Raw genomic sequence first — 57,671 nt, forward strand, 5'->3', positions numbered from 1 at the left:
CCCGGACGTGGCAGGCGACGGATGCCTGCGGCAACAGTTCACAATGCAGCCAGAAGGTGACCATCGTGGATACGACCGCGCCGGTGATTGATTGCAGCGCCAGTCCCAACAAGACTGTGCAACAGGGGACGGCCTGGACCTTTGATCCGCCGACGGCGACCGACAACAGCGGCGGCAACGTGATCACGATCGTCAGCACGGTGACCAACACCAGCGGTCATTGCGGGACGACCTTTGACGCGACCCGGACGTGGCAGGCGACGGATGCCTGCGGCAACAGTTCACAATGCAGCCAGAAGGTGACCATCGTGGATACGACTCCGCCCACCGTAACTATCACTAGTCCGACCAATGGTACCATTTTCATCGCGCCGGCCAGTTTTACGGTACTGGCCGAGGCGCACGACCCGGACGGCGTGATTGCCAAGGTCGAGTTTTTTGCTAATGCAAGCAAAGTGGGTGAAGCGACGAATGGCGAGCCTTACTTTATCGTTCTGACCAATGTGCAGGCGGGCAATCACACGTTGGTTGCAATCGCCATAGACGGTTGCGGGCTGGCGGCCACGTCGGCGCCGGTGAGCATTACCGTGCTCGAGCGTCCACCGTTGAGCTTTGTCAGTGAAATCCATTTCAACCCGCAAACTGGCCTGTATGAGCAGACCGTGCGGGTGAGCAATCCGACGTATTCCACGTTTGATGCCGTGCGGCTTTATGTTTACGGACTGACGAACAATACGACTGTTTACAACGCCTCTGGTAACACGAACGGGGTGCCCTTCATTGAATCGCACACTGCGGTCGCACCGGGCAGCTACATCGATCTGCTCATCGAATACTACGTGCCCTCGGACATCATCCCGGACCCAACCTTGCTCGCTGCCCTGGTGCCGCCGCCCGAAGGCGGTGGTGCGGTCGCCCAAGGGGTAGGCCAGCACATCAACCGCGGATTCATGCGGCCGGACCAGACGTTCCTGGTTGAGTTTGCTTCCGTATCCAACCGCGTGTATTCCGTGCAGTACACCAGTGACTTGAAGGAGTGGAAGGCGGTGCAGCCAGCCATCACCGGCAACGGTACCTGGATCCAGTGGATCGACAATGGCCAACCAAAGACCGATAGCGCGCCCGCAACCCAAAAGCAGCGCTTCTACCGCGTGATCCTGTTGCCATAACCTATCAAATCAATCAGAGTGCCGCGCATGAAAAACCATAGTCTCAGGCAGTGCATCATCCCTTCGATGGTGTTTGTGGCTCAGTTGTCTTGGGCACAAACCTCAACTACGAACGTCCCTGCCCCCGCTGAATCATCGCGTGCAGCGACCTTGGAATCCGCAGTGCCGCTGGCGCGCAACCGGATCAGCGTCAGTTACCGGATGGGTCTCAACATCACGGCGGACTTCAAGCGGCTCGGCGGTTTCGCAGCATTGAGCGATCCCGGCCCGGCGACGGGCGGCGCGGAAACCCGCAATTACGATGACGGCTACAACCGCGTGGACATCTCCGGAAATAATCATGGCCCCGGTTTTGAAAACACAACCTGGTATTGGGGTTACCAGAATTCCGGTTCCCTTCAAGGGAACAACATAGTCCTCAACAGCTCCTCCTCGCCGGCCAATGCCGTTTCAAAAAACCGGGACGACGGCCCCGAGCACGGCGTTGAGATCAGCTACAGTCGTGAATTGTATCGCGAGAAGAAGTGGCGGTTCGGCCTGGAGGCGGCCTTAGGATACACCCCGCTCAGCATCAGCGATGGCCGGACGTTGATGAACCGCGTGGACCGCATCACTGACTCGTTCGTTCTCCCGAGCGGCGTTGTGGCGCCCCCCGCCCCCTACAATGGCACATTTCAAGGGCCAGGCGCGGTCATCAGTTCCACTCCGGTGCGCAACACAACCGTCGTCTCCCAGACCGCGACCATCACCGGTGAGCGGAACCTGGATGCCGATGTATTTGCCATCCGGCTTGGCCCGTACGTGGAGGTGCCGCTCAGTGAAAAGTTTTCATTGATTTTCAATGGCGGTCTGGCCTTGGTGGTGGGTCACACTGATTTCAGCTTTCGTGAGACTGTGACGATTGCCGACGCCGGCCTGGTTACGCCGCTCCGCTCCGATTCCGGTACCCAGACTGATTTCCTTGTCGGCGGTTACGTCGGCGCCAACCTCGCCTACGCGCTGACGAAGGAAGTCAGCTTGTTCAGCGGCGTGCAATTTCAAGCCGCAGGCCGTTCGGTCAACCGTGAGGCCGGCAAGGTATCGATCCTCAACCTCGGCGAATCGGTCATCGTGTCCTTCGGCGTGAGCTACTCCTTCTGAGTCGGCCGAATCAGAAGTGGCTGGAGAAACTGTCAGGGTGCTTCGTTCTGCTGCGATGGTTTAAGTTGGCGTCCACCTTGGACGTTTTGCTTTCCGGTAAACAACCCGCCCGGCTTTCGATCAAGAAACGCCGACATCTTTTCCCGTCCGTCGCGAGCCTTGACTTCGCGCGCCCACGCTTCCAAGATGCCGATGGTATGGGCCGGAAATCCTTTTTCCTAAAACATCGCCCGGGCGGGCTCCGGGAGGAAAGGCTGTTTCCTGTTTCCATTCCAGAAAGTGAAGGGTTTTATATGGAAAGTAAGATGTGGCGGTCGTGTTTGGTGGCAGCGTTGGTCGGGGTTTCTTTGTTCCTCCGGGTAACACCGGTCTGGAGTCAGGATCGCGACGAACCTGGCGCGCGGCTTGAGCGCTTGGAACGACGCGTTAATGAAATGGCCGAACGCCAGGAACAACTCCTGCGCCGGCTTGGTGCTCAAATGGAACACCAAAGGGCGATGATCCCGCCAGGAGCCGAAAACTTCCGCGCGCCGCTGCCGCCCCCCGGCGTGCCGGCACGGGGGCCGCAAAACCCACACGCCGCGAGGGTGGCGAAGGGCTTGCATGATGCGTTGGGACTGCTCTTCCTCATCGGAATTATCTGCAACATCCTGCTCACGATCTGGATTTTCACCGATATCCGGAAGCGCGGCGAAGGCTCGGGCATCTTCGTAGCGCTGGCGCTGGTCGCGGGGATTCCGGCGGCAATCATTTACTCGCTGGTGCGACTCGGCGACAAGAAAACCTGACGGTCACACTGCTGCGAGTGGAGGGGATGCCGGGTGGCGCGGAACGTGACCCCGCGCAAAGGACGATGCTCCGAACTTGTCTCGGGCGACGAGACGACCGAAACTGCCGCCACGCTTCGATTCAAGGAATCAAGACCCGCAACGTCCGTGGCACGGCTTCAAAATGAACGGGCGTGTGGCCGACGAATTCACCGTCCGCCTCGACGTCCAGCGGCAGGTCTGGTTCCACCATCAGCGTTCGCGCGGTGAGATAGCGCACCTTGCGATGGGTAACGTGGCGACCCCGGCAGACGCGCCAGAGCAGTCCGACGGCAGCCCAACGGCCCACGGTCTCGCACACGTTCACGTTCAACAGGCCGTCGTCCATCCGCGCGCCGGGCGACAGCCTGATGCCGCCGCCCGACAGTTCGCCGTTGCTCGCACACACCAGCAGAAAACGGTTTTCCCAAGTCTGACCGTCACAGGTCACGCGCATTCGCGGCGCCGTGCAGCTCCAGATGGCGCGGAGCGCTCCCACGGGATAGGCAAGGCGCTGGCCGAAGATGCGTTTGACGCGCGGCGTGGTCCGCTTCACCACTTCACCGACGATGCCAACGCCCCCGTAAAGCAGAGCGTGACGCGTCACCGACATCCCTCGCCCCTGACACTGGATCCGGATCACGTCCAGGGCTTTGGTGCGTTCGCCACGCAGAGCCAGTCGCGCCTGCTCCGCATCGTTGATGCCGCACAAGCGGGCAGTGTCGTTTCCGGTGCCCAAGGGAATTACGCCCAGAAGCGTGTTCGTTGCGCCGGAGAGCAAAAGTCCGCTGGCCACCTCGAAAAGCGTTCCGTCGCCGCCGACCGCCACGACGACGTCGCATTCACGATTCAGGTCATGCGCCAAGCGCACGGCGTCGCCGGGCCGCGCTGTGAACAGCAACTTCTCCGGAACGCCGTCTTGACGAAACTGGTCTCGCAATCCCGTCCACCGCGCCTGGCCACGACCGGCACCCGCCACTGGGTTGACGATGAACCCGATTCGCTTGCGCATCATGAATGTTTGAATCGCCCCGCGGCGCCTTTGACTTTCCGATAACTTACGCCCTTCGCCGATTTCGCATCCTTCGCCGGTTGTGAATCGTCAATCGCGCGTTTCAACTCCTTGATCTGATCGCGCAACAAAGCGGCTTTCTCGAACTCCAGATTATTCGCGGCGGCGAGCATTTCATGTTCGAGCTCATTGATCGTCTCAGTGATGTCCACGTCCATCCCCGCGTCGCGCAACACGCTGCTGGCTTCCCTGCGCTTCGATTCGTACGTGGCCAGACTTTCCTCCACGGCGCGGCTGACGCTGCGGGGCGTGATGTTGTGTTCTTTGTTATAAGCGACCTGCTTGGTGCGACGATACTCCGTGACTGCCAGGAATCTTTTGATGCTGTCCGTCATCACATCGGCGTAGAGGATGACTTCGCCATTGAGATGACGCGCGGCGCGTCCCGCCGTTTGAATCAAACTCGTCTCGCTGCGGAGGAAACCCTCCTTGTCCGCGTCCAGAATGGCGACGAGCGAAACTTCCGGCAAATCGAGTCCCTCGCGCAGCAGGTTGATGCCGACGAGCACGTCGAACTCGCCCTTGCGTAGTGCGCGCAAAATCTCGACGCGCTCAATCGCATCAATCTCGCTGTGCAGATAGCGCACGTTCACGCCGATGTCGCGCAGGTAATCTGTCAATTCTTCCGCCGTCCGCTTTGTGAGCGTCGTGACGAGAATGCGTTCCTTCAGGTCCGCGCGCTTGCGGGCTTCCTCGATGAGATCGTCAATCTGTCCTTTGAGCGGCTTGAGCGTGACTTTGGGATCGATGAGTCCGGTCGGGCGCACGACGAGTTCCACAACGCCCGGACTTCCTCTCGCCCGGCTTTCGGCCACCCTCTCCCCATCGGAAGGGGAGAGGGACGGGGTGAGGGGCGCTCGTTTCATATCCGTAGCCGCCGACGTGAGTCGGCTCTGATCACATTCCAAGGAAGAATGAGCGGACTCACGTCCGCTGTTACGATCTTGGATTACACTCTCCCGCGCCCACTCGATCTCCCGCTTCGCCGGCGTGGCGCTCACGTAAATCGTCTGCTTCTGCATCCCTTGAAATTCCTCGAAGCGCAGCGGGCGATTATCCAGCGCGCTGGGCAACCGAAATCCGTGCTCGACCAACACCGTCTTGCGCGAACGGTCGCCCTCGAACATGCCGCCGATCTGCGGCACGGTGGCGTGCGACTCATCAATCACCGTCAGAAAGTCGCTCGGGAAGAAATCAATCACCGTCGCCGGTCGCGAACCCGCCGGGCGGGCCGCGATGTGGCGTGAATAGTTTTCAATACCCGAGCAGACGCCCATTTCCTCCATCATTTCCAGGTCGTATTCGGTGCGCATCTTGATGCGCTGCGCTTCGAGCAGCTTGCCGTGCTGCTCAAACCACGCGATGCGCTCGCCCAATTCCTCGCGGATGCTGAGGATGGCGCGCTTCAGTTTTTCCGGCTGCGTCACGAACTGTTTGCCGGGATAAATCGTCACCGCGTCGAGTGTTTCAATTATGTTTGCCGTCAATGGCTCAAAGCGTGTGATGCGCTCAATCTGCTCGCCAAACAATTCGATCCGCAACGCGTCCTCCGTGTAACCCGGGCACAATTCGACGGTGTCGCCGCGGACACGAAAATTGCCGCGCTCGAAAGTGATGTCGTTCCGGTCATATTGCAAATCCACGAGGCGGCTGAGGAGTTGTTCACGCGTGAGTTCCTGGCCGACGCGAATCGGAATCACCATCGCCTCGTAATCCTCCTTGCTGCCAATGCCGTAAATGCACGATACGCTGGCGACGACAATCACGTCGCGCCGCGCAAAGAGGCTGCTCATCGTCGAAAGCCGCAACCGTTCGATTTCTTCGTTCCGGCTCGAATCCTTCTCGATGAAAGTGTCCGTTCGCGGGATGTACGCCTCTGGCTGGTAATAATCAAAATAGCTGACGAAGTATTCAACTGCGTTGCGTGGGAAGAAACTCTTGAACTCCGCGTAAAGCTGTGCCGCGAGCGTCTTGTTATGCGAGATGACCAGCGTAGGCTTGTCCACGTTCCTGATCACGTTTGCAATCGTGAAGGTCTTGCCCGACCCCGTGACACCGAGCAGCACCTGGTGTTGCGCGCCGGACAACACGCCTTCCGTCAGCTTCGCAATCGCTTGCGGCTGATCCCCGGCGGGCGCGTAGTTGGAGACGAGTTCATACATGGTGATGCGAAACTAATGGCGGCAAAATCGGGTGTCAACCAACCGGACTGGAACTCGGGTGCATCGCGATTCATCGCTTTCCAAATTGCCAGGCTCAACATCGGCCTTGCGAAAGAACAAAGCTGCCCTACTGTTCAATCAACGTTGTATCTAATGAAAACGGCTTTGTTGTTCGCGAGGTCTTGGCCCGGTCTTGGGTTTCTGCTGTTGGGCTTAGTCCTGACAATCATCAACGTCCCGAATTGCACGGCCAATAATCCACCGGCGACACCGACGATCACCGAACCCAATCAAGACGGAAAAATTCTCAACCCCGCCGATGTCCACATGGAGACGGCGGCCTTTTCCGATGCCGATCCCGGCGATACGCACGTTTGCAGCGACTGGGAAATCTGGAGCATATTTCCCGACGAACTGGTCTGGGTGACGTATTGCATCGGCGGCATCGAGAAGATTCACACGCACCTGGGCGACGGAGTGTTCACGAATTCGCTGCTCGGCAGGAGTCAATTGCTCTACGACACGGGCTACAAACTTCGCGTGCGCCACAAGGACAGCAGCGGCGATCCGGGCACGGAATGGAGCGCTTGGGCGGAACGGCCGTTTCACACTGCTTCGCCGGTTCAACCGTCACCTGGCCAACCCGGTTGGACGGTGCGCCAACCCGGTTACAAAGTGGAGCTCGTCGCCACCAATTTTCAACTGCCGGTCAACCTCGCGTTTGTGCCAAATCCGACCGGCCATCCCGACGATCCCAATTTCTACGTCACCGAGCTTTACGGAACGATCAAGGTGGTCACGGGCGACGGCACGGTCCTGAATTACGCCACGAACCTTCTGAACTATGATCCCGGTGGGGCATTTCCCGGCTCCGGTGAGCAGGGGTTGGCCGGAATCGTCGTTGATCCGATCACCGGCGATGTGATCGCCGACATGCTTTACAATTCCGGCGGCAATCATTATCCGAAGATCGTCCGTTTTCACAGCGACGATGGCGGGCTGACCGCCGCCACGCAGACGACGATTCTCAACATGCCGGGTGAAACCCAGGGGCAATCTCACCAGATTTCCAATCTCTCGTTCGGGCCGGACGGCAAGCTCTACGTGCACATGGGCGACGGGTTCGATGCGACGCGAGGCCAGAACACGAATTCATTTCGTGGCAAAATTCTCCGCATGAACCTGGACGGCTCTCCGGCCACGGACAATCCGTTCTACAATGCTGCCAACGGCATCACGGCCACGGATTACATTTACGCCTACGGCCTGCGCAATCCCTTCGGCGGCGCGTGGCGTACGGCGGACACCAACCATTATGAAGTGGAGAACGGGCCGAGTTGGGATCGCTTCGCCAAGATTTTGCGCGGGCGCAATTACCTCTACGACGGCTCGGACACGAGCATGACAAATTACGCCCTTTACAACTGGATTCCCGCCGTTGGCCCAGTCAACCTCGCGTTCATCCAGTCGGAAACCTTCAACGGCAGCGGTTTCCCATCGGACAAATTGGGACATGCATTTGTTTCCGAATCCGGTGGCACCTACGCGTCGGGTCCGCAGAACAATGGCAAACGCATCACGGAATTTGTATTGGATGCGAACGGCAATCTGTTGAGCGGGCCGACGAAGCTGGTGGAGTATAATGGTTCAGGCAAAAGCACAGTGGTGGGACTGACCGCGGGTCCGGACGGTTTATATTTCACGGACCTCTACAAAGAAAGCGACACCGTTGCGACCAACCGTGGGGCCAACGTTCTGCGCGTTCATTTTATCGGTCTGCCGCCGGCCGGAAGCGGCGACGGGTTGAGCGGCGAGTATTACGACAATGTGGATTTAACGAGCATGAAGTTCGTTCGTACGAACGCCACGATCGATTTCAATTGGGGCAGCGGCTCGCCCGATCCCGCCATTGGACCGGATACGTTTTCGGTGCGCTGGACAGGTCAGGTTCAGCCGCAGTTCTCCGAGACTTACACGTTTTATACGCGGACGGACGATGGCGTGCGGCTTTGGGTCGATAACCAATTGCTGGTGGATCGCTGGGTGAACCAGGGCGCAACGGAGTGGGGTGGCAGCCTCGCGCTCATCGCCTACAAACGCTACGACATCAAAATGGAGTACTACGAAAACGGCGGCAGCGCGGTCGCCCAACTTTCCTGGAGCAGCCCGTCCACACCCAAGACCGTCGTTCCGCAATCGCAGCTTTATTCCGGCACCAACCAACCCTTGCCGTTCCGGCTTCAATCCATCGAGCAACCCACCAATGGTGTCGCGCAAATCAAACTCACCGGCTTGCCGGGTGACATTCAACAAATCGAAACGTCCACCAACCTGCTGAACTGGGCGTTGCTGAGTTCGTTTACGAATATCACCGGCTTGGTGACCTTCGATGTGCCGATCACCGACAGCTCACCGCAACGCTTCTTCCGTTCGGTCATCAACCAGCAGGCTTCGACGGAAATCATCCTCGACAATTCCACCGCGACCACCGTCGGCCCGTGGACCGGCGCGAACACAGACGTGGATAAATACGGCGGCAATTATTTCTTCAAAACGAACGGCACCGGGGCAGCTTCTGTGCAGTTCACGCCGAACCTTCCCGTGGTCGGGAATTACCAGGTTTACGAGTGGCACACGCAGGGGAGCGACCACACCACCAACGCGCCCGTGGTGATCACGTTCAATAGCGGGTCGCAAACCAACTTCGTCAATCAACAGGTTGGGGGCGGATATTGGAACTTGCTCGGCGCGTTCAATTTTGCGGCGGGCACTGCTGGCAGCGTCCGGATCACGGACGCCGCCTCCGACGCCGGGAAAAAAGTTGTGGCCGACGCCATCAAGTTCATTTACCTCGGACCTTGAGCGCCCCAGGAAGTGAATTCACCTCGCGAACAGACCTTCAACTCCACCAACTGATTTTCTCCGGCCAGCTTCAACAAACAGAAATCCGCGCACTGCTGAACCTGCAACTCATAACTCAGATCCATCAGCTTTGCCGGTGTTGCTGAGAAGTGCGGCCAGACTTCCTGCCAGTCGCAGCCGAACATTTGCGCCGCGCGGAAGATGCCGTCGATGGGGCGCAGCGCTGACCCCGCGAAATTCGTTTTGCCCGGCTGACGAACGATCTGGTCGGCACCCACTTCGAGCTGCAATGTGCCCAGCGGATATCGTCCGGGCGGCGCGCCCGCGGCGGCCATGGCATCGGTCGTGTAGTAAATCGAAACTGGATCAAGCGCCCGATGAACCAGACGAAACAGCGCGGGCGAGACGTGAATCCGATCTGGAATCAAACTCACCGTCAACCCCGGGGTGTCGAGCACGCGCCAGATGATGTTGTCATGGCGATCGAGTTCGCGCGGACAGGCATTGCCAAGGTGCGTGAATCCGGTCGCACCCGCCTGAACCGCGCGTTGCAGTACTTCCGCGCTCGCGTTTGTGTGACCAAGGCTGACTTTCATCCCCAACGAAACGGCAAGGGCGATCACTTCGAGCGCGCCCGGTCGTTCCGGAGCAAGTGTTAACAGCAGGGGATCGTCGCCGGCGACAGCACGCAGTTCTTGAATGTGTTTTGCGGTTGGGTCCAGCATCACCGTCGGATCATGCGCGCCACAGAAGCCCGGTTCAGCAGACAAGAACGGCCCTTCGATGTGCCAGCCGGCAATGGCGGATTGCAGTTCGTCAGATTGCGAACGCAAGGCTCGGACGTGCCGCAAACGATTCGTGAGCTTCGACCATTCGTCGGTGATCAGCGTCAGGAGAAACCGGCCGCAGCCGGCGGCGCGCAGTTGGCGCGTGGCGGAGAGCAAATTATCCAGCGTCAGCCCGTCAGTTTGAAAGTCGATGCCGCCATAGCCGTTGACCTGCAAATCGAATAGAGACGGCGCAATCCACAAATCTTCAGACGGCTGCTTCGTCGTCGGCTCGACGTGCGTGATGACTCCCGAGCGCCAGCGCACCCAGATCGGCTGCCGGCTCGCGAAATGCCGGGCACAGATTTCACCGTTGTTCATCATGAGTTGTGGGTTGAATGTGGCGCTTTCGCACGCGATGCAGCAAGGGTCGTCATGGTTGTGCCGGGACGGGGAGATTTAGCGGCTTCCAATAAGAATCGTAAAGCAGTTTCAACGTGAGGGCCACGACGACAGAAATAAAAATTGGACGGATGAACCGCGTCCCCTTTGTGACCACCATCTGCGACCCAAGGCGCGCGCCAAGCAACTGGCCGCCGCCCATCGCCAGTCCGGCAGCAAAAAGAATCTGCCCGGCGAGCAGAAAGAACAGCAGCGAAGCAAGGTTGCTCGCGAAGTTCATCACTTTGGTGTAGCCCGTCGCTTTGGTGAGATTAAAGCCGAGGCCAAGCATGAAGGCCATCGCCCAGAACGTGCCCGTGCCCGGACCAAAGAAGCCGTCGTAAAAACCGATCAGCAGCCCGATTGCGACATCGAAGCGCCAACGCGTCATGCGCGGGTGAATGTCGCTCTCACCGAGTTTTGGTTTGAACACGGTGTAGAGCGCCACCGCCAGCAGCAAGATCGGGATGCACCGTCTGAGAAATCCCGGGTCGAGTCGCTGCACCAGAATTGTCCCCAGCGCCGCGCCGACGAATGAAAACACAAATCCGCGCGGGCAATCTCTCAAATCGACGGCTTTCGCCCGCGCGTAATGCCACGACGCACTGCCCGAACCAAATGTGGCTTGAAGTTTGTTCGTGCCGAGCGCGTATCTGGGATCGAAACCAAAACCGAGCAGGACGGGCAAAGTGATGAGTCCGCCGCCGCCAGCAATGGAGTCCACAAACCCAGCCACCATGCCGGTTCCAAACAGCAGCGGGAGTTGCCAGAGTTCGAGCACGCACCGCAGGGTACATAGCGCCACCATCCAGCTAAAGGAGAAAGGAAGCGGATGCAGAAAGTTTGGCACAACTCTCGAACTGCCAAATTGAAAATCATTTCGTTTGCCGGGCCTTCTGCTACGTTTCAATTGAAATCCATGGACTTCTTCGACCAGCAGCAACGCGCGCGGCGGCAATCCAAATTGTTGAAGTGGTACTTTGCCGTTGCCGTGCTCGCGAAGGTCATCGCATACACGTTGGTCTTTGGGACACTCGTTCAGTTACTGCTCGGCCTGCGATCATCCGTCATCCTGTCACTGGCGGATGCGTTGAATGCTTTGGCGCTGTTGATCGTGAATCCTCCGGGGTTTTGGAAATGGTTCTGGCATCCCGAGGTGCTTTGCGTCGTGGCCGCGCTGTCCGCCTTGTCGGTCATTCTTGGCAGCGCGTGGAAAATTCGCGCGTTGTCGCGGCGAGGTGGAAGTTCGGTGGCGGAATTGCTCGGTGGCCGGCGGTTGGCGTCGCGACCCGGCAATCCCGACGAACTGAAGTTGCGCCAAGTGGTGGAGGAGATGGCCATCGCCGCGGGCCTGCCCGCCCCGGAGATCTATCTGCTCGATGCCGAGCCCGGCATCAACGCCTTCGCCGCGGGGTTTACCCCAAACGACATCGTCATTGGCGTGACCCGCGGCGCCGTGCAGTTGCTCGACCGCGACGAACTACAGGGCATGGTCGCGCACGAGTTCAGCCACATCCTCAATGGCGACACACGACTGAACATGGAAATAATGGGCCTTGTGCATGGACTGCTCTGGCCAGCCATCGTGGGTCGCGTGATGGTGCACGGCGATTGCGCGGAGACGCTCATGGACGACCGCTCCATCATCGACGAGGACACGCTCAAACGTCTGCCGGCAATTCTGCTCGGGTATCCGATGATCTGGCTGGGCCTGCTTGGGCTTCCGTTCGTGCGCGCGGTCAAGAGCGCACTCTGTCGCAAGCGCGAATTTTTAGCCGACGCGGCGGCGGTGCAGTTCACGCGTTACGATGGCATCGCGAGCGCTTTGAAAAAGGTGGGCGGCCTTTACCGGCACGGCCGGCTCGACACGCCTTACGCCGAGGTCGCCAGCCATCTTTATTTTGTCACCTGCCACATGGAGTTGTTCATCACGTTGCTCGCCACGCATCCGCCGCTGGAGCAACGCATCCGCGCGATTGATCCGGGCTTCGACGGAAAGTTCACGCGAGTCAGTCCCTTGCGACCCAATGCGCGTGGATTGCTATACGAACCCGAACAAATCTCAGCGCCCGTCGCTGTGGCTCCTGAGCAACTGATCACGGGCATCGGCAACATCACACCGGAAGGTTTTTGGGTTGCGGCTTCGCTTCGCGAGGCGCTGCCGAAGTCGGTTCAATCCGCCGTGAATTCGAAATTGGGCGCGATGGGTGTCCTCTACGCGCTGTTGCTCAGTTCGGAAGACGATGTGCGTACGGCGCAACTCAATTTGCTCAAGGCGAACGGTGACCCGGCCGCTTACACGGCAACACTCGATTTGATGGACGATGTGCAAAACCTGGATGTTGCCTTCCGTCTGCCGTTGATGGATTTGACCGTGCCCACACTGCGCGGGCTTGATTTGGAAACCCAGCAGGAGTTCATGCAATGCGTGCAGGACTTGATTGAAGCCGACAGCGCCATCGAACTCTTTGAATACACTTTGCAGAAAGCGCTGCTGCGCCGTCTGCATTTGGAACGCGAGGTCGCTCCCAAGGTGCGCATCGAGTTTGAAACGGAGAAACCGGTGTTGACTGAATGCGCCGTCCTGCTTTCGGCGCTGGCGCAGATGACTCGCGAAACGCCAGGCCAGCCCGAAGCCGCGTTTGCCCGTGGTGTCCACGCGCTTATGTCTCACGCACAAGATCTGAAACTACTTCCTCGCGATCAGTGCAACCTGGCGCAAGTCGATGCTGCGCTGGAAACGCTGGCCAAGGTTGCGCCGACTGTTAAGCGGAGGATTCTCCTTGCTTGCGGCCTCACGGTGACCACGGACGGAAAAGTGGAACGGCGTGAGATCGAACTGCTGCGCGCCATCGCCAACAGTCTCGACTGCCCCATTCCGCCCTTCGTGGAAGCGATGGAGGTTTCGCCGCAGAGTTGATCTCATTCATTCTGCTTTTCCTGTTTTGGCTCCAACAATTCATCGATGCGGACGAATTGGTAGCCTTTGCCGGTAAGATAATCGAGCAGTTCACCGAAGTGGGTATGGAATTTGTCGGCTCGGCTCGCCCCGGCGCCGAAATGAAAGGACAACAAGAATCCGTTCAGGCCGTTCGGGTCCTGTTGCTCTTTGGCGACGATGCTGTCGAAGATGGCTTGTGATGAAACGAAATTCGTGTCGGCCTCGCCGGTGTAGTCCGCGTGCGAGAGTGTGCCTGCGGTGGGGTTGACGATTGTCATGTCATGATCGCAAGTCCAGTCTGCAATTTCTCGATTGTAATGTTCGTAGGGTGGCAAAAGATACTTTGACCGGAAGCGATAACTCCAGCGATCAATGGAATCATCGGCCCGCCAAATCTTATAACGATTTTCGTACAGGTCCCGCGTGAACTTTTTACGTGAAACCAAAGTTGTTTTCGAATCGCCCCATGAGCAATAAAGCAGGTGCTTATCGGAATGCACTCCGAGGTCGTGCCCATCTTCAACAATCTGGTGAACCAAGTTCGTAAATTTGGGATTGTCGAGAAAGTCGCCCGTGAGGAAAAACAAAGCCTTGGCCTTGTGCGTCGCCAGTGCCGTTAATATGGTTTCTCCGCCTTCGGCAAATTCGTGTCCGGCAAGCAAGAGGGCAATCTTCTTGTCGCCTTTCGGTCCACGGATGATCGCCCCATCACATGTCTCGCATTGAATTCTGATTACCGCTTCCGCGGCATGCTTGCGCACCCACTCATCGTTGTCTTTTACAGCATTTTGAAGAAAGGGTAGTGCACGGCTTGCATCGTCTCCGAATAAACCGAGTGACTGGACGGCATTTCCTCGCACGCGCGCATCCGAGTCGGACGTTCTTTTCATCAACAATGGCACTACGACCTTTGGCTCCAGTGTAATTTTTCCCAGAGAATAAGCCGCTGGCCCGCGAACATCCGGGCTGGCGTCGTCAAGCGCCTGCATCAACGCAGGCACCGCGTCTCGTGCTTTGCTCCTCAATTTACCTAAACAGCGTATCGCTAACTCACGGACCTCAATGTCGGCATTAGTCATGGCGTTGATAAATATTGGCACGGCTCTGTCGCTGTCTGTACCCAGTAAAGCGTGCAATGAATACCTGACGACTTCAGAATGCCCGCTTCTGATTAACTCCTGGCTGTTGATTATTTCGCGCAATGCCGGAATAGCTGGCTCTGCGGACTGGCCCAACGCCTCAAACGCATACACTGCCCTTTCTCTCTGGAACCAAGCGAAATTATGTGGAACGTGAATGTAAGACGGAATGCGAAAGTAAATTTTATTCCAGAATTCCCACAGTTTCATTTCGAACGCAGTATCCTTTGATTGTAGATCCTTCAACAGAAATGGAATTGCGTTGGTTCCAATCTGCCTGATGGCCTCGGCAGCTTTCTCGTCCTGCTCAGATTCGTGATATTTACTTGTGCGAATTTGAAAATCCCTGAGCCACGCACTCAATCGTCTTCCCTGATAAACCGGCTCGAGAGGTTGCCTGAGGTAAACCGCAACACCCGCAATTGCGATTGCCAGCAGAATAACAAAGATGATACGACGGCGCGTGCTCACGGTGAGTAAGAGTTCGCCCATTTCTGTTGGGCGCTAATAGAAATCTGTCAGAATTATGACCAGAATCAACGCTTGACCGGCAGGGGATTGAGGAATTATTCTGCTTCCCGTGAATTTGAATGTGGCATTACAAGTAGTTACTCTGGTCGTCGTAGTCGGCGAAGCCGGGGGTGCTTGTCGCGCCTAAGTAGAATTTCGACAAGAACCCACGGCTGGCAACGGCTGTGGGTTTTTTATTGCCCGCACCACCAGCCAAAACACTGGAACGTTATGAGCAAAACAACTGCGATTGCTGAAAAGAAGAAACCTGCCGCCCGCGAGCGCGCCGAGGTCGGTCCGCCGATGTTGGGGAGCGAAATCCTGGTGGCTGCGCTGGAACGCGAAGGCGTCGATACGATTTTCGCCTATCCCGGCGGCGCGAGCATGGAGTTCCATCAGGCGCTGACCAAGTCGAAGAAAATCCGCACGATTCTTCCGCGTCACGAGCAGGGCGGCGCGTTTGCGGCCGAGGGTTATGCCCGCGCGACCGGCCGCGCCGGCGTCTGCATGGCCACCAGCGGGCCGGGCGCGACCAATCTCGTCACCGGCATCGCCGACGCGTACATGGATTCGATTCCGCTTGTGGCCATCACCGGTCAAGTGCCGCAGGCGATGATCGGCAAAGGCGGTTTTCAGGAAACGGATTTCTTCGGGTTGACGCTGCCTATCGTGAAGCACAGTTATTTGGTGACCGACGTGAACGACATTCCACGCGTCATCAAGGAGGCGTTTTACATTGCGCAGACGGGTCGGCCGGGGCCGGTCGTCGTGGATGTGCCCAAGAACGTGCAACAGACCAAGGCGCAACCGGTGTTTCCGCGCGAGGTCCATCTGCGCGGTTACAATCCGATGAAGAAGGCGGATGATCTTGCACTGAACGAAATCATCGGGTTGATCGAGAAGGCCGAGCGGCCGGTGCTGTATTGCGGCGGCGGGATCATCAGCGGCAACGCGAGCGAGGAATTGCGGCAGTTTGCCGAGGCGACGCAGATTCCGGTGACGACGACGATCATGGGTTGCGGCGCGTTTCCGGAGACGCATCCGCTGTCGTTGCGCTGGCTGGGCATGCACGGGACCGCGTACGCGAATTGGGCGGTGAGCGGCGAGTTCAAATATAGGGAGAAGCTGACCGACCCGATGATCAAGGTGAAGGATGGCGCGGATTTGCTGCTGGCGTTTGGCGTGCGCTTCGACGACCGCGTCACGGGCAAGGTGGACAAGTTTTGTGAGACGGGCACGATTGTGCACATCGACATCGACACGTCCGAGCACAACAAGAACCGAAAAGTGCAACTGGCCATTGAGAGCGACATCAAATACGCACTCGGTCGCCTGGCGGAAATGGTGAGGAAGCGGCCGATTCAAAAGAAGTTCACCGCGTGGCACCAGCAAGTTGCCGAGTGGAAGGAACGGGCGCCGTTTCAGTACCGCGTCACTGACGAAGTGATCAAGTCGCAACACATGCGTGATCATCTGGAGGGCAAAGCCGGCGAGGTGATTCTGCCGCAGATGGTGATCGAGATGTTGTACGAGATGACGAAGGGCGAAGCGATTCTCACCACAGGCGTCGGCCAGCATCAGATGTGGGCGGGGCAGTACTACAAATACAAATTTCCTCGTCAATTCTTGACGAGCGCAGGGCTGGGTGCAATGGGCTACGGCTACCCGGCCGCGTTGGGAGCGAAGGTGGCGTGTCCGGATCGACAGGTCATTGACGTGGACGGCGACGGTTCGTTCCTGATGAACATCCAGGAACTGGCGACGGCGCACATTGAAAAGATTGCGGCGAAGGCAATCATCCTGAACAACCAGCATCTCGGCATGGTGGTGCAATGGGAGGACCGTTTCTACGCCGGCAATCGCGGTCACACTTATCTCGGCGATCCGGAAAACATGAAACAGATTTATCCGGATTACGTTGCGATGGCCAAGAGTTTCAATGTGCCGGCGGAACGGGTCATGTACAAGCGAGACTTGCGCGCTGCACTGCAGCGGATGCTCGATTCAGACCAGCCGTATGTGCTTGATGTCATCACGCCTTACACGGAACATGTGTTGCCGTTCATTCCTGCCGGCAAAACAGTGGCGGACATGATCTGGAAGCCGTAATGCGATCGATGCTCAACCCAGCAAGCTGAAGCTTGAACGCCAACAACGCTTGCCGCCGGGTTTCCTTTTGTTACGCTGGAGCGCGATGCGAAACCTATTTCTTTGGCTGGGGCTGGTAGTCTGTGCGTGGCCGACTCTCGCCGCCGAACGCAAGTTTGATTTCAACGAACTGGCATTGAACAAACCACCGCCCGGCTTCCGCAGCACGGTTTCCGGCGAAGGCGGGCCGGGAGACTGGAAGGTCATTCAGGATGAGGTGCCGCCGTTGCTGCCGCCGCTCTCGCCCAATGCCCCCGGTGTCACCAAGCGGGCGGTGCTGGCGCAACTGGCGCAAGACCCCACGGACGAGCATTTCCCGATGTTGATTCTTGATGGAGAAACGTACGGAGATTTTACATTGACGACCCGTTTCAAGACAATGGATGGGAAAGTGGAACAGATGGCGGGCGTGGCGTTTCGGATCCAGGATGAAAAGAATTACTATGTCGTGCGCGCCAGTTCGGCAGGGAATACCTTCCGATTCTACAAGGTGGTCAACGGTCAGCGCGGTCAGATCATCGGCCCGGCCGTGCAGATATCCAGGGGCGTCTGGCACGAATTGACCGTGGAATGCAAAGGCAACCAAATCCGCTGCCTGCTCAACGGCAAGGAACTGATTCCGACGCTGACCGACAATTCGTTCAGCAGCGGCAAGGTCGGCTTCTGGACCAAGTCAGACTCCGTGTGTTATTTCACGGATACGAAGGTGACCTTCACACCGCGCGAGGTCTTTGCTCAGGTGCTGGTGCGCGAGACGTGCAAGAAATATCCCCGGCTGCTCGGGCTGGAGATTTACGCCCAGGCCGGCGCGCCAACCCAGTTGCGCCTCATTGCCAGCAAGAAGGAAAAGGAAGTTGGTCGACCGGGCGGGAAAACGGAACAGGACGTCATCGAGCGCGGGATCATTTACTATGGCAAGGAACAGGCCTCCTGTTCGGTCGTCATGCCATTGCGCGATCAGAACGGGGACGCCATGGCGGCGGCGCGCGTGACCATGAAGTCGTTTCCCGGTCAGACTGAGGAAAGTGCCATTATCCGGGCCGTGCCGATCATCAAGGAGATGCAGGCCAGACTTACTTCGGCCAAAGAATTAGCCGAATAATCTTTTGCTTCCGCCGCAGATCAAGCGGTATTCGTTCTCAAGAGTGCGATGGCAAGAAACGAAGCGCGTTGATCCGATTGAATAATCTGGCTTTGGACCAGCGCGACCTTTCGCGGCAGACTTCCTGCTCTATCGAAAGTATGAAGCTGGGTGTTTTCATAGAGCGGGACGGGGTTCTGAACCGAGTCCGTGTGGAACGCCAACATCAGGTCACGCCACTGACGTTGGACGACTATCACATCAATGTGGTCGCGCGCAGCTTGCTCGAAAAGTTGAAGGCGGCTGGCTTTGTTCTCATCGTGACGACCAACCAGCCTGGCCTCTCCCGCGGCTACCAATCCCGCCGCGAGTTGGACTTGATGCACGAACGTCTGCGTCACACTCTCCCGCTGGATGACATCCTGGTCTGCGCTCACGACGAAACCGACCGTTGTCCCTGTCGCAAACCCAAACCGGGGCTGCTCATCGAAGCCGGCTTCAAGTGGCATCTGGATCTGGATCGCTCGCTGGTCATCAGCGACAAGTGGCAGGACGCCGAAGCCGCCCGGACCGCAGGTTGCACCTCATTCCTGATCAAATCACCCTGGGTGGGATCTGGACACCACGATTTCGTGCTCCCCGATTTGACGAGCGTTGTGGACAAGATTCTCCATCTCCACACCAGCAAGCGCGCATTGGTCGGTTAGCACAGTGGTCAGCATCCACTGACTGAATTCTTCAGAAAAATGATTCCCGTGCCGCGATCTTCGTTGCTCACCTGCACAAGGACGGTCTGTGCTCGCGTTGTTTCGTGAGTGGTGGAAGCGGAGAGCGTCAAGGTTTGGATGGTTTGTCGCTTTCAGACGGCGTCGCAGCGTCTGTCGCCGGTAGGTCATTGGGCGCCGGACGACGCATTCCGCCAACCACGATAAAATCCCCGTCCCCTCCCGGCTGCAACCTGGGCCGTGTGTTCGCGATCTCATGTGTCTGCCGCACTATGATGTCGCCATCCGGATTGATCACTGTGTAACTGAATGCGCGGGGTCCGGTCTGATACAAAATGTGGAGATTGCTGAATTTGTCCACCTGCGGCTCCGGCCGGGCGAACGAAACAATCGGGCCGATGGCGATCACCTTGAACACCTTGCCCTCGGAAGCGTCGGTGAGACGGAGGTAAAGCCGCAACTGCTTCAGGTAATTGGCTTGTTGCAGGATGTATTTCCGCACCTCGGGTTGCTGATTGTTGGCGCCGACGGCCAGCGGTAGCCCAAATTCCTGCTCCCACAACTTGGCGCCACGAATGATGTCGAACGACTTCGGCTTGCTGACGTATTGTTTGTCCCACTGCTTGATCCTCACCGTCGCGATCACCGTATATCGTCCGGCCTTGGTCAGGTTGAAGTAGGGGGTCAAATCCACGCGCTTGGTCGCCATCTTGGAAGAGTCCAAAGCGAATTCCCCGGTCACTGGAATTTCTCCACTCTTGGAAACCACGAAGCCGTCCCGCGCCTCCACCGAAAACGTCAGCCAGTCCCCATCCTCTCCCAGATGCAAGGTCTGTCCGGAGCGATTGGTGATGCGGACGGCCACTCGCAACGTTTCACTGGCCAGGAACTGATCCTGATCCAGTGCAACTTCCACACTCACCTGCGCGCTCAAGCGCCAGACCGAAGCCAGCAAAGCAACAAGCCATAATCTATAAAATCTCATCGAACCAGTCTAGGTTGGTTCAACAGACAGGCAAGCCGCAAAAAAACCCAAAATCCCGTTACGTCTGATCCTGGTCCAACTCCGTTCAGCTCCGTCCATTTATCAACCGACCAGTCAAAGCGACGTGAGCCAGCGCTCCCTTATTCAACTCTCAAATAGTTTGTCGAACCCTCGCTCCCATCGGGTCTCGAGGAGTTCCGAGCAACGTGACTTCAATTCGCCGGCGACGCCAGCCGCTGTTGCACGTGCGCCAAGACGGTGGCGGGAGAAAGCCCGCGCAGACATTCAAACGGTTTCTCGTACGTGCACGTGGACTTGAGACACGGCACGCACGGCAGATTCAGTTGCAATGCCTGATCAGTTTGACGGTACGGTCCGGTCCGGCGGGGTTCCGTCGGGCCGAAGATTGGCACCACGGGCTTGCCGAGCGCCGCCGCAACGTGCATCGGCCCGGTATCGTTGGTCACCATCAACACGCTCAACCGGATCCACTCGACCATTTCGGGCAGCGTCAACTCGCCGGCCAGAGCCAGACAACGTGTCGGCGCGGCGCGGGCGATGAGCGTGCCCAAAGACCGGTCCTCCTCCGCGCCCAGAATGGCAAATCGAAGCTCTGGATGCTGCGCGGTCAGCTGCCGCACCAACTCCGCGAAATACTCCGCCGGCCAGCGTTTGTTCAACCACCGCGCTCCCGGTTGAACAATGAGCCAGCGTGCACTTCCCGGATTCCACTTTTGTTGGACTGCGACGGCAACGTCCGCTCGTTCCGGTAGCCAGTTGAAATTCCAATGCACCGGCACTTCCAGAAATGGCAAGACGCGCAGATACCAGTCCACCGCGTGAGTGTGAAAGGTAGGGCGCGCCACGATGATATCATAAAATCCTCGGGCGCCTTCGCGCGGCTCGTCCAGGCCGATTGTGCATTTCCCATTGGCCAGCCAGGCCAGCGATCCGCTGCGCGCCAGACCCTGCAAATCTATGACCCAGTCGAACGCTTGTGCCCGCATCCACCGGACGTTTTGCCACAGCTTTTTCCAGCGCTTCGGCCCGGCCCAGCCGTTGCGTTCAAATGAAATTACTCCGGTGAGGTCCGGGTCGGCTTCGAGCAGCGGCGACAAATTGGAATTCACCCACCAGTAAATCTCACTCCCGGGATACCGCAGTTTGATGAGCCGCAAAACCGGCAACGCCTGCACCACGTCACCGAGCGCACTGGGTTTAAGAATCAGAATTTTCAAGGGCAGGCCGTTCGCACCACATTGCGGTTACTTGGGCGGACATTTGATTCCGACGTAGAAAAACGGCGGGCGGCGGTCAGCGCCCCAAGGCCAGTCGCTCTGCCAGTCGCGCCGGCAATCCCGCTTCCAAAATCTTCTTCTGGGCCTTTGGGATATCGTAATCCAGACGGCGTAATTCGATCGTGCCTTCGTCCACGTCATAAACCACGTAACCCGCCTTCGGATTTCCATCGCGCGGCTGGCCGACGGCGCCGACGTTCACAAAATATTTTTTGCCCGGCTCAACCTTGAATTTGGAATAAGTTCCGCCGCGCACCATGCTGTCGCGGATGAACGCCACCGGCACATGCGTATGCCCAAAAAAACAAACCGCCGTGTTCTGGTACGTGAAACTGGCCGCCGCCGCCAGTTTGTCGAACACATAACCCCAGCGCTGCGGGCCATCGAGTGTGGCGTGCACCATGGAGAAACTGGCCACCATTCGCAGATACTTGAGGTCTCGCAACCACTGGCGGTCTTCCTCGTTCAATTGCCGACGCGTCCAGTTGACCGCCTCCGCCGCATGCGGATTAAATCCTTCCAGCGGATCTTCAGAGGAGCAGTATTCGTCATGATTGCCTTTGACACACGGCATGCCCATGTCGCGAATAATATCCAGGCATTCTTTGGGATTGGCGTTGTAACCCACCACGTCACCCACACAGGCGTAATGAGTGCACTTCTGTTCCTTGATGTCCTCCAGAACAACCTGCAACGCTTCCAGATTGGCGTGAATATCGGCTATGATTGCGTACCGCATGTCAATTTTGTTATCTCACGATTTCAAACCCGCGAAATTCATTCTGCGCTTCTGCCCAACTCGTTTTTTCGTCCTGTATAAAATGTCCCAATTCCGACTCGCGAATCGCCCGGCGAAACGCTTCCAACTCTTCTTTGGTCCCTTCCGCAACCAGTTCCACCCGTCCATCCGGCAGGTTGCGAACCGTTCCCGTCACCTCGAATCCGCTCACCAACGCCCTTACCGTATATCGAAACCCCACACCTTGCACGCGTCCCGAATAAAATATGTGCAATCGACATCGCTTCATAACACGCCATCAGGGCAGTCAATTGCCCGACTTGGTGTCTCTTCGGGTCAAAACCAGCATCAATGCTCGCGTCAACCTGCCATGATAAAGCCACAATCACGCCGCTGGGCGCAATGATTTTGTTCTTTCTCCTTTGTTTTAACCCGTCATCCGCCCGTTTCTCGCCACGGGCAACCTCATTCTCGCTCCTTCCTCTGTTGCGCGCGCCGCTTCGCTTCGAGCAAACGACTGGTTGTGCTGGTCCGCTCTTCCGGCGTTTCCAGCATCGTTTCGCCCGCCGAGTGTTCCTCGATCTTTTCGGTCGAGGTTTGCTCCCCGGCCGCCGGGAGGCTCACGGGCTTTTGCGGCTGGAACAACTCCGCTTTGACTTGAACCGCTGGCGCCGTTTGTGTCGAGCGCACCTGTTCACGTCGCGCCAGCAAAGCCGCCAGTGACTCGTCCGCCTCGGGCGTCCTGGGAACCCCGTGCCAGAAAAAGAGCCAGCGACGCAAAGTCCGTGTGGCGCGCAGCCACTCCTCCCGGTCGATTTGAATCCGCCGCAGCGCCACATCGAGCGGGAACAAAATCACTGCCAGCTTCAGGAGCCATTCCCACAAATCGCGCGGCTGAAAAGTCTTTTGCCGGTCGTGCAAAAAGGGATTCTCGGTGAGGTTGGCGGGATTCAGCGCCTTGCCGCCGCCGCTCTCAGCCAGGCGCCGCAACAGATTCAAGTTCGGCTCCGGCGCATTGAACTCCGGCGAATAATTCACACTGGCGCCCACCACCTGCGACCCGCGCAATTGCCCCTCCTTCAAGTCCATGAGATTGAGCAGATACGCCCCCACTTCCCGCGTCGGGAAACGCGCCTCGTAATGACCCGGCCCGGTTTGTTCGAGTTTTACCGTCTGCCGCTCGCCTTTCGGACTGACCACCACCGTCTGCAAATTCAAAAAGTTCCGGTAGTCGCCTTTTTCGTCCACGGCTTCGACGCTGATGTGGCCCTCGCCTTTTTCAACGGACACTTCCGTTGTGAAGTCCGCATTCTCCAGCCGCCGCAAATTCCATTGCGCAATCTGCGACCAGAACTGTCGATACTTCTCCCACCCCAACCAGTTCTTGGCCCACTTTGCTTTCGCGTCTGAGGTAAACGCCGCCGCGCGCCCTAATCCGTACTGCCAATGCGCCAGCAGTGGGTCACCCTTGTCCGTCAACAACGGCACTTCCGCGCGCGGTTTGGGTGTCGTCGCCACATACCCGAGCAAGCGGGGATATTCATCCGCGCCGATGCCCCGCACCAGTTCGCTCGCCGCCGCGTATTGCGGCTTGAATGGTTCTTCAAAGATCGCCGACTTCAAAATCACCGCTGCTTCCTTGATGAAAATCTGCGGCAGGTCGTTCGGCGAAGTGACATTGTAGAAGCGCCCGTGCCCCTGATCGGCGATGGCGATCATGGTGTCCGGGCCTGCGTGACCGGCGATCAACACCGTGCTCACCGTGATCCGGTCGCCGACGATCGCCTGCATCAATTCCTTCGATGGCGCGTTGGGATCGCCGTCGCTGAAGACGATCATGTGTTTGAGATTGGCCGTCGATTTTCTCAAACCTTCATGCGCCATCGCCATCACTCCTTGAAACGACGGCAAATCGCCTTGATTCATTCCGGCAATTTTTCGTCCCAGTTCCTGTTTGTCGCCCACGGTCGTCATCGGAAACAGCCAGCGCTCCGAGCCATCCCACAACACCACGCCCATTTCGTCCTGCGGCCCAAGGGCATTCAATGCGCCGATTGCCGTATCGCGCGCCACCTGGTTGCCGTTGTTGAATTCCATCCCGTGCATCACCAGCGCGAGCGCGCCTTTCGGCAAAACCTTCTTGCTGTCCAGTTCCATGTTCACTGGCAGCGTCGCTTCCAGCGGCGTGCCGCGATACCCGCCCGCCGCGTACGTCTGATCTCCGCCCACGCAAACCAGACCCACGCCAAAATCCCGCACGGCGCTCTCCAGCAACTTTTGTGAATCCGCGCCCAAATCCCCGGCCGCCACATTGCTCAGGAAAATCGCGTCGTAACTCTGCATCTCCGCCAGCGTGCTGGGAAAACCGCCCACACTCTTCGCGACGACCTCCAGCCGCGAGGTTTGCAGCGCAGCCACGAGCGGCTTGTCGGTTTCAGGGTCGGCGGAAATCACCAGCACGCGTGGCTCGCCGCGCACGCTCGCAAAGGCGCTGGCGCGATTGTTCTGCGGCAGCGAATCACCCGCCGCTTCCACCCGCACATCGTAACTGTAGAAGCCCGGCTCGGAGAGCACCTGCGGAAACGTGAACAGATTTTTGCCCGCGGAAAGCTCGACCTTTTGTTCGCCTAGATATTGTTCGTTGCGATACAACCGCACCGTCGCCGACTGCGGTAGATCGGACTGCACAAAAATCTTGGCCTCGAATGCCTGCCCCTTCTTGATTTTAGGCGGCACGCTCAATTTCTGCACGGCCACATCGTTGCTGCGCGCGATGCCCAGCGGCACGACATCCACCGTTACGCCCAGCGGTTTGGCCGCCAGCACCGCCGCCAGCGCGTCACCGATGTTTTCATTACCGTCCGACAACACCACGAGCCGCTTCTGGCCCGTTTCCGGGAATGCCGCCGTGCCCAGGCGGATCGATGCCGCCAGGTCCGTCCGTTCCGTGCCCACGACCGCCTGGATTTTCTGCACATCCAGCGCGGCGTTGGGCATCGACTCGATGTTCGCCTCGGTGCCAAACACGATCACGCCCGCCTTGTCCACGGATTTCTTTTGAGTTGCGATTTTGTTGACATACAACCGCGCCGCCTCCTGTTGCGGGGAAGGAATGCTGTCCGAGCGGTCGAGAATGAAGAAAGCGTTCATGCCTTCCAACGGCCGCAGCCATTGCAACCCGGCCAGTGCGAAAATCACGGCCAGAACGATCAACAGCCGCATGGCCAAAACCATCCGGCGACGCCACGCGCTGAGTTGCGCGTCGGACTTCCATCCCAGCCAGAACACCCACGGCGCCGCCGCCAACAGCGTCAGCAACCACCAGGGATTTGTGAATTGGAAATTCATTCTGATTTCGTAGCCGCCGACGTGAGGAGGCGGTCAGACTTTTCTCGGGCCATGGCAATCGCCGAAATTCCCAACCGCCTTCTAACGTCGGCGGCTACAGTCGCGCGTCGGAAAAATTTCTGCACCCGATGATTTCCCGCGTCCGCCACGTAAAGGTTTCCACGGGAATCCAGCGCAATTGCCCACGGATTGCTGAATTCACCCGGTGCGCTTCCCGGCCTACCTAGAATTTCCACCGGCCGATCGTGCGCATCGAAAACCTGGATGCGACTGTTCCCGAACTCGCAGACAAATTGATTTCCAGCCGCGTCCACGCGGACATCGTAGGGATAACTCAATTCGCCCTTCCCGCTGCCCGCCCGGCCGTAACTGCGCAGCCATTTTCCGTCTGGCGAAAAAATCTGGATGCGATGGTTACACGAATCCGCGAGATAAATCCGGTCGTCTGGTCCGATGCCCAACCCTTCGGGCCGATTGAACTCACCGTTGCCCGTCCCGGCTTGCCCGAAGCTGCCCAGCCATTCCACTGGAGTCGGCGATGTGTTCTCCCTGTCCTGGGGGAGAGAGACAGGTTGAGACTTCCCTGAAAAAGAATTTCGCGCGCTGACCCCATGAACCCACCCCTCGCCCCTCCCAGGAGGGGAGCGGCGCAATGTTGGATGGTTCCCCTCCTGGGAGGGGTCAGGGGTGGGCTGGTTCGTGGCAGGCTCAAGGTGAGGGCGAGCGTTTTCTTCTAATTTCTGACCTCCGCCCTCCGCCCTCTGCAGTCGAAACCGCTGCACCCGATCCACCACGGTATATTCGCTGACAAGAATTTCACCCCGCGAATTGACCGCGACCGAGCGCGGCAACGTAAACTGGCCCTCGTTTGTGCCGTGCGTTCCCCATTGCGCCACGAGTTTGCCGTCCGGCGAAAAATGGTTGATGCGCTGGTAATGCGGCTCGACGACGATGATGTTCCCGTCGCGATCGCAGCCCATGCCCTTCGGCTTGCCCAAATCCGTCTGTGGCATCTGCCACGACAGGATGAACTTGCCGTCCGGCGAAAATTTCTGCACGCGTCCGGTCATATCGACGACGTAGAGATTGTCCTGCTTGTCCACCGCCACCGAGCGTGGTTTGTTGAACTGCCCGACGCCTACGCCGCGCGAGCCGATGATTTGCACACGCTCGAAATATTTGCTCTGCAACGTGGACTCATTCTTTGATGCTGACGGAGTGCAACCCAGACAAAAGCACCAAGCACCAAGCAACAACATCCAGGGAAACTTCAAATACCAAACACCAAGGGATGCCGCCACCCTTAGGGTTTGAAACTTGGAGCTTGGAACTTCTCTGGTGCTTGGATGTTGGTGCTTGGAGCTTTCTTGGATGTCGGATGTTCGCCTTGTGATCCGAGTTACTGCGTGCCAGATCAACAACGGTGCCATTGCCAGCCCGAGCAGCGTCAGACATAGCGCATTGACCTGCGCATTGTGTCCGTAATGAAGCAGATTGAAAATCCGCAGCGCCAGCGTCTCGCTACCAGGCGGATAAACCAAAATCATCGACTCCACATCCCACAGGCACAACAGATAAACCACATACCACGCTGCGAGAACCTGCGGCGCAATTTGCGGCCAAAGCACATGCCGCATCATCTGCCAACGCGTCGCGCCTTCCAGTATCGCCGCGTCCGTCAAATCGCGATCCACCGTCCGTACCGCCTGCCGGGCACCGCTCCACCCCAGCGCGAAGTAGCGAATGCCAAACGCCAGCACGACAATTCCCACGCTCTGATAGAATGCCGTCAGCACCCCGTTATTGAACAAGTGAATCAACGCGATCCCGAGCAGTACGCCGGGAATGAGGAACGGCAACCAGACAAGACCCAAACGCAGAGACACGAAGAACGCAGAGGAAGCGCCGAGAAGGGAGTTCTCTCTGCGACCCTCTGCGTTCTCCGCGTCTCTGCGTTGAGAATGACTTGTTGCGACCATCAGCGCCACGGCAATCACCACGGTGGCCGCCAGCGCTGCGAACCAGAACGAATTCCTGATCGCGTCCGTTCCCGCCATTACCGCGCCGCCAAGCTCCGTCCAAGTTCGTCGCGCTGACGCGATCTCCGCGATTGGCAACCCAACCGAGACAGCGCAAAGCGCAAACGAAAATGTGCCGCAAGCCCAGGACCAGCCGGCACCAAGTTGTCGCTTGAAAATTCTTGCAGGCACCGTGCCCTGTAACCGCGGCCACTCGACCTCGCGTCGCCGGAGCAACGCCAGCAAGACTATTGGCGCCATGACGAGCGGCAGACTCGCCTTCAACGCGCCCGCCGTGTCGAACGCCGTGTTGAAGCGAATCCAGATCTCGTCAGGCAAAACCTTCGTCTGCAGAATGGCGGGCACGGCAAAGTTGTTCAGCGCCAGAACGAACGTCAGGACCGCCGCCAACGCCACTTCGCCGCGCGCCACTGGCAGCAGCAATCCGTGCAGCAACGCCCAACCCGTGACAGCGGGATCAGCTTCCAACTGCGCCGCTTCCAGTCGCCGCCAGCCGCTCAACACCAGCAGCGTCGCGACCGGCCACAACATCAGCGACAGAACCCACACCGACCCGGCCAGCGAATAGATTTTGAATGGAAACCATCCTTGCCAGACACCGGCTTCACCCAGCAAATCCAGCCAGCAATTCGTGACCAAGAACGGCGGTAGCGCCAACGCCACGACCGCCAGCGCAAGAAACACATTTCGCCAACGCGCCGCCAACGTCGCCAGCCAGAGTGCTGCGACGAAGCCAAGGCCCGCCGCCAGCGCCGTTGTTGTTCCGGCGACCAGCAGACTGTTTTGGAGCAAAGGCCAGTTCACCTTAGAAAAATCTCGTTCAGTTGTTTGGTCGTTGTTTCCAAATCGCGCAGCAGCAAATCCCAATCAGGTTGCAACGCGGGCGATTCAATCTCTCCGTAGGAGACGACGTGAGGAGTCTCTGATCTCTTTTCAGTTTGAGACTCGTCACCTCGTCTCCTACCAGCCTCAGTGCTTTCGAGGGCGTGCGCGGCGACGAGTTGTCCCACGACATCGCGGCGTTGCAGGAATTGGAAAAGCTTTTCCGCGTTGTTCGGATGCGGCGCATTTCGAACCACGGCCACGGTGTTCGGAATCAGCAATACTTCTCCCGTCAGCGGCAAGGCAAGGATGGGAGCGCCTTCCCGTTGCTCGGCGGCGATGTCGTCGGAATCCGTCAACCCAATCCACCCCTCGCCGCGGGCGACGAGTTTTACGACGACGGAATTGCCGTCCACGATAAACGGTTTGTTTGCCGCGAGGGCGCGACACCACGCGAGCCACCGCTCCTCGCCCCAAAGCTGTCGCAGCGCATGGAAGTGCGTGGTCGTCGTGCCGAATTGGGGGAAGGCCAGGGCAACTTTGCCGCGCCAGGTTTCGTTGGTGAGTTCGAGCAAGGATTGGGGAGCACGCGCGCCCTCGCGCGTTCTGGCGGACGCCCCGTCCACCAGCGGAATGACGTGGTTCGCCGATTGATTTGTTTCGGTCGCACCCGTCGCGAAGGTTTCGCGCGGGGCCCGCGAAACTGCGCCCGAGGCGGGCGCGCTCTCCAACGAAACAAAGTTGGTGTTGATCACAATCCGGCGGCTGCGATAGCCGAACGCAGCCCAACCGTTGGTTTCGCGGAACACGCCTTGCGCGGCGAGTTGGCGTGTGCGCATCTCCTCATTGCCCCAGAACACGTCGCACTGTGGATGGCTCCGCTCGGCGAGCAGCCGATTCGCGAGCCCGACGGTCTTCACCGCTTCACTGTCGTAAATCGCGCGGACGTTGATGCCGGTTTCCTTCTCGAACTCGCGCAGAATCGGCTCGGCATAGACTTGATCTTGGGCGGCGTAAACGATGACTCGATTTTTGGCTTTCGCTTTGGCCTTTGAAAGCGCCGGGAGAAGTAGCGCTGCTAGAATTCCTATTACAAGAACCGGGAGCAGTCCGGTCATGGGACCATAGATCAGCATGTCACGAAACCAATGGTCCTTTTCTTTCGGCGGTTCGCTCATTAAACCGTCCTCCGATGGTAATACCACCACTCGAACAGCAGCACGAGCAGAGCGAGCGCGGCTATCGTCCGCCACAACTCCATGTTAGCGCGCTGCAATGTCGTCGCGCTCACTTTTGCGTATTGGCCGAACTGTAATTCGTCGCGCGGCTTGATGTTGCTCTCCGCCGCGTCGAGCAGGTTCACGCAAAAGACGGTTTCATTCGTGTCGGTGCGCAACCGATAGGTCCCTTGCTTGAACGTGTCGCCAAAAACAATCTCCTTCGCGCCTGTGTCCACGGTCAGCGATTTCGTCGAGCCATCAGGCAGCGTGACAACCGCGCTCGTCACGGGCTGAGGCAAACTGAGCCGGAACGGGTCGCTGGCCTTGACCATGAGCTGGCTGCTCTTCGTGCTCGCAGGGTTCAGCCATTCCACCGCGTTGGCGATGAAAATGGGAAACGAGACGCGCAACGGCCACGTGCTCTGGAGCGTGTCGAACCCGATCCACAAGATGCGCTGCCGTCCCAACTCACCCGCCAGCAGCAACGGCGTTTGCGGCGCGTCCACCAGCGACACGGCCCAGGTGGGTGACTTCGTGGCGAGACTTTCTGCGATCTGCACGTTATCGAAGCTGACGTAGCGGAGCAGTGGATGCGCGGATTTCCAGTCCACAATCGCAGGCCCCTCCACCTTGGTGACGCTGTCAAACCAGTTCGTGTTTGAGACGTGAATCGCCAGCACGTTGCCTTTCGGCCAGAACGCCGGCGTCACGTCGTCAAGCACCACGAGATCGAATCCGGCGGCGGCATCGATCAAATCGTTCGCCGTTGTGAGTTGCACGTTCGCCGTCGCGCCAAACGCTTTCTCAAGAAACCGATTCCCGCGCGTTACCAGCAACACCTTCACTGGTTGCGGGAGCAAGCTGACGATGGACGCCTGGTTGTCCGCCACCAGATCATCTTTGGCGGTCACTCGCACGGTGAACACGCCGTCTTTCGATTGCGACGCGAGAAAAACCTGCGGCGAAGTTTCTGCCGGCGGAATCGAGAGCGGGCGGCTCTCCAACAATTGATCGCCGAACCGCAACTCCAATTCCGTCTGCATTGCGTTGGTTGAAAAGTTGACCAGGCTCGCATAAATGGCGCGTTGTTTGGGGTCTTCGGGATTCGCGCGCACGTCGAGCGTCGTGACGCCGAGATTGTTCGCGCCCTTGCCGACGCGGTGATAGATGAGCGGCAGGGCTTTGTTCTCAAACTCGCTCAAGTCCGAAACCGCACCGTCGCTGAAGAGATGAATCTCCGCGCTGCCTCGGTCGCGCACGAGCGACTCGGCCATCTTGAGCGCCGGCACGAGACGCGTCGGAGAATCGACGGCGGCGCACGATTGCAAGGCGCGACGCAGAGCTGCTTTTTCGCTGGTTTCGGATTGTTTGACCTCGGTGTTGGCCGCGACTTGCAACACGACCATCTTGTCGTTGTCCGCCAAAGCGTCCACCCACTTGAGTGCCTCGGTGCGCGCCTTTTCAAACCGCGACGGCGTTTCATCGGTGCTTTGCATCGACGCCGACGCATCGAGAATGACCACGCGCAACTGACTGCTCTTGGCCTTCGTGGCAAAGTACGGTCGCGAGAGCGCAAGCACGGCGAGCAGCAACAAAAGGATTTGCAGAATCAGCAGCCAGTTGTGACGGAGTCTTTGAAACGGCGCGCTGGCTTGCGTCTCCGCCAGAAACTTTTGCCACAGCACCGTGCTCGAAACCAATTTCACGACCCGCTTGCGCTTGAGCAGGTAGAAAACGATTACCACCGGGATGGCGGCAGCAAAGGCAAAGGCGACTGGTGCGAGGAAGTTCATCCCCACACCTCCGCTTGGCGGAGTTGTTTCAACAAAAGCTCTTGCAGGTCCATGTTGGAAGGGGCCACGAAGAAGTTGATGCCCCGGCCCTGGCAAAACTCCCGCAGGCGCTGACAAAAGTTTTGCACTGTTTGCTGATACGTTCTCATCCGATAGCGGCCGAACGTGACTTCCTGCATCGCGCCAGTTTCGGCATCAACCAGACGGAGATCGCCAAAACTAGTGGGCGCGAGTTCCTCAGGCGACAGGATTTGAACGGCGTTCACCTGAAATCCGCGCCCCACCAGCGCATTAAGCCCGGCTTCATAACCGGCGGGATCAAGGAAATCAGTGAGCACCACGGCCATGCCTGCCTGTCGCGCTTCCAACGCGCCACGCCGCAGCGACTCGTTGAGATTCGCCGCACCACCGGCGGTAAGTTGACCCAGATTTTGAAAGAATTGCATGGCCGACTTTCTGCCGCGCACAGAACGGAGTGCGCCGCGCGTCGCCAATTCGGGGTTGGATGTTGGATGTTGGATGTTGGATGTTTGCTCCGCATTGGGAAATGGAATCACGCTGACACGATCAAACCCGCACAGCGCCACGTAGCCGACTGCCGCCGCGATCTGCCGGGCGAAATCAAACTTGCGCGGCTCACCGAATGTCATCGATTCGCTGGAGTCGAGAAAAATACGGACGGGCAGTTCGCGTTCCTCCTCGTACAGTTTCAGGAACAGCCGTTCGAGCCGTCCGTAAAGATTCCAGTCGAGGTAACGGAAATCATCACCGGCGACGTAATTGCGGTAATCGGCAAACTCGACCGATTGCCCGCGCGCGCGGCTGCGGCGCTCGCCCTTGGCGCTGCTCTTGGCGCGCCGCGCCGCGAGCAATTGGAATTGCTCAAGGCGGCGCAGGAGTTCGGGGGTCAGGAGGGCGCTAGGCATGGTGGAAAATGGAAATCATCCAACATCCGACATCCAATTGTCGCGCGCCTCTGTCTCTGCGCGCTTCATGCATTCACCGCCACCGCATCCCTCGGCACATCCTTCAAAACCTGATCAATGATGTGGTCGGTGGTGATGCCTTCGGCTTCGGCTTCAAAATTCAGGATGAGCCGATGGCGCAAAGCAGCGGGCGCCATGGTTTGAATGTCTTCGAAGCTGACGTTGAAGCGGCTCTGAGTAAGCGCACGAACTTTGCCGGCGAGCATGAGCGTCTGTCCGCCGCGCGGGCTGCTGCCAAATCGCAGGTATTGATTGGAGATCGGCGCAGCGGTGTCGGTCTTGGGATGCGTGGCCAGAATCAAGCGGACGGCGTAATCCTTGACGTGTGACGCCACGGGAACTTCGCGGACAAGCTTTTGCAATTCCAACAGGCCGGCGGCGTCGAGCACTTTGTTGACTTGAGGTTTCGCGCCTTCGGTTGTGCGGTTGAGCACCTCGGTCAGTTCATCAGCGGAGGGATACCCGACAATCAATTTGAAAAAGAAACGGTCCAGTTGCGCTTCGGGCAACGGGTACGTTCCTTCCTGGTCGATGGGATTCTGCGTGGCGAGGACGAAGAACAGTTCGCCCAGTTTGCGGATTTCACCGGCGGCGGTGACCTGGTGTTCCTGCATCGCTTCGAGCAAGGCGGATTGCGTCTTGGGCGTGGCACGATTGATTTCGTCAGCGAGAATGAGGTTGGCGAAGATCGGTCCTTTCTGAAATTGAAACTCGCGGCGGCCATCGGGTGCTTCCATAACGAGGTTCGTTCCGAGAATGTCGGCGGGCATGAGGTCGGGCGTGAACTGGATGCGATTGAACGGCAGGTCGAGCACTTCACTAAGTGTGCGGACAAGAAGCGTCTTGCCGAGACCGGGCACGCCCTCAAGCAACACGTGGCCGCCGGAGAGCAGGGCGATCAACGTGCCCTCGACAATGGCTTCATGACCGACGATGACTTTGCCGATCTCGGCGCGGAGCGCGGCGTAGGTTTCGCGGAAGGATTGGATTTGGGATTCAGTACTCATAATTATTCAAAACCGCAGATGGACGCAAATCAACGCAGATAAAATACCGAAACATCGGAAACAATAAGTACCGCACTCCAGTTTCTGATCAATGCAGATTACGGTCTCTTTTTCCTTCCTATCTGCGTGTATCTGCGCCCATCTGCGGTCAAATCATTTCTTCAGATCATCAAAATAATCCCGCACCGCGCCTTGATAGGCGCGCGGCACCTGGTCTTGATTGAGCGCGCTCTGGGCCTCGGTCTGGGCGGCGGTTGCGGCTTCTTCGTAAGCGACTTTGCTCGTGCCTTTGACGCTGACGCCTTTTAAGGTGATGCTTGGCATCGGACCGCCGGGTGTGATCTGGCCTTTGACCTTGGTCGGCACGAGCGCGTCGCTCAATTGGCCGTCGCCCCGATCTGTTTGTCCGCGCGGATCCTGGTCCGGACGTTTCAAACCGGAGTTGTCCCAGCGATCCGTCAATTCAGGATATTGAATCCAATCGGAACTATTATCGTCCGCCCAGGTGCCGACGCCGCTGCCCGGTTTGCCACCTTTGCCGAGGCCGGGTTTATTGCATTGTCCCCAGCTCTTACAATTACCGACGCACATCTGGGCGATCTTCAAATTCTCCAACGCGGCCATCAGCGATTGGGCATCGCCCATTTCGTCCATAAGCCTTTGCAATTCTTTGGCGGCATCAGCCAGCGATTGCGCGGCATCGCTCTTTTGGCCCTGCTGTAATTGTTTGCCGGCCTGTTTTAGAAAATCGCCGACCTTGGCGTATTGACTGCCGGGTTTGATTGCTTTGGACACTTCGTCCATGATTTTCTTGAGCTGTTCCGGCGAAAGATCGGCGGCCTTCAACTGATCAATCATTTTCTTGAGCGTGGATTGCGCCATCGTCGCTTGACCTTTCTCCAACTGTTCAGCGAGGTCTTTGCCCATCTGGGCCAGCTCCATCTGGAGTTGCTGCAACGCCTTGGCCATCGCCTGCATTTTTTCCAGATCAATCTCCGCCGTCTTCAAATCTTTCAGGAACTGGTCGATCTGGCCGGCTTCCAGCGCTTTGATGGCTTCGTCGAGATTCGGCAGCGAGAGGCCGAGGTCTTGGGCTTTCTTGGCGAGGTCCGCGAGCGACTTGGCGATCTGCTCTTTGACCGCCTTGCTGGCCGCCGAATCCTTGCCCGGTAAGCCGGCGGCGGCCCGCTCAAGCTTTTGCAAATCGTTTTTCAACTTGTCCATTGCTTCGGGATTCGCCGACTTGTCACCAAGCGATTTTTGCATGTTGTCGATCTGCTTCTGCAAATCGGCGGAGGTGGGAGAACTTTGTCCGCTCGGTGTGCGCGCCGCCTGCTCCAATCGCTGGATGGCCGGGTCTTTGCCGAGTTCCTTGGTCTGGTCTTTGAGTTTCTCCGTGACACTCGCAAGATCGCGCAACGCGTCTGACCGCGTGAGCTTGGCCTTGGTCATTTGATCGCCCAGTTCCTTTACGGAAGCGAGCGATTTCTGAGTTGTTTCCAAAAGCGGCTTGCGGCCTTCCAGACTTCGCTTGGTGAATTCAGAAAGTTGTTTGCCGGTATCCCGGATGATTTCCGCTTCGCGCTGCGCTTGGAGAAAACTCTTGCTGCGGTATTCCGGGACAAATCCCAGTCCAGCCGCCAGTGCCAGGACGAGCAATGCCCAGCGGCTGGCACGCGGGAGATGAAACGGCAGAAACTTTCGCGGGTCGATCTTGCCGGCGAGCCGGGCTGCATCCGCGACCAACAATTCCCGCCACTCGCCCGACGCAGGTTTGGTGTTCAGTTCCCAGGCGGTGCTGAGTCGTTCCTGTAAATGTTGCCGGCCATCGACGAAGCGGGCGGTTTCGATCAACGAAGGTTTCCGCCACCAGCCGAAGACGAATCCAACGAGCATCAAAGTTCCCGCGACCGCCGCGGCTGTGGGCAAGATCACCACGGGAAAGGGAAGTACTTTGAACAGGGCGAGCGCCAGCAACCAAACCAAGCCGCCCGCGAGCAGGCCGCGCCAGAGACCGCGTATCGCCCGTTGCCAACGTTGACGTCGCGCCGCGCGTTTGAGCGTGGTCTCGATGATTTGAAGTTCGCTCATGGCTTTGGCCTAAATTGACGCATATCCTCGAAATTGGCTAGTGAATTAAATCACAAATCAGACAGGCGCGCGCGCTGGCTGTTCAGGGAAATAGACACCGCCAGGCGGGAAACGTTTCACGGCGTAGCGGCTCTCGGCAGAGCGCCGTAGTTCTCAGAAAGTGAATCAGCGGCGCTCTGCCGAGACGCCGCTACGTTACTGCCGCTCATATTCGCCCTTGCCGGTCTTCTTCAGGATGGTGAAGCCGGCTTTTTTGGCGTCGGAGAAGGAGAGCGGCTTGAGTTTGATCGGCGAATTAAAGGTGGAAATGATTTTGCGCACCGGTTTTTTGCAGGCCGGGCAGTGGGTCAACTCCGCTGCGCTCAACGGCCGGCGCAAAGTAAACTTCCCCCCGCAGACTTTACAGTCGCCTTCGCACAGTTCGTATTCGTAAATCGGCATCGTCTTGCTTCAAACATTAGGGTTCACCGCTCAAAGTCAATAGAGTTTGTGCGAGTCGGTGTCCGGGTTGTCTTCCAGAAAAACTTCTTCGTGAGGTTGTTCGGTAAGATGAAAGCGAACAGCCAGCGCCACGAAGACCACATGCACCAGGATCAAGGCGATACCAACCCATTGCTCGAAGGCGATGCCGCCGAGCTTCCCGGACAGAGTTGGCGGGTCGATCCAACGGGAGGAATCTCGGAACACGATGAACAGCGCCGGCGCTGAAACCACGATCCAACCCACCGACAGAAAGGTGAACAGACGCGTGCGCGGTCGGCCATAGAATTTGCGCTTTACCCAGCCGCCATTCGCCACGAATCGATCACCGACTTTCTTGGTTTCGCTCATGCGAGTTTGGTTGACGACCCATTCTATCACAAACCGCTGCTAAACAGCTTTTTTATTTGGAGACGAAAAAGGCAGAGATTGGCGTAACCAATTCCCGGTCTCCTGCGAAATTATGCCCAACTAAATCCTGTGATATTTGCCAATCCCGTCTATTATTGCCGGTATGGCCCTGGTACGGATACTGGTGGATGGCTACAGCCTGTTGCACAACTGGCCGGAGTTGGCGCCGGGCAGACCGCGTCATTCGGCTGCCGCGCGCGAGGCGCTGATTCATCGGCTGATGCTTTATCGCGACGCCATCAGTACGCCGATCACGATTTTTTTTGACGGTGCAAACACCGAACGGCGCAAGGCCGTGAAGCCTTCGCCGTCGGAACTGGAGGTTCTTTATTCCCGCTCCGGTCAGACGGCCGACCAAATGATCGAGCGCGCCGCGCATCGTTTTCGGGAGTTTGGCGAAGTCCTGGCCGTCACCGATGACTACGCCGAGCGGGACACCGTCGCGGCCATGGGCGGCATGACGTCGAGTTGCTTGAACTTCATCCAGAGCGTGGAAAGCACGTTGACCGATATGAAACGGGAGATTAAGAATCACAATATGCACGAGCGAAGTAAATTCAATCGTCGTCACTCCAAATGAACTTGGACCAACACGGCAGACGAAGCCTCGGAAGATGTCGGCGGCTTTCCCAACAGTACGGTCGTGCCGCGGTCATTCTTCTGCTCTTCCTTTGCTTCGGCAACGGCGTTTTCTTGAAGGCGCACGCGGCACCGCAACCGGCACCGCTCGCGTTGTCCTCCAACCGATTTCTATTCGTGGTGGAAACGTCGGCGGCCATGCAGAGCCGCGCACCCGGTGTCTTGCAAATGGTGGTGAAATTGCTTGCGTCCGACTTGAACGGCAACTTGCGGCGAGGCGACACCCTGGGAGTGTGGACCTTCAACGAGGAACTTTATGCCGGGCGTTTTCCGCTGCAAGTGTGGTCGGCGGACCGGCGGCAGATCATCGCCCAACGTGTTACCGAGTTTCTGAGAAAACAGCCATTGGAAAGGAAAACGAACCTCGGCGCAACGCTCACGCAGATATTTCAAGTGATCAAGAATTCCGACAACATTACGGTCATCCTGTTTACGGATGGCGCGGAAAAAATTCAAGGAACGCCGTTCGACGACGAGATCAACGCCGTGTATAAGGAGCAGCAGCGTAACATGCAGAAAGCCGCCATGCCGTTTGTAACCGTACTCCGGGCGCAAGGCGGGCAAATCGTTACTCGTTCGGTTAACTTTGCGCCCTGGCCGGTCGATATCCCCATCGTCCCGACCCCATACGAAGCGGCTCAAATCGCCGCCGCCCAGACGCCGCCAACCAATCCGCCGCCCGCTGCGAGCACGGCAACCAACGCAATTGCGTTGGCCGTGACGGAAAAGAAGCGCGCGTTTGCTGCCGAAAGCAAGGACGAGAAACCATCAGCATCAGCGCCAGTCGCACCTGCAAAAGCCAATGAACCGACACTTGTGAAGACCGAACAGCCAGTCGAACCTCCTCCTCCTGTGAAACCGGACGTGTTGCCTACTGCTGCCGTTCCCAAACCGGTCGCAACTCCTCCGATTGAAACTCCGAAGAAGGAATCCGCCGAGCCGCAACCTTCGCCGAAGCCTGCAGCTCCAGATGCTGCGCCGACGGTCGCGAAATCAGAAACGCCGGTGTCGCCAAATCCCCAGCCTGAAATAAAGCCTGTGCCTGCGCCAACGGCTTCATCCACCGTTGAAGCCACCGAAACCCAATCCACCAACCTGTCGGCTTCGTCTTCACCTCCCGTCCAAACCGCGGTCGCTGTTCCACCGCAATCCTTCTTCAGCGGCAAAAAACTTCTGTTCGCTGCCATTGCCCTTTTGGTGGCGGCGGTGTTTCTGGTGATCTTGCTCGTTCGCCGCGCCCGACCGCAGGAAAAGATCAGCCTGATCACGCGCTCGATGGACCGGGACAAATGGTGATCCGTCACGTTGGCCGATTGATGGCGCGCTCAATCCACGCGCAGCCAGAGCGTTTTCAGATAAGCGGGTTCACTTCGGTTCACGGGAAAGTCCGGTGGTTGTGGCGCGTAATATCGTTGAGCGATGCTTCGCTTTCCGGCGCGCACGGAAGCTTCCACGGTGGCGACAAAATGTTCGGCAGACCAGCCCGCATCATTGGTTGAAGTGAATAAGACACCGCCGGTTTTAGTGAGCGGCAAGGCCAGCGACACCAGTTTGCCAAAATCCTTTTCCGCACGAAACGCACCGTGCTCCTTTGATCGCGAGAACGTCGGCGGATCGAGCACAACCACATCGAACTTGCGCCCCTTCTTGGACAGCCGCTTCAGCCAGTCGAAAACGTCACCGTAAATAAAGTCATGGTCAGCGGGATTCAGTTTGTTCAGGGCAAAGTTCCGCTTGCCCCATTCGAGATACTTTTTGGAGAGATCAAGGCTCGTCGTGCGCGCCCCGGCTCTAGCTGCACAAACGGAGAAGCCGCAGGTGTAGGCGAAGGTGTTCAGGACCGAGATTTGCGATTTTCGATTTGCGACTTCCGGTTGAAAGAGTGAGAGGTTCGCGGCCACATGTCCTGTCAGAAATCTTCGCCGATTGTCCCGTTGATCGAGAAACAAACCAACCGAGTAGCCTTCGTTGAAGCTGAGTTCGAGTCGAACGTCGTTCTCTTGAATCAGAAATGTCGGCGGTGCCGGTTCGCCCAGTGTCAGTTGCGGCGAAGCTTGGGCGAGGTTCGCCTTGCGGACGTGGCGGGAGAGAATCTTGTGGTAAGCGCCGCGCAGCGAAAAGGTTTCAAGCAATTGTGCCAGTTGTTTTCGCCGATCGTCGTTCAACGGTTCTTCCGCTTGCGACAAAAGAAAGTCCCCGAGCCGATCCACATACCATCCGGGCCAACCATCGCTCGCGCCGTGAATCAAACGATACGCGTTCGTGAATTCCGGCTCGATCACGGCCTGGCGCAACGCCAGCCGTGTATCGAAGGAGAAATCCACCGGCGCTTTGAACACCAACTCCTCGCCGGATGCGGGGTGCCGCACTTGCAACTCTGCCGCGTGCAGACAAACCCGTTGGAAAGCCGTGCCGCCGTAAAGTGTGTCGCCGAGAATGGGGAAACCGCTCGCGGCGGCATGAACGCGGATTTGATGTGTTCGACCGGTGAGCGGCGATGCCTCGATCAAGGTGTAGGAGCCGACCTGAGGAGGCTCGACTCTAAAATCCGAAATCCGAAATCCGAAATCCGAATCTGGAATAAGTTTCCTTAGGTCGGCTGTTGCGGGAATTGTGAATCGCGTTTCTGCGAGATCGCCTTGAGCGCTGCTGACGTAGCGCTCGCCTGAGCGGACGATTCTCGATTTCACCAGGAATTCCTTGCGGTCAACCGCGCGATCCGTCAGCAACAAATACTTTTTCTGCACCGTGCGCGACGCAAATTGTTCCGTGAGCGAGTGGTTCGCGAGGGGAGTTTTGCCGAAGACGATCACGCCGCTCGTCTCCTTGTCGAGCCGGTGAATGATCGCCAGCTTCGCCCATCGCGGCTCACGGTGTTTGAGCCAGTCGTAAATTCCCTCGCCGGCGAATGGACTCGGCGCGTGCGTGTTCCAACCGGCGGGCTTGTTCACCACCAGCAAATGTTCGTTTTCAAAAAGCAAACTCGGAAGCATGCAGAGATGAAATCATGAAAACGCAGACCGTTGGAGTTCAAACTTCAGTTTGTCCGAGCGCGTTGGTCGCGGCCACTCTGACAAGCTGAAGCTTGGACTCCAACTTACCAGAAATTCCACGCTCCTTTCCACACGACCCAGATGCCCAGTAAACAATTAGTGATCGCGTGCGCGGTCATCGCGTCGCCGAGCCGATTCTTCCAACAAACCAATCCTTGGTAGGCGAACGCGCAGAGAATGCCCGCCAGCCATTCGTGATGGGAAAATCCAAAAATGAGGGCGGTGATGAGAAACGGTTTCCAATGGAAAAGGCCCAACGGCACTGACTTAAAATCCGGCCTCGCAATCCAGCGATACAGAAAGGAACGATAAAACACTTCTTCTAACGGCGGCACAACCAGTGACGAGCCGACAATGCGCACGACGATGAATAGCCACGCGAACGCGGTGTTTTGGCCGAATTGGACATGAGGATTCCACGGATGTAATGCGGTTGGTTTGGGGCACAAGAAATCGAGACCAATGGACTTCAATATCGGGCAAACGTAGCTCTGAATGATTTCCGCGACGCTCGGATAAAGTCCATCCAATCCCACCCAAAGCGCAAACACGGCCACGCCCACTACCCCGGCCTCCCAACTGATTTTCCAACGCATCTCCTCGACCAGCGGCCACACGCTCCAGATCAACCATGCGCCGACGACTGTCTTGGCCAGATAAAACCAGTAGCGCGATGCTTCGCCGAATGGTCCCTGGCAGAAGGTCAGTCCGAGAAAAACCACAAACGGCAACACGCGGGCGAGCGCCGGGGAGGTCGCCAGTTTTGTTTGCAGCAGGTTCATTACGAATCGAGCGGGAGATGCGCTTTCTCGGCCAATCACCAACTCCACCTCACGGCAAAACCATCTCGTTGGTTTTGCCGCCGACAATCACCGTGACGCTTTCCGGACCGATCGCCACCAATCGCGCTTCGCCAATGCGATCGCCGACCCTCCGGATTTTTCCATTGATCACCGCCGATGGATTCTTGCGGGTGTAAAAAATGCCTTGCAGTTTCAGCGGTGGAGGAGCAGGCGGTTCGACGACGGCAGCGGTCGTGTTGGAAATCGCGTTGATGGTTCCCGCCGGAGTTGGGTTCGTCGTCGCCGGCTGCACGCCGCCGGCGGAAGCCGGTGGCGCGGAAGTTGACGAACTCGGCCCTGGAGTTGTCTGGGCGGTGGCCGGTTTTGGATTGGAGGTGACGATCTTGTTTGCGGCCGGCGGCTTTGCTTCAAGCTCAGGTTTCTTCGCCATTTGTGCCTGTTGCAGTTTGGCTTGATCAATCCAACGCCAGAGAAAGATCCCGGCCAGCGCCAGAACGACAGCGAGCGCCAAAGGTAAAACCAGGAAGGGCCAGAGACTTGGCTGATACGACGGCTCGGTGGGCCGCAACGGCGGCGCTTCCGCGGCCGCGGGCGGTTGCTCTTGCTTGGCCTGCTTCGCCCGTTTCAAGGCGTCGTTGATCAGACTCATACGTTAATTTCTCCTTCCAGTTCACGCAGCGCCCGGCCCACCATGCGATAATCAATCCGGTCGCTCTGTTGCACGAAGCCGGCCAGCAGCGCCTTGTCGCACACCGCATTCACCAAGCGTGGCACCCCGTGACTGTAATTGTAAACTCGCCACATCGCGGGTCGCGTGAAATACGGTCCGTTCTTTGCCCCGGAAACCTCCAAACGATGTTGCACGTAATGGCTCACTTCATATCGACTCAGCGGACGCAAATGATAGCGCACGGTGATACGCTGACGCAACTGTCGCAGCCGATGATTGTTGAGCCGGTCGCGCAACTCCGGCTGACCGAGCAGCACGATCTGCAGAAGTTTGTGGTCGTCCGTTTCGAGATTGGAAAGCAAGCGGACCTGTTCGAGCAATTCATCGGTCAAATCCTGTGCTTCGTCGATGATCAGGACGGCGTCCTTGCCCTGTTCCGCCTGCGACAGCAAGAAATTGTTGAGCAGCCACAAGATTTCCAACCCATCCATTCCATGCGCGTCCAGACCGAACTCCATCGCAATGGCCTTCATCAAATGATCGGCATCGAGCACGGGATTCAAGATCAACGCCGTGGCGTAATGATGGTCAAGCTGTTCCAGCATCGCGCGGCAAAGCGTCGTTTTGCCCGCACCGACTTCGCCGGTCAATTGGACAAAACCTTTCCGCTCGCGAATCCCGTAAAGCAGGTGATTGAACGCTTCCCGGTGTTTCGCGCTGAAAAACAGAAAGCGCGGATTGGGCGTGATGGTGAACGGCGGCTCCGTCAGCCCGTAATATTCCAAATACACGCGGTTTATTTAACAAAAATCAGACCGAAAGGAAGCGAAAGAAAACCCGGGCGAAAATACCCAAGTACCCAAGCACCCAAACACCCAAGTACCCAAACTTGGAACACTCGCCGAGCGTTCGTGGTGCCTTTGGGCACTTGGGTGCTTGGTTATTTTACATCGCCCCGCGCACCGCCCTCAACAATGCCTCCGCCTCCGCCGGCGTGCCGATCGTGATGCGCAAATAATCCCTCACCTCCGGCTGGTCGAACCAGCGCACCAGAATCTTCCGGGCGCGCAATTTCTCCAGCCACACTTTGGCTGGAAAACGCGGTGGGCGCACCAGCAGGAAATTTGTCTGGCTCGGCAACACTTTGAAACCAAGTGACTCCAATTGGCCGGCGAGACGCCCGCGTGTTTTCCGGACACGACGGAAGATCACGCGGTAGTAAGGTAGATCGTCCAATGTCGCTTCAGCGGCAATCTGGCCAAGCCCGTTCACGTTATAGCTGTCGCGAATTTTTTGCAGGGCAGCGATGAGTTCGGGATGTCCGACGAAATAACCGACACGCTGGAAGCAAAGTGAATACGCCTTTGAGAACGTGCGGGCCACAAGCACGTGCGAATGTTTCAGTGCAAGCGACATAGCGTTCTCGTCGCCGAAATCCACGTAGGCTTCGTCCAGCACGACAACGCCGCGTTGCGCATTGCAAAGCGCGTCGAGTTCCTTCGTCGAATAACCGCGACCGCTCGGCGCATTCGGTGTGGTGACGAACGTGAGCGCCGCTCCGAAATTCCATTGCTCGCCGCGTTTCAGCTCCGCGTTGCTCGGCAAACCAAAATCCGGCTTGAGCGGTACGGCGTTCCTCACCGCGCCATGCATGTCCGCCAGCACCGGATAAAGCGAGTAACTCGGTGTGAAATACTGCACCGTTGCTTTCGGCAATTTTGAATTTTGAATTTTGAATTTTGAAATCGGTTCAACAAAGCATCTCACTGCCAGCGCCAGCAATTCATCCGAGCCGTTGCCCACGATGATGTTCTCCGGCTTGCAACGATGCAGCCGGGCCAGCTTCTCGCGCAACCGCTCTGCCGTCGGGTTCGGATACAGCCGCAACCGCCCGTCCACCGCCGCCCGCACCGCCCGCAACGCGCGCGGCGACGGCGGATACGGATTCTCGTTCGTGTTGAGCTTGATCAGTCCTTTGATCTTCGGCTGCTCGCCCGGCACATAGGCGTGCAGGTCGCGCACGAGCGGGCGGATAAACGAGCCAAGAGTTTTCATCAATCAATAATCTAATTTCATCGGCAGCCGGTGCTGAACTGACTTCTCGGCATGGTGGAGAAACATGGCTAAACCAAATCGTGCGCCTTGGTCGAAAGAATCTTGTCGTCCAGCGCCGTCATATCTCCATTTTTCAAAATCAGACGCATTACCATTGTAGCTCTCGGCATTCAGTTGCTTCAGTTGGTTGAGAAGCAAAACAGAAGACCCGAAAACGACTTCGTTTCCAACAACGTCTGGAGCTTTGAAAGTAAATGCGAAGTCGCACGGCAACCAAATCTCGACGTTGAATAGCTGGTAAAACCGGCTCTTGAATTCAGGCAAAGTTGATGCTTGGAATGCTTCGTCCTTATCCCAATCTGTTACTGCTTTTTCAGGTCTTTTGAAACGAGGGTGTTCCGTGTGTGCTGCTAGAAGAACGACACACGCGTAGCCAATCCAATCTGGCTTGTCAGTAAAATATGCGGCATCTGCTCGTTCATCCCACGAAAGACCTAAAGGCAGATGCGGTTTCAATCCGGCCTCTAACGAACATCGCCAACCATCCACAGCCTGATGGATAACGACTGGATCTGTGATTTTGTCCGCGGGCTCAGGGTTTGTGCGGATCGTTTTGAAAGCCACGCCTTGCTCGCGCGCGGTTTTTTGAATGATTGTTTCCCAATCGCCTGAGCAGTATCGAGTGAATGGTCCAACATAAATGTCGAGTCCCATAGTTTCTTCCTGTTATTTTGTTCGCACTTCTGCCGACTTGCCATGCGCGTCCAAACCTTCGAGTTCCGCAAACTTTTTCACAGCGGGCAGCGCTTGCTTGAGCGAGGCGCGATTGTATTCCACCACGCTCGTGCGGCGTTCAGGCGGCTTTGTCCAGAGCGACGGAAACACGCAAACCCAGCGGCTCCAGTATTTCCTGTAATGTTTCCAAAGTCGGATTGCCGTTCCTGGAAAGAATCTTGTAAAGGCTGGGACGCTTCAGTCCGACGCGTCCGGCCAGATTTCCCACGCCGCCGCCCGCCTCGACCACGTCTTTTAGCGCAATCAGGAAGGCCGCGCTGTCCTTTTCCGCCAGCACTTGCGCGAGATATTCCGCGGCGTATTTGGGATCGCGCAGCCGCTTTTTCAGGTCAGCCTTGTAATTTTTCAGACGCATATTTTGTGAATCGTTGCCACAGTTGTTGCGCGCGGCGGATGTCGCGCGGCTGGCTGCGTTTGTCGCCGCCGCCGACCAGCACGACAACTTTCTGGCCGTGCAATCCGTAATAAACGCGGAGTCCCGGCCCAACGCTGATCCGCAGCTCAAACACGCCGCCACCGACGGACTTGCAATCGCCGAAATTTCCGGCGCGCACGCGAGTCAGACGCGCATCCACCGCCGCCTGCATTCGTTTGTCGCGAAGGGAATCGAACCACTCATCAAACGGGACGAGCCCATTCTGAAGCTCCAGCTTCTTGATTTCCTTCTCAACCATTTTGAGTGTAATCTATAGGTGACAGACCTGTCAACCTACCGATGGAGAAATTATTCCCTTATCTCCGCACTTTTCCCATGCGCGCCCAAGCCTTCCAGTCCCGCGAATGTTTTCACGGCTGACAGCGCTTTCTTGAGCGAGGCGCGGGTGTATTCGACGACGCTGGTGCGGCGTTGGAATTGGTCCACAGTCAGACCGGCGAACGACACGCCCGCGCCGCCGGTCGGAAGGGTGTGGCTCGGGCCGGCCACGTAATCGCCCAGTACCGTCGGCGACCATGGGCCGAGGAAAATCGCACCTGCCGTCAGAATGCCTTCGGAAACTCTGCGTGGATTGCGCGTCATCACTTCGCAATGCTCCGGCGCGAGTTGGTTCGCCAGCGTCACTGCGTTGTCGAGTGTCTTGACCTGAATCAGCCACGCGTTGTCGTCCAGCACACGTTGGATGAATTCGCGACGCGCCAGCTTGGGCAACTGCTCCGCGATTTCCCTTTCAACAGCTTTGAGAATCGTTGCCGAGGTTGTGATCAGCCACACGCGTTCGTGACCTGAACCGTGTTCGGCCTGCGCCAGCAGATCGGCGGCGGCGAACTTCGGATTCGCCGTGTCATCCGCCAGCACGAGCACTTCACTAGGACCAGGCAACAGATCAATCGCCACGTGGCCAAAGAGCAATCGCTTGGCGATGACGACGTAGGCGTTGCCCGGGCCAAAAACTTTCTGGACGCTATGGATTGTTTTCGTGCCGTAAGCCATTGCCGCAATCGCCTGCGCGCCGCCGACGCGGTAAATCTCCGTTGCCCCCGCCGCGCGCGCGGCAAACAGGAGCGCGGAGTGGATTCCGCCATCCTTGCCGCAGGGAGTGCAGATGACGATTTCCGGGCAGCCCGTCACCTTCGCGAGCGTGATGGTCATCAGCGCCGTTGAAACCAGCGGCGCGGTTCCACCGGGAATGTAAATGCCGACGCGCTGGAACGGATCGAACTTCTCGCCCACGGTCGCACCGTGCGAATTCTTCATCCACCAGTCCTTGCGCCTGGATTTGTTCGCGAAGCTGGCGATGTTCTTCTCCGCCTCGGCCACCGCCTGTCTCAGACCTTCGTCCGCCTTGACCGAGGCGCTCACCAGCTCCGCCTTCGTCACGGCCAGTTGATCGGTGGTCAGTTTCGCGCGGTCGAATCGTTCGGTCAGTTCCAAGAGAGCATCGTCGCCGCGCACCTGCACTTCGTTGAGAATGGCGAGCGTGCGTTGTTCGATTTGCGGATCGAAAAGGCTGGACGACGCAGTCACCAGCTTGAGCTTGGCGGCGTAATCGCGGTCGGTGAAACGAATGACGTTCATGCGGCTCGAAACTAGGAGAATGCGCTGCAAAAGTCAAAAGGTGGACTTCAAGCGCGACAGAAAGTTTGTTCCGACTGCGCCTGCGGCCAGACTGGATTTGATTTTCGGGGGAGGGTGTGGGAAGCTCGGGCACCGCGAGCGCACGGCATAACTGGTTTGAAAACGTCACATTGCCATTCACCCACAGCGACTCGGATATTATTTCTCCGCTGCTTCACTTGCGTGACGCGTCATCGCCCGGCCACAATTGTGAAATGCGCAGTCCTTGGTTTGTTGACGCTTTTTGGTTCAGGCGATGTGCGGAGTGCCCCGGCCACTGTGCCGCCTCCGACCGCGCCTCGTTTCAGTTCGAATCAGATTTTGATCAAGCCCAAGGCCGGAATCAGCCTGGGCACGCTCGCCAGCTTTCACGCGCTTCAAAAGGGCGAAGCAACGCGCACGTTCGCGGGCATCGGCAACATACAAGTCGTCCGTCTGCCAAAAGGCGAAACCGTTCCAAACTTCATCCGAAAGTACGAACAAAGCGGCCTGGTCGAATACGCCGAACCGGATTACATCGTGCATCTGGCCGCCGCCGCGCCGAATGATCCGAAGTATCTCGATGGCACGCTGTGGGGTTTGAACAACACCGGACAATTCAGTGGCACGGTGGACGCGGACATCGACGCGCCGGAGGGTTGGGAGGTGTTGCATTCAGCCAGCAATATTGTCGTGGCGGTGATCGACACGGGCGTTCGTTACACGCACGAAGACTTGGCGGCCAACATGTGGGTGAACCCCAACGATGGCAGTCATGGCCTGTGCGTGGTGACAAACGCGAACACCGGGATGTTGGATCCCAAGGACCCCAACGACGATTACGGGCACGGTACGCTCGTCGCCGGCATTCTCGGTGGCGTGGGCAACAACGGCAAAGGTGTCACGGGCGTGGCGTGGCGCGTGCAAATCATGGCTTGCAAATTCATCGACAACTTGGGCAACGGCACCTACTCCGACGCGATTGCCTGCATTGATTACGCGCGAACCAATGGCGCGAAAATCATCAATGCAAGCTGGGGTGACTATGGTTTCTCGATGTCGTTGTCCAATGCGATTTACAGCGCGCGCAATGCCGACATCATTTTTGTCGCCGCTGCCGGCAATAACGCTACCGACGTTGACATCAGCCCATACTATCCCGCGGGCTACGACATCGACAACATCGTATCGGTCGCCGCCAGCACCCGGTATGACTCGATGGCCGGTTTCTCCAACTATGGCGTCACGAATGTTGATCTCGCCGCGCCCGGCGAAAACATTTGTTCCACCTATTTTAATTCCGACAGTGACTACCTCGACCAGTTCAGTGTGCTTGCCAAGGGGACTTCCTTTGCCGCGCCCTATGTCTCCGGCACCTTCGCGCTGATGCTGGTCAAATACCCCACGGAAACACCACAACAAATCATCAGCCGCCTGCTGGCGGCCACTGACCCATTGCCGGCGTTCACCGGCAAATGTGTCACCGGCGGACGGCTGAACTTTCAAAAGGCGATCGGCCCGCCCATCCGCTTGACTGCCGTTCCGACTGTGAGCAACGGCCCGTTCCAGTTGCATCTCTCCGGCGACCCGAATCGCACTTATGTCATCCAGGTCACGACAAATTTCCTGAGTTGGACGCCGGTCTTCACCAACATCACCTCGACCAACGGCGCATTTGACTTCAGCGACGACCAGTCCACGAACTCCAGTTCGCGCATCTACCGCGCCGTGTCCGCGCCCTAATTCCGCCATCAAATCGCGCTTGGCGAAGATGTGGGAAATAGGCTTCAATCCACCAAATGCAAAACGCGATCATCGTGGCGCTGGACGTTCCGGAACTTGAAACCGCCTTGCGCCTGGCGGACGCACTCGCTCCCGTCGTCGGCGCTTTCAAAATCGGCAGCGAATTGTTCACCAGCGACGGGCCGGAAATCGTTCGCCGGATCCGCGGCACCGGCGCCGACGTCTTTCTTGACCTGAAGTTTCACGACATCCCCAATACCGTCGCCAAAGCTGTGGCTGCCGCCACTCGACTTGACGTGCAGATGCTCACCGTGCACGCGGGCGGCGGACTCGAAATGATGCGCGCGGCAGAACATTCGGCGCAACAAACCGCGTTGCAATCCGGCCGTAACGCGCCACTCGTCCTCGGCGTTACGGTGCTGACCAGCCTCGAAAGCCATGAGTTAAGCGAAGTCGGCTTGGATGGAAACGTTGGTCGGCAGGTGGAACGACTGGCCACGTTGGCCGCCAAAGCTGGATTGCGTGGATTGGTTTGTTCGCCCTTGGAAATCACGGCGCTGCGGCAATTCCTGCCGGCGAAGATGCAGTTGGTCACTCCCGGCATCCGCACTGGCACTGAAAAAGCCGACGACCAGAAACGCACGCTCAGTGCGCGTGAAGCCATCGACGCCGGCGCCGACTGGCTGGTCATTGGCCGGCCAATTTACGCGGCGGAAAATCCGCGCGCCGCCGCGGAAAAGATTTTGGCGTCTCTGAAGTGAAAGCTCACGTCGCCGGCACAAAACGCTGAAAAAGCAACGCGGCGATAAACAACAGGAAGAACACCAGACTCTGTTCGCGCGTGCAATCCGCCACGGCCAGCAAATCCACCAGCGGTATCCCGGCAAGCAGCCCGCTCACGGTGCGACCGATGTTGCGTTCGCTGTTCCAGAACGTGAACCGCAACGAGCGGATGACCCACAGGCCAAAGATCGCGGAGACCAGCAACGCGGCACGTTGATATTCACGCGGGTTCATCAGCAGCGCGAGAAAGACAGCCGTCGCGAGAAGGAGACACGGCCAGTAACGAAAAGGCGCGTGGGTGCTTTCCTTGCGGGCGAGATAGCTCAGGCCGATGATGTAGGCTGCCAACGCCAGTCCGCACCAGATCGCCCAGCCAGTGACGCCATTCAGTCCGACGGACGCCGCTACCAAGTAGAGCAGAAACCGGCACATCGCCATCAACAACGGCGAAAAAGTGATGAGCTTGTGAATCGCGTCGTAAACGAGAATGCAAACCAACAGAATCACGGCAAGGGTGCCCGTGGTGTTGCCCAGTAGAATCAACACTGCCGCGCCACCAGCCAGCAACGCCAATCCTAATTGCCACACCGTTTTCAACTCAATGGCGCCGGAGGGAATGGGCCGTTCGCGCCGATGTTGAGCGTCAAAATCGGCGTCGAACGCGTCATTGAGAAACATGCCGCCGGTGTAAAGCAGCGTCGCGCCCAGCATCATCCACCAGAATTCTCGTGACCTGCCTCCGTCGCTCAGCAACCAGCCAGCCAGGCAATTCGACCAGACGGTGGGCAGGTTGGAGACGCGACCCAAAATGAGGAGCGTTCGCCAGAACGGAGGTTGGGTCAGTTGGATCATGTGAACAAACATTGAAGGGAAGGTCGGAAACGAATCCGCCTCACCCGTCCTAACGGCCACCCTCTCCCCATCCGATGGGGAGAGGGACGGGGTGAGGGGCTTCGGTAAATGACTTTCGTTGTGCCGCGCGGTCTAGTCATTGGTTGGCCAGTCCCCGCTCGGCGAGACGTTGTAATGTCCATTCGTATTCCGCCACGAGTTGATCGACCACGCTGCGGTCCTTCAATTCCGGCGGTAGCACTTCCCAGGTGTAAGTTTCCATTTCGAGATGCGAGCACAGCGCCGGGTTCCACTGCAACAAATCAAGGATGCCTAGAACGTGATCCGATGTGGTTTCGTACCACGTCGATGCTGGCGCGTGCAGAGGAATGTGAAAATGAATCCGCCACTCGGTCGCTTCCGGATTTTCAATTTCATATTGCGGACTGAGCGCGTCGCCGAGGTCGCGAAAAATATTCAACGTCCCGTCCGGATTGCACACGACGACCTGGTGCAGATAAATGTCGTCGGCAAAGGCGGCGAGCGCCTGACGGACTTCCTGCGTGGGGCGCACCTTCAACGCCGAACTGAGATGGAGTTTGCTGATCTTGATGTTGTGTTGTCGGAACAATGCGATGGCATTACGCGGCTCTTCAAATTCAACGGCGAGATGACAGGTGTCGTAGTTGACGCCGAGATGTTCATCAATTCGCGGATCGTGTCGATGCTCGGCGCGCAGTCGGTCGAAGAACTGAACGGTTTCACCGCTGGTTTCCAGCAGACAAAGGGGTTCCGGCTCCAGACCGAGATGCAATTTGCGTCCGGTTTGTTTGCTGACGCGGGCGATGTGCTCGATACAGTGCCAGAGATTGTCCCGAATCATCTTCAACTCTTCGGGAATCGTGACGAACCCTTTGAACGACGCAGGCACGGTGCTGACGCTGCCTTCGACGCCCATCGGCACCAATTGAGACAGCAGGTCAAACAGCAGCTTCGTGTAATCCAATCTTTCCGGCGTCGTCCAGTCCGGCTTATAGACCTGTTCCTTGACGCGCGTCCCATGAAACCGGCCAAAAGGAAATCCGTTGATGGTGAAAACGTAGCAACGGTTCTGGTCGAGCCATTTTTTGAACGCCAGCAACGTGGCGCGTTCGCTCAACTCCTGCGCCGCCTGGTTGCTCAAGCGCAGCCCGATGGCATACGGCTGGTCGGGACAAACCCTTTGCTTCACGGCCAGCGTGTGCGTCTGGAGCGATTCAAATGTCTCCTGCCAGGTCTCGCCACGATGAATGTTCGTGCAATAGGCGAGATGCAGGCCGTGGTTCAGTTTCATCGGATGCCACGCAATATAACGCGCCGCCGTCGAAACTGGAAAGCGGGAAAAATGCGTTGGGAAGATTGAGCATCCAGATGAAGCCGGTGCTTCCCGTCAAAGCTGATCAATCGCCAGCACGCGCAGCATTTCTTCGAGGGTAGTCTGGCCTTTGATTACGCGGCGCAGGCCGTTTTGCCAGAGCGTTTGCATGCCTTGGGCGGTAATGACTTCCTGGAGAGAGCGCGTCGGCAATTTTTTCAAGATGGCGTCACGCACGACTTCGTTGACGACGAGCAGTTCCGTCACCGCAATGCGCCCGGAGTAACCGGTTTGCAGACATTGGTCGCAGCCGGCGCCGCGACTGAACTGCGCCGATTCGATAACCTCCGCTGGTAACACGGCCAGCGAACTTGGCTCAGGCTGATACGGCTGGGCGCAGTTCGGACAGTTCATGCGTACCAGACGCAAGCCGAGCACCCCGGCAATGCTCGAAGCAAGCAGGAACGGTTCGATGTCCATGTTGATTAACCGCGCAAACACGCCGGCGGCAATGCCGCTGTGAATGGTGCTGATGACAAGATGGCCGGTCAGTCCGGCTTGCACCGCGATGGCGGCGGTTTCCGCGTCGCGGATTTCACCGACCATGATGACTTGCGGGTCTTGTCGCATCAACGAGCGGAGCGCGACGGGATAAGTGAAATTCTGCGCGGGTTTCACCTGCGCCTGACTGATCATCGGCAGGTTGAATTCCACCGGGTCTTCCACGGTGGCGATGCTGATGGTGGAGCCGTGCTTTTGAACGAGGTGGTAAAGCGCTGCATAGATCGACGTGGTTTTTCCCGAACCGGTCGGCCCGGTCAACAGGATCAATCCGCTTGGTCGCGAGAGCAGTTGCAACAACGTTTTCAACGTCTCTTCCTCAAAGCCGAGGGCGTGGAGGTCGAAACTCCGATTGCTGGGATCAAAAATCCGCACGACAATTTTCTCACCACGCACGGTCGGGAACACCGAGATGCGCAACTCCACGCCGCCGAGGTCGGGGTCGGCGGGCGCGTGACCTTCCTGCGGCAAACCAGTTTGGTAGGTCACGAGGTTGGCCATGACCTTGAAGCGACCGGCGACTTTTTCCATTAGATCAAGCGGCAGATGAATCAGTTCGCTGAGCACGCCGTTGAGCCGGATGCGCACGCAGAGCGACGTTTCCCACGGCTCAATGTGGATGTCGCTGGCTCCGGCTTTGATGGCGTCGGCCACGATGTGGTTGACGAGCGTGCCGATTTCGATGCTCTCAACTGTTTCGCTGGCCTGGAGATATGATGCGGTTTGGCTCACGATATTGCGCTATGACTGATTGATTGCCTGATTGGTAGGTTTTCTCCCGCGTCTTGTCAGCAAGAAACTGCCGGTTTCTTGGCTAAAAACAGGTGTTTTGCCAGGAAAACGGGTCAAAAACCACTTCCCGATTGACCCGGTGGAAAATGTCCGATATGAACCGGGCAACGAGTTTCCCACTAAACGCACAGTCAACATGCCTTCAACACTTCGTTGCGCGGTCATCGGCACGGGCGCTATTGGCCTCGATCACTTGAACAGTTTTCTGCACTGTCGTCGCGCCACGGTGGCCGCCATCGCCGAGAGCAGTCCGGAGCGGGCCAAAGAAGCCTCCGAACGTTACAAAATCCCCCGCAGCTATGCCGATTACCGGGAACTGCTCGACCAGCCGGACATCGACGCCGTCACCATCGCGCTGCCGAACCATCTGCACGCGCCGGTTGCCATCGAAGCCTTGAAGGCGCGCAAGCACGTCTTGCTGGAAAAGCCGATGGCGATGAATGCTACCGAAGCTGCCAAGATCATCGACACCGCAAAGAAGATGCGACGCACCCTCATGGTCGGGCAGAATTTCCGGTTCGATCGCCAGACGCAGATTGCAAAACAATTCATCCAACGTGGCGACTTGGGAGAAATCTATCATGCCCGCGCCTTTTGGATGAGGCGCAGTGGCATCCCGCGAACGGGTTCCTGGTTTACGCAAAAGAAACTGGCCGGTGGCGGATGCACGGTCGATCTCGGCGTGCACATGCTCGACGCCTGCCTGCATCTGATGGAGGATTTCGAGGTGACACGCGTCTCGGCGCAGACCTTCGCCAAGTTCGGCCCGCGCGGTCTCGGAGAATTGGACTGGGGACGGAGTGAAATCAATCCCCAAAAACCGTTCGACGTGGACGATTACAGCATCGCCTTGCTCAGATTCAAGAGTGGCAAGACGGTGACGCTCGAAACGAGTTGGGCCGCCAACCATCCCAGCGAGGCGCGCGAATACGGTGTTGATTTGCTCGGCACGACCGCCGGGCTTTCTCTCTATCCGGCGCGGCTGTTTCGCAGCGGGCCGTGCGGTTATGAGACCATCCAGCTCGCCACGCCGAAAGTGTTGCCGCACGAAGACCGCATCCAGCATTTCATCAACTGCGCGCTCGACGGCAAAAAGCCGCTCGTTCCAGTCGAGGAATCTTTGAAGGTGCAGGAAATCCTTGATGCGATTTACGAATCGGCGGCCAGCGGTAAAGAGGTAAAGATCGGCTGATACTTTGCGCCGGCGACGTCGGCGAACCGAGATGCGCATTCGCAGTGTTCCTAGCAATGCGGAGGTTGACCCTTCCGCATCGCGTAATAGAATAGTACGTATGACAGAGACTCTGACCATTCGATTGCCGAAATCTTTGGCGCGGGATTTTCGAGCCAAGGCCCGTGCCGCCAAGACCAATCCAACCGCCGTCCTGAGACGGGCCGCGGCGGAATTCGTGAATACCAAAGGCACGTTGGGGCGAAACGCCATGCAGGAGCACATCCGCGCCCGGGCCGGGACCTGGAACGGCCATTGTCCGGGCGCAGAATTGTTGCGGAGAACGCGACCATGATTCTGGTGGACACTTCGGTGATCGTGGCCTGGTTGGACGGGACACATAAGCACCATAAAGCCTGCACCGACGCGTTGGACACGTGCGCGGCGCGGGACACGCTCGCGGTGAGCAGCGTCACCTATTCGGAATTGGCGTCCGGCGCGCGCACGCGCGAAAGCGTGGACGAGGCATTGCAAGGTTTTGAGCAGATTGATCTGGATTTCGCTTCTGCCTGGCGCGCTGGTATAGCGTTTCGACAATACCGTTCGGGCAGTGAGGTGAAATCCGTGCTGCCTGACTTTTTCATCCGCGCACAGGCAGCGGTTTTGAACCTCCCGCATTTGACCAACGACCGCCGCCGAGTCAAATCCTTCCCGGACGTGGATTTTGAATTCGTTGATTAAACTGGTGTCGTCGCAACAAACGATCTTCCCGCTAATTGCTCCGCCTCTAAACAAGCCACGTCAAAAGTGATGGATTTTTCCCCCGTCTCATCGGTTAATCAACCTTGCCATGATTTCCGTCGTTGAACCTCAACCCGCCGGCATCGAGCTTGTCTCGCAGGTCGAGGAGATTTTTTCGCCCACAGGCTTGCTTTCCAAAGCGAGCAACTTTGAGTATCGGCCGCAACAACAGCAGATGGCGGTGGCCGTCGCCAAGGCGCTCGAAAATGGGGAGCATCTGGCCGTTGAAGCCGGCACGGGCGTCGGCAAGAGCCTCGCCTATCTCGTGCCAGCCATTTTGTTTGCGGTCGCTCGCAACAAAAAGGCGGTCGTCTCCACGCACACCATCAATCTCCAGGAGCAACTGACGGAAAAAGACCTGCCGATGCTGGCGCAAATCCTGCCGGTCAAATTCAACTTCACCATGCTGAAAGGACGAGCGAATTATCTTTGCTCGCGCCGGCTGCTCAAGGCCATGCAGCAGGCGGACAACCTGTTCACTTCGCCCGAAGCGCAGGAGCTTCAGCGCATTTACGAATGGTCCAAAACGACCACCGACGGAAGTCTCTCCGATTTCGAGATTGAGCCGGACGTGAAAGTGTGGACGCACGTTTGTTCCGAGCGCGGGCTGTGTTCGCCGAAAATCTGCGGTCACCAGTCCGACTTCGGCAAACAGAACGGCGTCTGCTTTTTTCAGCGCGCGCGCAGCCGGATTCTCGCCGCCAACGTGGTGGTACTCAACCACACGCTGTTTTTTACGCTGCTGGGCGGCATCGAGGAGGAAGTGGACGGCGGCATCTTGTTCAAGAATGACTTTGTGATCTTCGACGAGGCGCATACGGTGGAGAGCGTCGCCTCCCGTCACATCGGCCTGAGCGTTTCCAACGCCCAACTGCGCTACACGCTGCAACGGCTCTGGAATCCGCGCACCGAAAAGGGCCTGCTCTCGCTGCTTCGCAAAGGCGCGGCCGTGAATCTCGTCGCCGATCTTTTGCACGAGGCGGATAATTTTTTTTCGGAGGTCGAAAGCGCTTGCGAGGGGCTGATAAAAATCCGTCAAGAGAATATCATAGCAGACGAAACGAAATACGCCGCTTCGAAAAAGAACCGTGACTGGAGCGAACTCCGCATCCGCCGACCGGAACTCGTCAAGGACAACGTCACGCTGCCGATTCAACGGTTGCGCGAGGCCGTGAGTCAGTTGATCAAGATGAGCGAAGACAAGGACACCGGCCAGGAACTGGTGGAATGCAACCGCCGGCTGGCCGAGTTGCGTGAAGAAGTGGCTCTGTTTCTCTCTCAGAGCGCGAAGGAACACGTTTACTGGGTCGAGCGCAGCGGCAAAGCGCAAAAAAATCTCACGCTCAACGCCGCGCCGATTGATGTTGCTGATTTTTTGCGCCGACGGCTCTTCGGTGCGGACACGTCGATCGTCATGACCAGCGCCACTCTGGCGACATCCGCCAATCTCAAATCAGCTTCTCCAAAGGCGCAGGGAGGATTGAACTACTTCGCCCATCGCGTCGGCGCGGAAGCGGCCACGCTGCTCCAGGTCGGCTCGCCGTTCGATTACGAGCGGCAGATGAAAGTGTTTGTGGCGAATAAGATGCCCGACCCGCGCGATGCCGGTTATCGCGATGCGCTCGTCCATTGGATCAAGCATTTCGTGAAGACGACCCACGGCAAGGCCTTTGTGCTTTTTACGAATTTCAAGTTGATGCAGGAAGTCGGCGAGCGGATGCAGCCGTTCTTCGACGAGCTGGGCCTGAAATGTTTTGTGCAAGGCACCGGCACGCCCCGTTCGTTGATGCTGGAAAAATTCAAAGACGACGTGGACTCCGTACTCTTCGGCACCGCGAGCTTCTGGCAGGGCGTCGATGTGCCCGGGGAGGCGTTGTCGAATGTGATCATCACGCGACTGCCGTTTGCCGTGCCCGATCATCCATTGATCGAAGCGCGCATCGAGAGTATCGAGGCGCACGGTGGCAACTCGTTCAACGATTTCTCGCTGCCCGAAGCCATCTTGAAATTTCGTCAAGGCGTCGGGCGACTCATTCGCACCAAAAGCGACACCGGCATCGTCGTGGTACTGGACAACCGGGTGCTCACCAAAAAATACGGACAGGCGTTCCTCGACGCCTTGCCGAGGTGTCCGTTGGAAATTGTTTGAGCAGTTGAGGAAGCATCCCTGTGGATGCGAATCGGACGAAGACTCTCGCAGATTCCGTGAGCTGCGTGCGACGTTTCACCACACTTCTACAGGCCCTTTCGGCACGGGGATTTGTTCTCGTTGAACAACGCCCGACTCTTGCATGAAGGAAGCCACCATGGGCGCAGGACGATAGTTTGGTTTCAGCTCGCCATTGTCGTCGAGGAACTGCTGGCGCCAGCGGAGATAGTTTTCAAGGAGGCCGTGGAACTCAGCTTTCGTTGAAACCTGCACCGCGCGTTTGTTGAATTCGTTGGCCGGGCCGAACCGCTTCGCGTACCACGGCGCGACTTTGCGGAACATCCGGCAACCGAGTTCTTCCCCGAACACTTCGACCATGAGGTCAAGATGCCGGCACATCACACGCACGCGCTCATCGAAACTCGGCTCCGGCAAGACTTCGCCGGTTGTGGTGGTAGGGCGCGTCACTCCGTGCGCGCCGTCATTGGCGCTTGGACGAGCGGCGGGCAACGGAGTGCCCGCCCTACCAGTTCCGCTCGCCTGCAAGTAATGCAGCGTCCGTTTGAAAATCCACGGATCATAAAACGCGCCACGTCCGATGCTCACGCCCGCGCAGCCCGTCTCGTCCAACATCCGCTTGGCCGCTTGCGGCGTCGTCACGTCGCCGTTGCCGATGACCGGAATTCCTTTCACGACCTGCACCACGGCGCGAATGCCCGCCAGGTTCACGCGACCGCCAAATCCCTGTTCGCGCGTCCGGCCATGAACAAAGATTGCCGCCACGCCGACATCTTCCAATGTGCGAGCCAGATCAGGCGCTGTCAGATTCTGCTCATCCCAGCCGAGCCGCATCTTGGCGGTCACAGGAATTTTGACCGCCTCCACCATGCCGCGCACCAGTCTGGCGGTTTTCTCCAGTTCCGTCATCATCGCCGAGCCGCCGCCGACCCGGCAGACTTTGCGGACCGGACAACCCATGTTGATGTCCACCGCCGCCAGGCCGATGGATTCGAGGTACACCGCGGCATCCCGCATTTCTTCAGGAACAGAGCCGAACAATTGCACCGCCAATGGCCGGTCCGCCGGAGAACTTTCAATCAGCTTCAGCGCCTTGGCTTTCTTTTCGAGCAACGACCGCGCGTTTACCAGATCGGTTGTCGCCAGGTCCAATCCGCCAATCTCACGAAGCGTGAGGCGAAATGGCAAATTCGTGTAACCCGCCAGTGGCGACAGGAACAAATTCGATTTCAATGTCAG

The 57,671-nt window shown here is 57.9% G+C and carries 48 protein-coding genes (1 of these 48 running past the window's edge); 16 read left to right on the plus strand and 32 right to left on the minus strand.

All coding sequences use genetic code 11. The features are described from left to right. The 3 genes from HY298_18140 to HY298_18150 form a co-directional block, all read left to right on the plus strand. Window positions 1-1,169: HYR domain-containing protein (locus HY298_18140; protein MBI3852180.1), on the plus strand; the 1,169-nt coding region annotated here is incomplete at its 5' end. Between the two features lie 27 nt (window positions 1,170-1,196). Next, window positions 1,197-2,309: a hypothetical protein gene (locus HY298_18145; GenBank protein ID MBI3852181.1), complete on the plus strand. Its 1,113-nt coding sequence runs from the start codon at window positions 1,197-1,199 to the stop codon at window positions 2,307-2,309. A 293-nt stretch (window positions 2,310-2,602) separates the two neighbouring features. After that, window positions 2,603-3,097, plus strand: a complete 495-nt coding sequence (locus HY298_18150) for a hypothetical protein (protein MBI3852182.1) — start codon at window positions 2,603-2,605, stop codon at window positions 3,095-3,097. A 121-nt stretch (window positions 3,098-3,218) separates the two neighbouring features. Here the strand turns inward: HY298_18150 and HY298_18155 are convergent, their stop codons facing one another. Both HY298_18155 and HY298_18160 read right to left on the minus strand, forming a co-directional pair. Beyond that, window positions 3,219-4,130: a diacylglycerol kinase family lipid kinase gene (locus tag HY298_18155; GenBank protein MBI3852183.1), complete on the minus strand. Its 912-nt coding sequence runs from the start codon at window positions 4,128-4,130 to the stop codon at window positions 3,219-3,221. Then, complete coding sequence (locus HY298_18160) at window positions 4,127-6,349, minus strand: excinuclease ABC subunit UvrB (protein MBI3852184.1); 2,223 nt, start codon at window positions 6,347-6,349, stop codon at window positions 4,127-4,129. Before HY298_18160 ends, HY298_18155 begins: the two co-directional genes overlap by 4 nt. A gap of 153 nt (window positions 6,350-6,502) precedes the next feature. On the opposite strand from HY298_18160, the gene HY298_18165 reads away from it, so the two are divergent. Next, window positions 6,503-9,211: a PQQ-dependent sugar dehydrogenase gene (locus tag HY298_18165; protein MBI3852185.1), complete on the plus strand. Its 2,709-nt coding sequence runs from the start codon at window positions 6,503-6,505 to the stop codon at window positions 9,209-9,211. On the opposite strand, the gene HY298_18170 is transcribed toward HY298_18165, so the two are convergent. Together HY298_18170 and HY298_18175 are read right to left on the minus strand one after the other, a co-directional pair. Next, window positions 9,196-10,359 (minus strand): N-acetylglucosamine-6-phosphate deacetylase, encoded by a 1,164-nt coding sequence (locus HY298_18170; GenBank protein MBI3852186.1) that lies wholly within the window; start codon window positions 10,357-10,359, stop codon window positions 9,196-9,198. The two genes, HY298_18165 and HY298_18170, sit on opposite strands and share 16 nt — an antisense overlap. A gap of 52 nt (window positions 10,360-10,411) precedes the next feature. Next, window positions 10,412-11,227 carry a TSUP family transporter gene (locus tag HY298_18175; GenBank protein MBI3852187.1) on the minus strand — a complete coding sequence of 272 codons (816 nt, stop codon included), beginning with the start codon at window positions 11,225-11,227 and terminating at the stop codon, window positions 10,412-10,414. A gap of 60 nt (window positions 11,228-11,287) precedes the next feature. Between HY298_18175 and HY298_18180 the strand changes: the two genes are divergently transcribed. Continuing rightward, window positions 11,288-13,339, plus strand: a complete 2,052-nt coding sequence (locus tag HY298_18180) for a M48 family metalloprotease (protein MBI3852188.1) — start codon at window positions 11,288-11,290, stop codon at window positions 13,337-13,339. Window positions 13,340-13,341: 2 nt separating this feature from the next. On the opposite strand, the gene HY298_18185 is transcribed toward HY298_18180, so the two are convergent. Further along, on the minus strand, window positions 13,342-14,991 hold the full coding sequence (locus HY298_18185) for a HEAT repeat domain-containing protein (protein ID MBI3852189.1): 1,650 nt from the start codon (window positions 14,989-14,991) through the stop codon (window positions 13,342-13,344). 249 nt (window positions 14,992-15,240) lie between these two features. On the opposite strand from HY298_18185, the gene ilvB reads away from it, so the two are divergent. The 3 genes from ilvB (at window position 15,241) to HY298_18200 (ending at window position 18,945) form a co-directional block, all read left to right on the plus strand. Next, complete coding sequence (gene ilvB, locus HY298_18190) at window positions 15,241-17,118, plus strand: biosynthetic-type acetolactate synthase large subunit (GenBank protein ID MBI3852190.1); 1,878 nt, start codon at window positions 15,241-15,243, stop codon at window positions 17,116-17,118. Between the two features lie 85 nt (window positions 17,119-17,203). After that, entirely contained in the window at window positions 17,204-18,259 is a 1,056-nt protein-coding gene (locus HY298_18195; GenBank protein ID MBI3852191.1) for a DUF1080 domain-containing protein, read from the plus strand. Window positions 18,260-18,399: 140 nt separating this feature from the next. Further along, window positions 18,400-18,945 (plus strand): HAD-IIIA family hydrolase, encoded by a 546-nt coding sequence (locus HY298_18200; GenBank protein ID MBI3852192.1) that lies wholly within the window; start codon window positions 18,400-18,402, stop codon window positions 18,943-18,945. 127 nt (window positions 18,946-19,072) lie between these two features. On the opposite strand, the gene HY298_18205 is transcribed toward HY298_18200, so the two are convergent. The 13 genes from HY298_18205 to HY298_18265 form a co-directional block, all read right to left on the minus strand. Continuing rightward, on the minus strand, window positions 19,073-19,948 hold the full coding sequence (locus HY298_18205) for a hypothetical protein (protein MBI3852193.1): 876 nt from the start codon (window positions 19,946-19,948) through the stop codon (window positions 19,073-19,075). Window positions 19,949-20,160: 212 nt separating this feature from the next. Beyond that, window positions 20,161-21,186: a lipopolysaccharide heptosyltransferase II gene (gene waaF / locus HY298_18210; GenBank protein ID MBI3852194.1), complete on the minus strand. Its 1,026-nt coding sequence runs from the start codon at window positions 21,184-21,186 to the stop codon at window positions 20,161-20,163. A gap of 76 nt (window positions 21,187-21,262) precedes the next feature. After that, window positions 21,263-21,985, minus strand: coding sequence for a metallophosphoesterase family protein (locus HY298_18215; protein ID MBI3852195.1), 723 nt, complete (start codon window positions 21,983-21,985; stop codon window positions 21,263-21,265). A gap of 10 nt (window positions 21,986-21,995) precedes the next feature. Then, window positions 21,996-22,274 (minus strand): acylphosphatase, encoded by a 279-nt coding sequence (locus HY298_18220; protein ID MBI3852196.1) that lies wholly within the window; start codon window positions 22,272-22,274, stop codon window positions 21,996-21,998. Between the two features lie 176 nt (window positions 22,275-22,450). Continuing rightward, window positions 22,451-25,333: a VWA domain-containing protein gene (locus tag HY298_18225; protein ID MBI3852197.1), complete on the minus strand. Its 2,883-nt coding sequence runs from the start codon at window positions 25,331-25,333 to the stop codon at window positions 22,451-22,453. After that, window positions 25,330-28,176: an ABC transporter permease subunit gene (locus HY298_18230; protein MBI3852198.1), complete on the minus strand. Its 2,847-nt coding sequence runs from the start codon at window positions 28,174-28,176 to the stop codon at window positions 25,330-25,332. Before HY298_18230 ends, HY298_18225 begins: the two co-directional genes overlap by 4 nt. Next, window positions 28,173-29,372, minus strand: coding sequence for a substrate-binding domain-containing protein (locus HY298_18235; protein ID MBI3852199.1), 1,200 nt, complete (start codon window positions 29,370-29,372; stop codon window positions 28,173-28,175). The genes HY298_18230 and HY298_18235 overlap by 4 nt, the downstream gene beginning before the upstream one ends. Beyond that, entirely contained in the window at window positions 29,372-31,207 is a 1,836-nt protein-coding gene (locus HY298_18240) for a BatA domain-containing protein (GenBank protein MBI3852200.1), read from the minus strand. Before HY298_18240 ends, HY298_18235 begins: the two co-directional genes overlap by 1 nt. Beyond that, window positions 31,204-32,133 carry a DUF58 domain-containing protein gene (locus tag HY298_18245; protein ID MBI3852201.1) on the minus strand — a complete coding sequence of 310 codons (930 nt, stop codon included), beginning with the start codon at window positions 32,131-32,133 and terminating at the stop codon, window positions 31,204-31,206. The genes HY298_18240 and HY298_18245 overlap by 4 nt, the downstream gene beginning before the upstream one ends. A gap of 65 nt (window positions 32,134-32,198) precedes the next feature. Further along, on the minus strand, window positions 32,199-33,200 hold the full coding sequence (locus HY298_18250; GenBank protein ID MBI3852202.1) for a MoxR family ATPase: 1,002 nt from the start codon (window positions 33,198-33,200) through the stop codon (window positions 32,199-32,201). A 153-nt stretch (window positions 33,201-33,353) separates the two neighbouring features. Next, a complete protein-coding gene (locus tag HY298_18255; protein MBI3852203.1) occupies window positions 33,354-35,291 on the minus strand; it encodes a hypothetical protein in 1,938 nt (645 codons plus the stop codon). 195 nt (window positions 35,292-35,486) lie between these two features. Next, a complete protein-coding gene (locus HY298_18260) occupies window positions 35,487-35,732 on the minus strand; it encodes a zinc ribbon domain-containing protein (protein ID MBI3852204.1) in 246 nt (81 codons plus the stop codon). Window positions 35,733-35,768: 36 nt separating this feature from the next. Further along, window positions 35,769-36,122: a hypothetical protein gene (locus HY298_18265; GenBank protein MBI3852205.1), complete on the minus strand. Its 354-nt coding sequence runs from the start codon at window positions 36,120-36,122 to the stop codon at window positions 35,769-35,771. Between the two features lie 136 nt (window positions 36,123-36,258). Here HY298_18265 and HY298_18270 point away from each other — a divergent pair, with 136 nt between their 5' ends. Further along, entirely contained in the window at window positions 36,259-36,762 is a 504-nt protein-coding gene (locus tag HY298_18270) for an NYN domain-containing protein (protein MBI3852206.1), read from the plus strand. Beyond that, the gene (locus HY298_18275; GenBank protein MBI3852207.1) at window positions 36,759-38,117 is read left to right on the plus strand and encodes a VWA domain-containing protein; all 1,359 of its coding nucleotides are present in this window, start codon (window positions 36,759-36,761) and stop codon (window positions 38,115-38,117) included. The genes HY298_18270 and HY298_18275 overlap by 4 nt, the downstream gene beginning before the upstream one ends. A gap of 29 nt (window positions 38,118-38,146) precedes the next feature. Here HY298_18275 and HY298_18280 read toward each other — a convergent pair whose 3' ends face one another. The 10 genes from HY298_18280 to hisD form a co-directional block, all read right to left on the minus strand. Beyond that, on the minus strand, window positions 38,147-39,814 hold the full coding sequence (locus HY298_18280) for a class I SAM-dependent methyltransferase (GenBank protein MBI3852208.1): 1,668 nt from the start codon (window positions 39,812-39,814) through the stop codon (window positions 38,147-38,149). A 104-nt stretch (window positions 39,815-39,918) separates the two neighbouring features. Next, the gene (locus HY298_18285; protein MBI3852209.1) at window positions 39,919-40,656 is read right to left on the minus strand and encodes a CAAX prenyl protease-related protein; all 738 of its coding nucleotides are present in this window, start codon (window positions 40,654-40,656) and stop codon (window positions 39,919-39,921) included. A 49-nt stretch (window positions 40,657-40,705) separates the two neighbouring features. Beyond that, window positions 40,706-41,326: a hypothetical protein gene (locus tag HY298_18290; protein MBI3852210.1), complete on the minus strand. Its 621-nt coding sequence runs from the start codon at window positions 41,324-41,326 to the stop codon at window positions 40,706-40,708. Beyond that, entirely contained in the window at window positions 41,323-42,138 is an 816-nt protein-coding gene (locus HY298_18295; protein MBI3852211.1) for an AAA family ATPase, read from the minus strand. The genes HY298_18290 and HY298_18295 overlap by 4 nt, the downstream gene beginning before the upstream one ends. Before the next feature lie 154 nt (window positions 42,139-42,292). After that, a complete protein-coding gene (gene hisC, locus HY298_18300; protein MBI3852212.1) occupies window positions 42,293-43,402 on the minus strand; it encodes a histidinol-phosphate transaminase in 1,110 nt (369 codons plus the stop codon). Window positions 43,403-43,405: 3 nt separating this feature from the next. Next, on the minus strand, window positions 43,406-44,116 hold the full coding sequence (locus HY298_18305) for a hypothetical protein (GenBank protein ID MBI3852213.1): 711 nt from the start codon (window positions 44,114-44,116) through the stop codon (window positions 43,406-43,408). Window positions 44,117-44,128: 12 nt separating this feature from the next. After that, complete coding sequence (locus tag HY298_18310; GenBank protein ID MBI3852214.1) at window positions 44,129-44,335, minus strand: histidinol dehydrogenase; 207 nt, start codon at window positions 44,333-44,335, stop codon at window positions 44,129-44,131. Further along, a complete protein-coding gene (locus HY298_18315) occupies window positions 44,256-44,552 on the minus strand; it encodes a putative addiction module antidote protein (GenBank protein ID MBI3852215.1) in 297 nt (98 codons plus the stop codon). The genes HY298_18310 and HY298_18315 overlap by 80 nt, the downstream gene beginning before the upstream one ends. Continuing rightward, entirely contained in the window at window positions 44,527-44,871 is a 345-nt protein-coding gene (locus HY298_18320) for a type II toxin-antitoxin system RelE/ParE family toxin (protein MBI3852216.1), read from the minus strand. The genes HY298_18315 and HY298_18320 overlap by 26 nt, the downstream gene beginning before the upstream one ends. A 50-nt stretch (window positions 44,872-44,921) precedes the next feature. Beyond that, on the minus strand, window positions 44,922-46,211 hold the full coding sequence (gene hisD, locus HY298_18325; protein ID MBI3852217.1) for a histidinol dehydrogenase: 1,290 nt from the start codon (window positions 46,209-46,211) through the stop codon (window positions 44,922-44,924). Window positions 46,212-46,571: 360 nt separating this feature from the next. Between hisD and HY298_18330 the strand changes: the two genes are divergently transcribed. Continuing rightward, window positions 46,572-47,972: a S8 family serine peptidase gene (locus tag HY298_18330; GenBank protein MBI3852218.1), complete on the plus strand. Its 1,401-nt coding sequence runs from the start codon at window positions 46,572-46,574 to the stop codon at window positions 47,970-47,972. A 56-nt stretch (window positions 47,973-48,028) separates the two neighbouring features. Then, the gene (gene pyrF, locus HY298_18335; protein MBI3852219.1) at window positions 48,029-48,733 is read left to right on the plus strand and encodes an orotidine-5'-phosphate decarboxylase; all 705 of its coding nucleotides are present in this window, start codon (window positions 48,029-48,031) and stop codon (window positions 48,731-48,733) included. Window positions 48,734-48,737: 4 nt separating this feature from the next. On the opposite strand, the gene HY298_18340 is transcribed toward pyrF, so the two are convergent. From HY298_18340 to HY298_18350, 3 genes are all read right to left on the minus strand, one after another. Further along, entirely contained in the window at window positions 48,738-49,607 is an 870-nt protein-coding gene (locus HY298_18340; GenBank protein MBI3852220.1) for a UbiA family prenyltransferase, read from the minus strand. A 136-nt stretch (window positions 49,608-49,743) separates the two neighbouring features. Next, window positions 49,744-50,919, minus strand: a complete 1,176-nt coding sequence (gene eboE, locus HY298_18345; protein MBI3852221.1) for a metabolite traffic protein EboE — start codon at window positions 50,917-50,919, stop codon at window positions 49,744-49,746. 96 nt (window positions 50,920-51,015) lie between these two features. Further along, a complete protein-coding gene (locus HY298_18350; protein ID MBI3852222.1) occupies window positions 51,016-52,233 on the minus strand; it encodes a type II/IV secretion system protein in 1,218 nt (405 codons plus the stop codon). Window positions 52,234-52,429: 196 nt separating this feature from the next. Here HY298_18350 and HY298_18355 point away from each other — a divergent pair, with 196 nt between their 5' ends. The 4 genes from HY298_18355 to HY298_18370 all read left to right on the plus strand — a co-directional run bounded on the left by HY298_18355 (window position 52,430) and on the right by HY298_18370 (window position 56,414). Next, window positions 52,430-53,485 carry a Gfo/Idh/MocA family oxidoreductase gene (locus HY298_18355; protein ID MBI3852223.1) on the plus strand — a complete coding sequence of 352 codons (1,056 nt, stop codon included), beginning with the start codon at window positions 52,430-52,432 and terminating at the stop codon, window positions 53,483-53,485. Window positions 53,486-53,585: 100 nt separating this feature from the next. Then, entirely contained in the window at window positions 53,586-53,819 is a 234-nt protein-coding gene (locus tag HY298_18360) for a hypothetical protein (GenBank protein MBI3852224.1), read from the plus strand. After that, on the plus strand, window positions 53,816-54,205 hold the full coding sequence (locus HY298_18365) for a PIN domain-containing protein (protein ID MBI3852225.1): 390 nt from the start codon (window positions 53,816-53,818) through the stop codon (window positions 54,203-54,205). The genes HY298_18360 and HY298_18365 overlap by 4 nt, the downstream gene beginning before the upstream one ends. A gap of 109 nt (window positions 54,206-54,314) precedes the next feature. Further along, a complete protein-coding gene (locus tag HY298_18370; GenBank protein MBI3852226.1) occupies window positions 54,315-56,414 on the plus strand; it encodes an ATP-dependent DNA helicase in 2,100 nt (699 codons plus the stop codon). Between the two features lie 75 nt (window positions 56,415-56,489). Here the strand turns inward: HY298_18370 and HY298_18375 are convergent, their stop codons facing one another. Beyond that, window positions 56,490-57,671 carry the 3' portion of a tRNA-dihydrouridine synthase gene (locus HY298_18375; protein ID MBI3852227.1) on the minus strand. The gene runs 15 nt beyond the window's last position, so only the last 1,182 of its 1,197 coding nucleotides appear in the window; its start codon lies off the right edge, out of view; it ends in the stop codon at window positions 56,490-56,492.

This window comes from Verrucomicrobiota bacterium, assembly GCA_016200005.1.
Lineage (GTDB): Bacteria > Verrucomicrobiota > Verrucomicrobiia > Limisphaerales > PALSA-1396 > PALSA-1396.

Bases quoted from the DNA above. Each gene is read 5' to 3' on its own strand.
- HY298_18145 (MBI3852181.1), top strand. From the start codon at position 1,197: ATGAAAAACCATAGTCTCAGGCAGTGCATCATCCCTTCGATGGTGTTT.
- HY298_18150 (MBI3852182.1), top strand. From the start codon at position 2,603: ATGGAAAGTAAGATGTGGCGGTCGTGTTTGGTGGCAGCGTTGGTCGGG.
- HY298_18155 (MBI3852183.1), bottom strand. From the start codon at position 4,130: ATGATGCGCAAGCGAATCGGGTTCATCGTCAACCCAGTGGCGGGTGCC.
- HY298_18160 (MBI3852184.1), bottom strand. From the start codon at position 6,349: ATGTATGAACTCGTCTCCAACTACGCGCCCGCCGGGGATCAGCCGCAA.
- HY298_18165 (MBI3852185.1), top strand. From the start codon at position 6,503: ATGAAAACGGCTTTGTTGTTCGCGAGGTCTTGGCCCGGTCTTGGGTTT.
- HY298_18170 (MBI3852186.1), bottom strand. From the start codon at position 10,359: ATGAACAACGGTGAAATCTGTGCCCGGCATTTCGCGAGCCGGCAGCCG.
- HY298_18175 (MBI3852187.1), bottom strand. From the start codon at position 11,227: ATGGTGGCGCTATGTACCCTGCGGTGCGTGCTCGAACTCTGGCAACTC.
- HY298_18185 (MBI3852189.1), bottom strand. From the start codon at position 14,991: ATGGGCGAACTCTTACTCACCGTGAGCACGCGCCGTCGTATCATCTTT.
- ilvB (MBI3852190.1), top strand. From the start codon at position 15,241: ATGAGCAAAACAACTGCGATTGCTGAAAAGAAGAAACCTGCCGCCCGC.
- HY298_18195 (MBI3852191.1), top strand. From the start codon at position 17,204: ATGCGAAACCTATTTCTTTGGCTGGGGCTGGTAGTCTGTGCGTGGCCG.
- HY298_18200 (MBI3852192.1), top strand. From the start codon at position 18,400: ATGAAGCTGGGTGTTTTCATAGAGCGGGACGGGGTTCTGAACCGAGTC.
- HY298_18205 (MBI3852193.1), bottom strand. From the start codon at position 19,948: ATGAGATTTTATAGATTATGGCTTGTTGCTTTGCTGGCTTCGGTCTGG.
- HY298_18215 (MBI3852195.1), bottom strand. From the start codon at position 21,985: ATGCGGTACGCAATCATAGCCGATATTCACGCCAATCTGGAAGCGTTG.
- HY298_18220 (MBI3852196.1), bottom strand. From the start codon at position 22,274: ATGAAGCGATGTCGATTGCACATATTTTATTCGGGACGCGTGCAAGGT.
- HY298_18225 (MBI3852197.1), bottom strand. From the start codon at position 25,333: ATGAATTTCCAATTCACAAATCCCTGGTGGTTGCTGACGCTGTTGGCG.
- HY298_18235 (MBI3852199.1), bottom strand. From the start codon at position 29,372: ATGAGCGAACCGCCGAAAGAAAAGGACCATTGGTTTCGTGACATGCTG.
- HY298_18240 (MBI3852200.1), bottom strand. From the start codon at position 31,207: ATGAACTTCCTCGCACCAGTCGCCTTTGCCTTTGCTGCCGCCATCCCG.
- HY298_18245 (MBI3852201.1), bottom strand. From the start codon at position 32,133: ATGCCTAGCGCCCTCCTGACCCCCGAACTCCTGCGCCGCCTTGAGCAA.
- HY298_18250 (MBI3852202.1), bottom strand. From the start codon at position 33,200: ATGAGTACTGAATCCCAAATCCAATCCTTCCGCGAAACCTACGCCGCG.
- HY298_18255 (MBI3852203.1), bottom strand. From the start codon at position 35,291: ATGAGCGAACTTCAAATCATCGAGACCACGCTCAAACGCGCGGCGCGA.
- HY298_18260 (MBI3852204.1), bottom strand. From the start codon at position 35,732: ATGCCGATTTACGAATACGAACTGTGCGAAGGCGACTGTAAAGTCTGC.
- HY298_18265 (MBI3852205.1), bottom strand. From the start codon at position 36,122: ATGAGCGAAACCAAGAAAGTCGGTGATCGATTCGTGGCGAATGGCGGC.
- HY298_18275 (MBI3852207.1), top strand. From the start codon at position 36,759: ATGAACTTGGACCAACACGGCAGACGAAGCCTCGGAAGATGTCGGCGG.
- HY298_18280 (MBI3852208.1), bottom strand. From the start codon at position 39,814: ATGCTTCCGAGTTTGCTTTTTGAAAACGAACATTTGCTGGTGGTGAAC.
- HY298_18285 (MBI3852209.1), bottom strand. From the start codon at position 40,656: ATGAACCTGCTGCAAACAAAACTGGCGACCTCCCCGGCGCTCGCCCGC.
- HY298_18290 (MBI3852210.1), bottom strand. From the start codon at position 41,326: ATGAGTCTGATCAACGACGCCTTGAAACGGGCGAAGCAGGCCAAGCAA.
- hisC (MBI3852212.1), bottom strand. From the start codon at position 43,402: ATGAAAACTCTTGGCTCGTTTATCCGCCCGCTCGTGCGCGACCTGCAC.
- HY298_18305 (MBI3852213.1), bottom strand. From the start codon at position 44,116: ATGGGACTCGACATTTATGTTGGACCATTCACTCGATACTGCTCAGGC.
- HY298_18315 (MBI3852215.1), bottom strand. From the start codon at position 44,552: ATGCGTCTGAAAAATTACAAGGCTGACCTGAAAAAGCGGCTGCGCGAT.
- HY298_18320 (MBI3852216.1), bottom strand. From the start codon at position 44,871: ATGGTTGAGAAGGAAATCAAGAAGCTGGAGCTTCAGAATGGGCTCGTC.
- hisD (MBI3852217.1), bottom strand. From the start codon at position 46,211: ATGAACGTCATTCGTTTCACCGACCGCGATTACGCCGCCAAGCTCAAG.
- pyrF (MBI3852219.1), top strand. From the start codon at position 48,029: ATGCAAAACGCGATCATCGTGGCGCTGGACGTTCCGGAACTTGAAACC.
- HY298_18340 (MBI3852220.1), bottom strand. From the start codon at position 49,607: ATGATCCAACTGACCCAACCTCCGTTCTGGCGAACGCTCCTCATTTTG.
- eboE (MBI3852221.1), bottom strand. From the start codon at position 50,919: ATGAAACTGAACCACGGCCTGCATCTCGCCTATTGCACGAACATTCAT.
- HY298_18355 (MBI3852223.1), top strand. From the start codon at position 52,430: ATGCCTTCAACACTTCGTTGCGCGGTCATCGGCACGGGCGCTATTGGC.
- HY298_18360 (MBI3852224.1), top strand. From the start codon at position 53,586: ATGACAGAGACTCTGACCATTCGATTGCCGAAATCTTTGGCGCGGGAT.
- HY298_18365 (MBI3852225.1), top strand. From the start codon at position 53,816: ATGATTCTGGTGGACACTTCGGTGATCGTGGCCTGGTTGGACGGGACA.
- HY298_18370 (MBI3852226.1), top strand. From the start codon at position 54,315: ATGATTTCCGTCGTTGAACCTCAACCCGCCGGCATCGAGCTTGTCTCG.